The sequence below is a fragment of the Faecalibacterium sp. BIOML-A1 genome (genome assembly GCF_009679715.1).
GTDB classification, from domain to species: Bacteria; Bacillota; Clostridia; order Oscillospirales; family Ruminococcaceae; genus Faecalibacterium; species Faecalibacterium taiwanense.
The window spans coordinates 336,111-384,010 of the sequence record NZ_WKZJ01000002.1 but is presented as its reverse complement, the minus strand read 5'-3'; the positions used below and the strand labels follow the sequence as shown (position 1 = coordinate 384,010).

45 protein-coding genes and 2 riboswitches (1 of these 47 only partly in view) are annotated in these 47,900 nt (G+C 58.8%); of the genes, 15 read left to right on the top strand and 30 right to left on the bottom strand.

Features of this window, described 5'->3' with window-relative positions; genetic code table 11:
- Positions 1-85: 85 nt before the first annotated feature.
- Together GKG36_RS04215 and GKG36_RS04210 are read left to right on the top strand one after the other, a co-directional pair.
- Positions 86-1,087 carry a substrate-binding domain-containing protein gene (locus GKG36_RS04215; protein ID WP_097775289.1) on the top strand — a complete coding sequence of 334 codons (1,002 nt, stop codon included), beginning with the start codon at positions 86-88 and terminating at the stop codon, positions 1,085-1,087.
- Between the two features lie 85 nt (positions 1,088-1,172).
- Complete coding sequence (locus GKG36_RS04210; protein ID WP_154259339.1) at positions 1,173-1,760, top strand: transporter; 588 nt, start codon at positions 1,173-1,175, stop codon at positions 1,758-1,760.
- A gap of 66 nt (positions 1,761-1,826) precedes the next feature.
- Here the strand turns inward: GKG36_RS04210 and plsY are convergent, their stop codons facing one another.
- The 8 genes from plsY to GKG36_RS04170 form a co-directional block, all read right to left on the bottom strand.
- A complete protein-coding gene (gene plsY / locus GKG36_RS04205) occupies positions 1,827-2,489 on the bottom strand; it encodes a glycerol-3-phosphate 1-O-acyltransferase PlsY (protein ID WP_005944253.1) in 663 nt (220 codons plus the stop codon).
- Positions 2,490-2,516: 27 nt separating this feature from the next.
- A complete protein-coding gene (gene der / locus GKG36_RS04200) occupies positions 2,517-3,860 on the bottom strand; it encodes a ribosome biogenesis GTPase Der (RefSeq protein WP_005944256.1) in 1,344 nt (447 codons plus the stop codon).
- A 30-nt stretch (positions 3,861-3,890) separates the two neighbouring features.
- Positions 3,891-5,222 carry a DUF512 domain-containing protein gene (locus tag GKG36_RS04195; RefSeq protein WP_173012876.1) on the bottom strand — a complete coding sequence of 444 codons (1,332 nt, stop codon included), beginning with the start codon at positions 5,220-5,222 and terminating at the stop codon, positions 3,891-3,893.
- 93 nt (positions 5,223-5,315) lie between these two features.
- Entirely contained in the window at positions 5,316-5,495 is a 180-nt protein-coding gene (gene rpmF / locus GKG36_RS04190) for a 50S ribosomal protein L32 (protein ID WP_005920250.1), read from the bottom strand.
- Between the two features lie 26 nt (positions 5,496-5,521).
- Positions 5,522-6,022: a YceD family protein gene (locus GKG36_RS04185; protein ID WP_154259338.1), complete on the bottom strand. Its 501-nt coding sequence runs from the start codon at positions 6,020-6,022 to the stop codon at positions 5,522-5,524.
- Positions 6,023-6,163: 141 nt separating this feature from the next.
- Positions 6,164-6,568, bottom strand: a complete 405-nt coding sequence (locus tag GKG36_RS04180) for a hypothetical protein (RefSeq protein WP_005944262.1) — start codon at positions 6,566-6,568, stop codon at positions 6,164-6,166.
- 51 nt (positions 6,569-6,619) lie between these two features.
- Positions 6,620-7,951, bottom strand: a complete 1,332-nt coding sequence (locus GKG36_RS04175; protein ID WP_097775285.1) for a glucose-6-phosphate isomerase — start codon at positions 7,949-7,951, stop codon at positions 6,620-6,622.
- Between the two features lie 213 nt (positions 7,952-8,164).
- A complete protein-coding gene (locus GKG36_RS04170; RefSeq protein ID WP_154259337.1) occupies positions 8,165-9,403 on the bottom strand; it encodes a D-alanyl-D-alanine carboxypeptidase family protein in 1,239 nt (412 codons plus the stop codon).
- A gap of 214 nt (positions 9,404-9,617) precedes the next feature.
- On the opposite strand from GKG36_RS04170, the gene GKG36_RS04165 reads away from it, so the two are divergent.
- From GKG36_RS04165 to GKG36_RS04150, 4 genes are all read left to right on the top strand, one after another.
- On the top strand, positions 9,618-9,974 hold the full coding sequence (locus GKG36_RS04165) for a twin-arginine translocation signal domain-containing protein (protein WP_154259336.1): 357 nt from the start codon (positions 9,618-9,620) through the stop codon (positions 9,972-9,974).
- 177 nt (positions 9,975-10,151) lie between these two features.
- Entirely contained in the window at positions 10,152-11,447 is a 1,296-nt protein-coding gene (mtaB, locus tag GKG36_RS04160) for a tRNA (N(6)-L-threonylcarbamoyladenosine(37)-C(2))-methylthiotransferase MtaB (protein ID WP_097775282.1), read from the top strand.
- A gap of 246 nt (positions 11,448-11,693) precedes the next feature.
- Entirely contained in the window at positions 11,694-13,244 is a 1,551-nt protein-coding gene (locus tag GKG36_RS04155) for a 4Fe-4S dicluster domain-containing protein (protein WP_120080052.1), read from the top strand.
- A gap of 208 nt (positions 13,245-13,452) precedes the next feature.
- Entirely contained in the window at positions 13,453-13,926 is a 474-nt protein-coding gene (locus GKG36_RS04150) for a pilin (RefSeq protein ID WP_097775281.1), read from the top strand.
- 54 nt (positions 13,927-13,980) lie between these two features.
- On the opposite strand, the gene GKG36_RS04145 is transcribed toward GKG36_RS04150, so the two are convergent.
- Positions 13,981-14,184, bottom strand: a complete 204-nt coding sequence (locus GKG36_RS04145; RefSeq protein ID WP_044954007.1) for a hypothetical protein — start codon at positions 14,182-14,184, stop codon at positions 13,981-13,983.
- A 183-nt stretch (positions 14,185-14,367) separates the two neighbouring features.
- On the opposite strand from GKG36_RS04145, the gene GKG36_RS04140 reads away from it, so the two are divergent.
- The 7 genes from GKG36_RS04140 to GKG36_RS04110 all read left to right on the top strand — a co-directional run bounded on the left by GKG36_RS04140 (position 14,368) and on the right by GKG36_RS04110 (position 22,667).
- Positions 14,368-15,204: a bifunctional hydroxymethylpyrimidine kinase/phosphomethylpyrimidine kinase gene (locus GKG36_RS04140; protein ID WP_242702906.1), complete on the top strand. Its 837-nt coding sequence runs from the start codon at positions 14,368-14,370 to the stop codon at positions 15,202-15,204.
- Positions 15,205-15,218: 14 nt separating this feature from the next.
- The gene (locus GKG36_RS04135) at positions 15,219-15,725 is read left to right on the top strand and encodes a tRNA (cytidine(34)-2'-O)-methyltransferase (RefSeq protein WP_005944287.1); all 507 of its coding nucleotides are present in this window, start codon (positions 15,219-15,221) and stop codon (positions 15,723-15,725) included.
- Complete coding sequence (locus GKG36_RS04130) at positions 15,716-16,606, top strand: DegV family protein (protein WP_005944288.1); 891 nt, start codon at positions 15,716-15,718, stop codon at positions 16,604-16,606. The genes GKG36_RS04135 and GKG36_RS04130 overlap by 10 nt, the downstream gene beginning before the upstream one ends.
- A 224-nt stretch (positions 16,607-16,830) precedes the next feature.
- Positions 16,831-16,931, top strand: a riboswitch (PreQ1-III riboswitch).
- A gap of 7 nt (positions 16,932-16,938) precedes the next feature.
- Positions 16,939-17,463, top strand: a complete 525-nt coding sequence (locus tag GKG36_RS04125) for a QueT transporter family protein (RefSeq protein ID WP_005944292.1) — start codon at positions 16,939-16,941, stop codon at positions 17,461-17,463.
- Positions 17,464-17,482: 19 nt separating this feature from the next.
- Positions 17,483-18,133, top strand: a complete 651-nt coding sequence (locus GKG36_RS04120; RefSeq protein ID WP_154259334.1) for an HAD family hydrolase — start codon at positions 17,483-17,485, stop codon at positions 18,131-18,133.
- Between the two features lie 396 nt (positions 18,134-18,529).
- Entirely contained in the window at positions 18,530-21,370 is a 2,841-nt protein-coding gene (gene secA / locus GKG36_RS04115) for a preprotein translocase subunit SecA (protein ID WP_154259333.1), read from the top strand.
- A gap of 76 nt (positions 21,371-21,446) precedes the next feature.
- Positions 21,447-22,667 carry a M20 family metallopeptidase gene (locus GKG36_RS04110; protein WP_120080042.1) on the top strand — a complete coding sequence of 407 codons (1,221 nt, stop codon included), beginning with the start codon at positions 21,447-21,449 and terminating at the stop codon, positions 22,665-22,667.
- 195 nt (positions 22,668-22,862) lie between these two features.
- On the opposite strand, the gene GKG36_RS04105 is transcribed toward GKG36_RS04110, so the two are convergent.
- The 4 genes from GKG36_RS04105 to GKG36_RS04090 form a co-directional block, all read right to left on the bottom strand.
- The gene (locus tag GKG36_RS04105) at positions 22,863-23,786 is read right to left on the bottom strand and encodes a hypothetical protein (protein ID WP_242959995.1); all 924 of its coding nucleotides are present in this window, start codon (positions 23,784-23,786) and stop codon (positions 22,863-22,865) included.
- A 24-nt stretch (positions 23,787-23,810) separates the two neighbouring features.
- Entirely contained in the window at positions 23,811-25,130 is a 1,320-nt protein-coding gene (locus tag GKG36_RS04100) for a competence/damage-inducible protein A (protein ID WP_154259332.1), read from the bottom strand.
- 7 nt (positions 25,131-25,137) lie between these two features.
- A complete protein-coding gene (gene thiI, locus GKG36_RS04095) occupies positions 25,138-26,337 on the bottom strand; it encodes a tRNA uracil 4-sulfurtransferase ThiI (protein ID WP_154259331.1) in 1,200 nt (399 codons plus the stop codon).
- Between the two features lie 355 nt (positions 26,338-26,692).
- Positions 26,693-27,844, bottom strand: a complete 1,152-nt coding sequence (locus GKG36_RS04090; protein ID WP_154259330.1) for a cysteine desulfurase family protein — start codon at positions 27,842-27,844, stop codon at positions 26,693-26,695.
- 233 nt (positions 27,845-28,077) lie between these two features.
- Positions 28,078-28,164: riboswitch (ZMP/ZTP riboswitch) on the top strand.
- 212 nt (positions 28,165-28,376) lie between these two features.
- Between GKG36_RS04090 and GKG36_RS04085 the strand changes: the two genes are divergently transcribed.
- Entirely contained in the window at positions 28,377-30,038 is a 1,662-nt protein-coding gene (locus tag GKG36_RS04085) for a formate--tetrahydrofolate ligase (protein WP_154259328.1), read from the top strand.
- A gap of 50 nt (positions 30,039-30,088) precedes the next feature.
- Here the strand turns inward: GKG36_RS04085 and GKG36_RS04080 are convergent, their stop codons facing one another.
- Complete coding sequence (locus GKG36_RS04080) at positions 30,089-30,991, bottom strand: GDSL-type esterase/lipase family protein (RefSeq protein WP_154259326.1); 903 nt, start codon at positions 30,989-30,991, stop codon at positions 30,089-30,091.
- Between the two features lie 240 nt (positions 30,992-31,231).
- Between GKG36_RS04080 and GKG36_RS04075 the strand changes: the two genes are divergently transcribed.
- Positions 31,232-31,516, top strand: a complete 285-nt coding sequence (locus GKG36_RS04075) for a hypothetical protein (protein ID WP_154259324.1) — start codon at positions 31,232-31,234, stop codon at positions 31,514-31,516.
- Between the two features lie 42 nt (positions 31,517-31,558).
- Here the strand turns inward: GKG36_RS04075 and GKG36_RS04070 are convergent, their stop codons facing one another.
- The 16 genes from GKG36_RS04070 to plsX form a co-directional block, all read right to left on the bottom strand.
- Positions 31,559-32,161: a CD1247 N-terminal domain-containing protein gene (locus GKG36_RS04070; RefSeq protein WP_154259322.1), complete on the bottom strand. Its 603-nt coding sequence runs from the start codon at positions 32,159-32,161 to the stop codon at positions 31,559-31,561.
- An 87-nt stretch (positions 32,162-32,248) separates the two neighbouring features.
- Positions 32,249-32,806, bottom strand: coding sequence for an elongation factor P (gene efp, locus GKG36_RS04065; protein WP_005928281.1), 558 nt, complete (start codon positions 32,804-32,806; stop codon positions 32,249-32,251).
- A gap of 119 nt (positions 32,807-32,925) precedes the next feature.
- Entirely contained in the window at positions 32,926-33,792 is an 867-nt protein-coding gene (locus tag GKG36_RS04060; RefSeq protein ID WP_173012875.1) for a TIM barrel protein, read from the bottom strand.
- Positions 33,789-34,292: a YqeG family HAD IIIA-type phosphatase gene (locus tag GKG36_RS04055; RefSeq protein ID WP_154259320.1), complete on the bottom strand. Its 504-nt coding sequence runs from the start codon at positions 34,290-34,292 to the stop codon at positions 33,789-33,791. The genes GKG36_RS04060 and GKG36_RS04055 overlap by 4 nt, the downstream gene beginning before the upstream one ends.
- A gap of 108 nt (positions 34,293-34,400) precedes the next feature.
- On the bottom strand, positions 34,401-34,577 hold the full coding sequence (gene rpsU, locus GKG36_RS04050) for a 30S ribosomal protein S21 (RefSeq protein WP_005928271.1): 177 nt from the start codon (positions 34,575-34,577) through the stop codon (positions 34,401-34,403).
- A 221-nt stretch (positions 34,578-34,798) separates the two neighbouring features.
- Complete coding sequence (leuS, locus tag GKG36_RS04045; protein ID WP_154259318.1) at positions 34,799-37,348, bottom strand: leucine--tRNA ligase; 2,550 nt, start codon at positions 37,346-37,348, stop codon at positions 34,799-34,801.
- Positions 37,349-37,596: 248 nt separating this feature from the next.
- Complete coding sequence (gene rsfS, locus GKG36_RS04040) at positions 37,597-37,980, bottom strand: ribosome silencing factor (RefSeq protein WP_005944348.1); 384 nt, start codon at positions 37,978-37,980, stop codon at positions 37,597-37,599.
- 22 nt (positions 37,981-38,002) lie between these two features.
- Entirely contained in the window at positions 38,003-39,376 is a 1,374-nt protein-coding gene (locus GKG36_RS04035; RefSeq protein ID WP_242961883.1) for an LCP family protein, read from the bottom strand.
- A gap of 138 nt (positions 39,377-39,514) precedes the next feature.
- Positions 39,515-40,093, bottom strand: a complete 579-nt coding sequence (gene yqeK, locus GKG36_RS04030) for a bis(5'-nucleosyl)-tetraphosphatase (symmetrical) YqeK (protein ID WP_154259316.1) — start codon at positions 40,091-40,093, stop codon at positions 39,515-39,517.
- The gene (nadD, locus tag GKG36_RS04025) at positions 40,044-40,727 is read right to left on the bottom strand and encodes a nicotinate (nicotinamide) nucleotide adenylyltransferase (RefSeq protein WP_005944362.1); all 684 of its coding nucleotides are present in this window, start codon (positions 40,725-40,727) and stop codon (positions 40,044-40,046) included. Before nadD ends, yqeK begins: the two co-directional genes overlap by 50 nt.
- Before the next feature lie 2 nt (positions 40,728-40,729).
- Positions 40,730-41,026, bottom strand: a complete 297-nt coding sequence (locus GKG36_RS04020; RefSeq protein ID WP_005944364.1) for a YhbY family RNA-binding protein — start codon at positions 41,024-41,026, stop codon at positions 40,730-40,732.
- 13 nt (positions 41,027-41,039) lie between these two features.
- Positions 41,040-41,672 carry an RdgB/HAM1 family non-canonical purine NTP pyrophosphatase gene (gene rdgB, locus GKG36_RS04015; protein ID WP_154259314.1) on the bottom strand — a complete coding sequence of 211 codons (633 nt, stop codon included), beginning with the start codon at positions 41,670-41,672 and terminating at the stop codon, positions 41,040-41,042.
- 93 nt (positions 41,673-41,765) lie between these two features.
- Positions 41,766-42,716 carry a signal recognition particle-docking protein FtsY gene (ftsY, locus tag GKG36_RS04010; protein ID WP_154259312.1) on the bottom strand — a complete coding sequence of 317 codons (951 nt, stop codon included), beginning with the start codon at positions 42,714-42,716 and terminating at the stop codon, positions 41,766-41,768.
- A gap of 31 nt (positions 42,717-42,747) precedes the next feature.
- A complete protein-coding gene (gene smc, locus GKG36_RS04005) occupies positions 42,748-46,305 on the bottom strand; it encodes a chromosome segregation protein SMC (RefSeq protein WP_154259310.1) in 3,558 nt (1,185 codons plus the stop codon).
- Entirely contained in the window at positions 46,306-46,980 is a 675-nt protein-coding gene (gene rnc, locus GKG36_RS04000; protein WP_005944374.1) for a ribonuclease III, read from the bottom strand.
- A 231-nt stretch (positions 46,981-47,211) separates the two neighbouring features.
- A protein-coding gene (plsX, locus tag GKG36_RS03995; protein ID WP_154259308.1) for a phosphate acyltransferase PlsX crosses the window boundary here: on the bottom strand, positions 47,212-47,900 show its 3' portion. Its footprint extends 328 nt past the window's final position; 689 of the gene's 1,017 nt are visible here — the last part of the coding sequence; its start codon lies off the right edge, out of view; the stop codon is at positions 47,212-47,214.

Sequence of the window (47,900 nt, the reverse complement as noted above, 5' to 3'; positions counted from 1 at the left end):
AATCCACAGCACCCTGAAACTATTGTAGCATTCCGCTGGAGAGCGGTCTATAAATACTACTATTTTATTATACGAGGAACGCCTTATGAAAAATGCTAAAATTTCCCGCCGCAGCTTTCTGCTTGGCCTTGCCGCCTGCTCTGCCGCAGGCATTCTCACTGCCTGCAAGGGGGATGACACCCCCGCCAGCAGCGCTTCCACCTCGCCGGAAGCACCCGCTTCTTCCGTGAGCGAGCTTGAACCCATCGGGCTGTTTACCGTGGAAGATTTTCCCAAGCTGGACGGCAGCACTGCCTGCATCCCGCTGATGGCCCAGATGATGGCCGATACCACCGGCATCGATCTGGAAGTAGCCCAGAGCGGCATTTCGGTCAGCACCACGGCCTATGCGTGGGAAAACTTCGGCCTGTACCCGGATGAGGAGTACACTGCCAGGATGCTGGTGGTCTACGAAGCGCCGGACTACGTAAAGGAAGAGCTGAAAGAAGCAAACGCCCAGCTGGAACAGAAACCCATTGGCCGGGACGCACTGGTGTTCATCGTGAACGAGAACAATCCGGTCAAGAGCCTGACCCGGCAGCAGCTGAAGGATATCTATGCCGGTAAGATCACCAACTGGAAGGAAGTGGGCGGCGAGGATCTTGCCATCGTGCCCTTCCAGCGGGGCGAAGACTCCGGCAGCCAGACCCTGTTCCGCAAGCTGCTCATTCAGGGCGGCGAACTGATGGACCCGCCCACCGAGCTGGCTCCCGCTGCCATGGGTGAGCTGGTGGACAGCATCGCCGCCTACAACAACAGCGCCAATGCCATCGGCTTCTCGGTCTACTACTACATCGACCAGATGTACTCCCAGCCCGGCCTGCGTCTGCTGGCCGTGGACGGCGTGACCCCTTCCAACGACACCATCGCCAGCGAAAGCTACCCGCTGTGCAACGAGTTCTATGCCGTTCTCCATGCGGACGCTGCCGCCGACAGCCCGGAACGCCAGCTTTACGACTGGCTGGATACCGCCGCCGGACAGGACTGCATCAAAAAATCCGGCTATGTAGCGGTGGCACCCGCCACTGCAGCGAACAGTGCCGTCTGATCTTCTAGCAATTGACAGCTTTCTGCATTTCTGTTACAATATTACACATAAATGTTGAAACTTTTTTTGCAAAGGAAGGCTCAATATGGACAATTCCTCCTCCCATGTGGAAAGCCGCTGGCGCACCCAGCTGCGCAACCGCATCATTCAGGCGTCCAGTCTGCTGGAAATTTTGCTCTCCGGCCTTGTGCTCATCGGCCTGCTGCTCAGCGCTGTGCCGCTCATCAAGTGGATGCCCGGCCTGCTGTTTGACGGCAACGAAGTGGAGATCCGCATTTTTCTGGAGCGGAGCCTTGACATCGTGATCGGCATCGAGTTCATCAAAATGCTGGCCAAGCACAGCCCCGGCAGCAGTCTGGAAGTGCTGCTCTACGCCATTGCCCGTCATCTGGTAGTGGGCCACGACTCCGCACTGGAAAACCTGCTCAGCGTGGGAGCCATCGCCCTGATCTTTATTGTGCGCAAGTTCTTCTTTGTGCCGGCCTTTGGTGCCCACCTGCCGGACGGCCATCCGGCACCGGATCTTTCACCTCGCCAGAGCGGCATCCCCGCCGATGCGTTTCTCTCCCGCCTGAAGGAGCGCGCCAAGGCCGAGGTGGCCGAGGCCATTCCTTCCGAAGAAGAGACTTTTGACGAGTACGATTTTGAGCAGGCCGCCCCGGAACCAAAATAACATAAACAAAAATGCCCCGCAGCACTGCCGGAAAACCAGCAGGCTGCGGGGCATTTTATAATGCTTTTATTTTTTATTGTGCTTTCCGAAGCGGTACTCTTTGCCCTCACGGATGCGCTGGATATTGGCGCGGTGCATATAGATCACCATGCCGGACATAAAGCCGGAGCCAATGGCGCACACCAGCATATCACCAGCGGCATAGCCCTGCAGGGAACCGTAAATGATGGTCAGCACCGGGTAGAGTGCTGCCATGGCCACGCTGCCCAGCGACACCATGCCGGTGGGGATCAGGCACACCAGAAAGATAATGGCCAGAAACGGCAGCAGCACCGGCTGGATGGCCAGAATGGCACCAGCTGCCACCAGCACGCCCTTGCCGCCTTTGAACCCGAAGTACAGCGGGTACAGATGGCCCAGCACTGCAAAGATAGCAGCCAGATAGACACCCAGATACGGCGACACACCAGCATCGGCGGGCAGCATGTGGAACAGCCACCGGCCAATGCACACGGCCAGCACGCCCTTGAGCACATCGCCTGTCGCGGTCATGGCGGCAGCCTTCTTGCCAAAGGTGCGCAGCATGTTGGTCATGCCGGCCGCACCGCTGCCATGATTGCGCACGTCGTCATGATATACGAATTTGCTGACGAGGATGCCGGTATCCACACTGCCCAGCAGGTACGCCTGCAGGATGGTGGCTGCGGCGATCAGGATCGCTTTCATCATAGAAACGGATGCCTCCTTTGCGGGCGCTTACACGTCCTTTGCGCCCACTTCGCCGGAGCCGCGCTCGCGGATCACCAGACGGATGGGGGTGTGTTCCAGACCAAAGTTCTCGCGGATCTGGTTGATCAGATACCGCTGGTAGCTGAAATGGAACAGCTGCTTCGAATTCACAAAGGCCACGAACGTGGGCGGGCGGGTGGATGCCTGAGTCAGATAGAAGATCTTCAGGCGGCGGCCCTTGTCGCTGGGCGGCTGCATCCGGGCTGTGGCGCGGGCCAGCATCTCGTTCAGCACGCCGGTGGGCACGCGGGCACCGTTCTGGCTGTCCACATCGCGGATCAGCTGCATGAGCTTGTTCACGTTGTAGCCGGTCTGAGCCGAGATGAAGATGATAGGAGCATAGCCCATAAAGCTGAAGCACTCGGCATAATCGCGGCGCTGCAGTTCCATGGTGTTGGTCTCCTTGCCTTCCACCGCGTCCCACTTGTTGACGACGATGATGCACGCCTTGCCCTGATCGTGGGCATAACCGGCCACCTTGCTGTCCTGCTCGGTAAAACCGACGGTGGCATCCACAAGGATCAGCGCCACACGGCTGCGCTCCACAGCGGCCAGTGCGCGCACTACCATATAACGCTCCAGACCGTCGGTGATGTTGCTGCGCTTGCGCAGACCGGCGGTATCGGTAAAGATGAACTTGCCATAAGCGTTGTCCACCGGGGTGTCAATGGCATCACGGGTGGTGCCCGCCTCGTTTGCCACGATCATGCGGTTCTCGCCCAGAATGCGGTTGGTCAGGCTGGACTTGCCCACATTCGGGCGGCCGATGATGGCAACCGGGATGCGGTCCTCTTCCACCACCGTCTCGCTGAAGTCCAGATGGGCGCACACAGCGTCCAGCAGGTCGCCGGTGCCGTGGCCGTGCACGGACGAAATGGGCATCACCTCGTCAAAGCCGAGGTTGTAGAACTCGTACATCTCCATGGGGGCATCGCCCACCTTGTCGCACTTGTTCACGGCCAGAATGATGGGCTTGTGGCTGCGGCGCAGCATGTGGGCCACATCCTCGTCTGCGGCGGTCAGGCCGTCGCGCACGTCCACCACCATGATGATGCAGTCTGCAGTGTCAATGGCGATCTGGGCCTGCTCCCGCATGTGAGCCAGAATGCCCTCGGTAGCCTTGGGCTCAATACCGCCGGTGTCCACCAGCAGGAAGTCATGGCCGTTCCACTCGCAGTTGGCAAAAATGCGGTCACGGGTAATGCCCGGCGTGTCCTCCACAATGGCAAGGCGCTGACCGCACAGCTTGTTGAACAGGGTGGATTTGCCCACGTTGGGGCGGCCCACCACTGCTACGATCGGTTTGCTCATAGGGGTTCCTCCTTTCTATAACAAAAGGTTTTATGCTCTTCTTCTCCTTGCAATGTGCAGGCCGCTACGCAGCAGGGCGCGGGCTTCGTCGCCGCCAGAGGTCGGCAACACCTCCACCTTCACGCCAAGGCGCTGGGCCAGCTGGTCGGTGGTGATGTCGTCCAGAAAGGTGTCTTTTTCCTCCCGCAGCATCACGGCGGGCACGCCCAGCGTGCCGCTGGTCAGCTTGCCCTCGCACTGAGCAATGATATCGGTCGCCGTTACAAGCCCGGCCACACCCACATTGCCGCCGAAGAATTTGTTCTTGATGGTGTGCACCGTCACCTCGATCATGGGGTACTGGCGGTGCAGCTCAGCCATCATCTGGCGGATGAGCGGCGAAGCCATTTCGCCCGTGACCACGTCCATCTTTTTGGTGCCGTAGATGCGGTGGGGCTTTTCCAGCTCCGCCAGAAATTCCGAGGCATACAGGCGCATCATGCCCACGCCGTTTTCCAGCTGGTCGAAGTCCTCGTAGAACTCTTCCGGCGGGATGGGCCTGCCTGCCTTGAGGTACCATTCATCACTGGGATAAATGATGCGCTTGCCGTGGCGGCGCTTGCACTCATCGCCGAATTCTTCCATGATGTCGATGACTTCGGCGCTGGTCTTTGCATCATACGGTGTCTGCTTGAACAGCTTCTCGCGGTAGTCCGTCACGCCGCAGGGCACCGCAGCGATGCTCTGCACCATAGGGGTCAGCTCCAAAAGGTCGGAGAGGGTACGGCGCAGTTCGTCGCCGTCGTTGATGCCGCGGCACAGCACCAGCTGACAGTTGACGGCGATGCCGCCCTCCACCAGACGGGGCAGATACTTGAGCACCTCGCCGCCGCGCTTGTTGGCCAGCATCCGCACACGGAGCTGCGGGTTCGTGGTGTGCACTGAAATGTTGATGGGTGAAATGTGCATCTTGATGATGCGGTCGATCTCGTGGTCCTGCATGTTCGTCATGGTGATATAGTTGCCGAACAAAAAGGAAAGCCGCTCGTCATCGTCCTTGAAGTAAAGACTCTCGCGCATACCGGGGGGCAGCTGGTCGATGAAGCAGAACATGCAGTGGTTTGAGCAGGAGTGCTTTTGATCGCCCAGATAGGTCTGGAAATCGCAGCCAAAGGGACCGCGCTCCGTGCGCTGCACATCCCACTCGCGGATGCCGTCTGCCACCCTTGCTTTCAGGTGGAAGCTTTTGCTGTCGGTGTAGAAATCGTAGTCCAGACTGTCGTTCAGCTCGTTTTCGTCCACGCTCAAAAGCTCGTCACCCGGGCCAAGGCCCAGCACTTCCGCTTCGCTGCCGGGTTCCACCCGTGCGATCTTCATTGCCACCGCATCCACCTCCTTTCAGACAGAACAAGAAGGGGAAGGCATGCGCCCTCCCCTTCTGTACATAACACCATTATGCCACCAATTACGCGCAAATTAGGCCTTCTTGATGACTTCCTCGCCCTTGTAGTAACCGCAGTTGCCACATGCCTGGTGGGGGAGCTTCAGAGAGCCGCAGTTGCTGCACTTGACCAGTGCGGGGGCCTCCAGCTTCCAAACATTGCTGCGACGCTTGTCGCGGCGGGCCTTGGAAAGATGTCTCTTAGGTACTGCCATATTTTTGCACCTCCTTGATGGGTTTATCAGTTCAGCAGTGATTTAAGGATTGCGAGCCTTGTGTCTACGGGAGCTTCGGCATGCTCTGCCGGCTGGCAGGTGCATTCCGCCTTCTTTTTGCCGCACACGGGGCAAAGCCCGGCGCAGTCGGCACTGCAAAGCAGCACCGTGGGGATCTGGAACATAAACTCCTGATTGAGCCATTCATCTACATCCAGATGTCCTTTTTCGTCCAGCGGAAGGTCAAAATCCGGGTCATCCAGATCCCGTTCCTTTACCGTCCACTCCGTATCGACCGTCTCCTCCCGAATGACCGGGTCCAGACAGCGGGCGCACTCTCCGTGCACCGATGCGTTTGCCCGCAGTGTCATCCGGATCTCGTCGCCGTCCGTCTCCGCTTCAAAAACAGCGGTGACCGGCTGCGGGATCCTTGCCCCGGCATAATCATGTGCAGATAAATCACACTGAAACTCTGCATGATAGGGTTGTCTGCCGGTGGCGATAAACTTTCTCAGGTCAAATTGCATAGTACACCTCTAAAAGGCTGCTTTGTTAGTATAGCGCCAACGCAGCCCTTTGTCAACACCAAAACAGGCAGAAAACCGAAAAAATTTAAATTTCCCGGTTCTCTGCCTGTTCAAAGTGGTTCAGATCCCGATTTTCCGGAATTACAGGTACTTCTTCACATCGTGGGGCAGTGCAGCCTCGTCAGCGCTGACGGTAACAGTCACCTTCACGCTGTCGCCTGCAATGGCTGCCATCTCGTCCAGCACAACGCCCAGACGGTTGATGTCATGATCCAGCACCTTCAGGATGCCGTCAATGTACAGGTCGGTGATATCGTAGTTGCTTGCCATCAGGCCGGCAACAAAGCCGTACAGCATTTCGCCGCCGGAGATCTTGTACTCGTCCAGGTCGATCAGACGTGCAGCAGGAGCGATGTCGTAGGTGAGCTTCATGCCCTTTTCAACGACGACCACGTTGCCCTTGGAGGTCTTGACCGCATCATTGATCTGGTCGATCATAGCCTTGGTCTTGCCGGAGCCCTTGGTACCAACAATCAGTTTAATCATAGTTCAGTCCTCCTGTATTTTCCACGCCTTGCGGCGGGAGATCATTTTTATTTACTTCAGCTTTGCTTCCAGCTCGGCGGTCAGGCCTTCGTAGCCCGGCTTGCCCAGCAGAGCAAACATATTCTTTTTATAGCTCTCAACGCCCGGCTGGTTGAAGGGATTGACGCTGAGCAGATAACCGCTGCAGGCACATGCACGCCAGAAGAAGTAGATCAGGTAGCCCACATTGTAAGCGGTCAGGTCGTCCACCTCGATCAGCACTTCGGGCACGCCGCCGTCGGTGTGTGCCAAAATGGTACCCTCCATGGCCTTGCGGTTGACAACGCTCATGTTCTGGTTTGCCAGGAAGTTCAGGCCGTCAAAGTTGCCTTCCAGCGGGTCGATGAACAGATCCTGTGCAGGCTTCTTCACGTCCACGATGGTCTCGAACATGGTGCGGGAGCCTTCCTGAATGAACTGACCCATGGAGTGCAGATCGGTGGAGAAGATGCAGCTTGCGGGGAACAGGCCCTTGTTGTCCTTGCCCTCGCTCTCGCCGAACAGCTGCTTGTACCACTCGTTCATCAGGGCGAAGTCCGGCTCGTAGCATTCCAGAATTTCAACGCTCTTGCCCTTGCGGTACAGGATGTTGCGGATGGCAGCATACTTGTAAGCGTCGTTGTCCTTGCTCAGAACGGAGAAGCGCTCCATGGAATCGGCAGCGCCCTTCATCAGGTCGTCGATGCTGATACCGGCAGCAGCAATGGGCAGCAGGCCCACAGCGCTCAGCACGGAGTAGCGGCCGCCCACGTCGTCGGGGACCACGAAGGTGGGCCAGCCCTGTGCGTCGGCCAGCTGCTTCAGGGTGCCCTTGGCACGGTCGGTGGTGGCGTAGATGCGCTTGTTGGCTTCTTCCACGCCCATCTCCTTTTCCAGCAGTTCACGCAGTACGCGGAATGCCAGAGAAGTCTCGGTGGTAGTGCCGGACTTGGAAATGACGTTGATGGAGAAGCGCTTGCCCTTGCACAGGCTGATGATGTTGTTCAGGTAGGTGGGGCTGATGCTGTTGCCACAGAAGTAGATCTTGGGGCCATTTTCCAGCTCGTTGTGGAACTGGCCCTTGACGGCCTCGATGACAGCGCGTGCGCCCAGATAGCTGCCGCCAATGCCGGCCACCACCAGCACATCGGAATCCTCGCGGATCTTTGCGGCGGCTTCCTTGATGCGGGCGAACTCTTCCTTATCATAATCACGGGGCAGATACATCCAGCCGAGGAAATCATTGCCCGGGCCGGACTTTGCTTCCAGCTGGTTATGGGCAGCTTCCACCTGCGGATAGATGGCTGCATATTCCTCTTCGCTGATAAAGCTGGAGAGGTGTTTTGTGTTCAGTGCGACGCTCATTTTATTATAACCTCCAAACGATTTGCCGGGCCTTTGCCCTGCGAGGAAATATCTTGGTATAAGTGTACCGTTCCCTCCGGGCAAAGTCAAGGTCAAAATCCTTGGATTTCATACAATTTTAATAGTGTTTTTTTGTTTCTTCATCCAGAATTGTTCACACAGACAGTTCCACGCAGCTTACCGCAGCGCGCTTTTGTACGCTGAAGCGTGCATTCAGCTTTCGCAGCCGGTCAAAGCGTCCCACAACAGGCCGAATGCGGTGCCAAAGTCCATTTTTTCAGCATCGGCAGTGGCGCGCACCTCGTACTCGCCCAGTTGGGTCTCCCCGCTCAGGATGCGCACCGTGCCAACGGTCTGGCCCAGCTGCACCGGTGCTTCCAGCTCCTGCGGCAGATCCAGCTGCGCGGTGAGAGCGGCGGCGCTTTCCTTGGGCATCAGCAGCGTTTCGGGCAGAGCGGTGTAGTCCAGCGGTACGCTTTCCTCTGCACTGCCCTTTACTTTTATAAGAAGAGGCCGGTCCTCCATGGCGGGCAGCGGCACGGCGGCGTAGGCCGCAAAGCCGTAGTCCAGCAGGGTGGTGGCCGCTGTGAACCGCTCCGAGCTGGAGAGCGACCCCAGCACCACGGCGATGAGGTCCAGCCCGTCGCGGGTGGCGCTGGCGCTGATGCACACGCCCGCGCCGCTGGTGGTGCCGGTTTTCAGGCCGGTGATGCCGTTGTAACGCTTGAGCAGCTTGTTGGTGTTCACCAGCTGGGTGGCACCGCCGCGCAGGGTGTCCGTCCAGATGCCGGTATAGTGCAGCACCTCCGGGCAGGTGTTCAAAATCTCGCGGCTCATGATGGCAACATCGTGGGCGGTGGAAAGATGCCCTTCGGTGTCCAGCCCGCAGGCATTGTGGAAGGTGGTGTTCACCATGCCCAGTTCTGCGGCGCGGGCGTTCATCATCTGCACAAATCCCGGCTCGCTGCCGCCCACCAGCTCTGCCACAGCCACAGCGGCATCATTGGCAGAGGACACACAAATGGCTTTGATCATCTCGTCCAGCGTGAACTGCTCCCCCGGCTCCAGCCAGATCTGACTGCCGCCCATGTGGTAGGCGTGTTCACTTACCGGCACCAGCGTGTCCATGGCAATGCGGCCGTCGTGCACGGCTTCAAAGGTGAGCAGCAGGGTCATTACCTTGGTAATGGATGCAATGGGCATCTGCTGGTCGGCGTTCTTTTCATATAATATAGTGCCCGTCTGCTGATCGATCAGGCAGGCGGCGCGGCAGGGCAGCTCCAAGGCAGGCTGTGCCGCCGCGGGCTGCACCGGCTGGGTCTGGTCTGCAGCCGCCTGCACCGCCGGGTTTTGCTGCCGCAGCCCATTGCCCTGCGCCGTGCCAAAGGCCAGCGCAAACAGCCAGAAGCACACCACCCCTGCACACAAAAGCGCCAAGTTTTTCCGCTCCATTTCGGTCCCTCCCTGCGCAATATCTCTTGCTGAGAGAGTATGCAGGGGCCTTTTTGTTTAGAATATCCTGCGCCCGCACCGCAGCCTGCATTTTTTATTTTGTCTTTTTCTACAAAAGGGCTTGACTTTTGCCCACCTTATAGTGTAAATTGGAGATGGCCCAAAAAGGCTGTATTGCTTCATTTGTGGAATTATTTTTTAGGAGGATACTATTATGATTCTGTCTCGTCGTTCTTTCCTGAAGATGGCTGGTCTGACCGTTGTTGCTGCTGCAGGTGCTTCCATGTTCACCGGCTGTGGTGCTTTCTCCACCACTCCTATCAAGGTAGTCGCCGCTAAGGATTCTACCAAGGAGTTCCAGGCTGCTGTTGCAGAGCTGAACAAAAAGAAGCTGGTCGTATGGCCTGCTGATGCAAACGGCGCTTATCTGAACAGCTTCCTGATGCCCAATCTGGCCGCTAATGGTCTCTCCGGCTTCGCTGTGGAAAAGGCCGAGTATAAGACCGCTAAGGACGCAGAGACTGGTAAAGAGTACAAGTATCTGGAAGTCACCGTTAAGTCCACTAAATAATTTTTCTAAAGTTCTCTTTGAGAGACGGGCGTTTGCCCGTCTCTTTTTGTTTTGCCCGCTTTCCAGCAAAAAAGTGCCTGCTGCTGTGCATCCGGTCTTGCGCCGCACCGCCGCTGTGATATATAATAAAGAGCAATGCAAACACCACCCCGTTTTTTGTCGAAAGGATACCCCCTCATGCGAGTTTGTTTTTATACCCTTGGCTGTAAGGTCAACCTGAACGAGACCGGCGCGCTGGAACAGATGTTCCGCGCCAACGGCTTTACCATTGCGCAGGAGAACGAGCCTGCGGATGTTTTTGTGGTGAACAGCTGCACCGTGACCAACTTTGGCGACCAGAAAAGCCGCAAGTGGCTGCGCCGCAAAAAGCGCGAGAACCCCGGTGCGGTCACGGTGCTTACCGGCTGCTACCCGCAGGCTTTCCCGGAGGAAGCCGCCCAGTTCACCGAGGCCGACCTTGTGTGCGGCAACGGCGACCGCAAGGCCATTTTAGATAACGTTCTCAAGCTGCTGGACGGCCATGAGCGCATTGTGGCCATCACGCCCCACCAGCGCGGCGAAAAATTTGAAGAGCTGCCCGTGGAGCGGTTCGAGACCCACACCCGTGCCTTTATCAAGGTAGAGGACGGCTGCAACCGTCAGTGCGCCTACTGCGTCATTCCCCGCGCCCGCGGCCCGGTGCGCAGCCGCGACGAAGCCAGCATCCTTGCCGAGCTGCGCCAGCTGGCGGCTTCCGGCTACCGCGAGGTGGTGCTCAGTGCCATCTCCCTGCCCAGCTATGGTCTGGATACCGGCACCAACCTTGTGGAGCTTGTGGAGCACTGCGCTCAGGTGGAGGGCATCCAGCGCATCCGTCTGGGCAGTCTGGACCCGGATATGCTCACGCCGGAGTTCATCACCCGCCTTGCCGCCGTGGAAAAGCTCTGCCCGCAGTTCCACCTGAGCCTGCAGAGCGGCTGCACTGCCACCCTGCGCCGGATGCGCCGCGTTTACACTGCCGAGCAGTATGCACAGGTGGTGGACCAGCTGCGCGCCGCCTACGGGGAGCGCCCGGTCAGCTTTACCACCGACTGCATCTGCGGCTTTCCCGGCGAGACGCAGGCCGATTTTGAAGAGAGCTGCGAATTCCTCAAGAAAATCGGCTTCCTCAAGGTACATGTGTTCCCCTACTCCCGCCGCAGCGGCACCCCGGCCTACGACTTCCCGGAGCAGGTGCACGAGCGGGAAAAGCAGGAGCGCAGCCGCGTGATGAACGGCATTGCCGAGGAGGTGCGCCGCGAAGTGCTGGCCGCCTATGTGGGCACCGAGGACGATGTGCTGCTGGAGACCCCGCTTTCCGGCACGCTGTTCACCGGCTACACCCGGCTGTACATTCCGGTGGTGGTGTCCGCCCCCGGCCACGAAAGCGGGCAGATCGTGCATGTACGCTTGGGCGAATACGACGGCGAGCGTGTGCGTGCAGCACTTTGCTAAGTTTACGCGCTTAAAACTGTTGATTCTGTACACGAGGACGAATACAACAAATTTTTAACAAATTTTGCGTTTTATCCCTTTTCATCCGGCACGCTTTATGCTAAAATGAAGGTGGATCATCCCGGGCACAGCGCTGTTTGCAGCAGTGCGTTACCAATGTGCCCTGTAACGCGCCCTGCGCGGCAGAACGCTGTCGGCAGCCGGGTGCTGCCCGTTTGTTTTTAGCAAAGCAAGGAGAGAATTGGAATGAGTTTCAGAGGAATCAATACCACGGTCATCCAGATCCGCCGTCAGGTGTTCACCGAGGTGGCACGCATGGCTTACGCCAACGTCAAGGGCGAGCAGGCCAACCACCTGATGCGCAAGATCCCCTACACCATCATCCCCGGCGAGGAAGGCAAGCTGCGCAAGGACATCTTCCTGGAGCGCGCCATCGTTGAGGAGCGCGTGCGTCTGGCCATGGGCCTGCCCACCCGCCGCATGGACGAGCACAACAGCGTCGTCTCCGGTCTGGAGGATGCATCCATCGCCGATAAGTATTATGATCCCCCGCTGGTGAACGTGATCAAGTTTGCCTGCAACCGCTGCCCGGAAAAGCTGGTCAAGGTCTCCGACCTGTGTCAGGGCTGCCTTGCCCACCCCTGTATGGAAGTGTGCCCCAAGAAGGCCATCACATGGGAGAGCGGCCGTTCCATCATCGATCAGGACAAGTGCATCAAGTGCGGCCGCTGCGTCGGCGTGTGCCCCTACAACGCCATCGTCAAGACCGAGCGTCCCTGCGCTGCAGCCTGCGGCATGGGTGCCATCCACTCCGATGAGCTGGGCCGTGCCGAGATCGATTACAGCAAGTGCGTTTCCTGCGGCCAGTGTCTGGTCAACTGCCCCTTCGGTGCCATTGCCGACAAGGGCCAGATCTATCAGCTGATCCAGGGCTTCAACCGCGGCGACCGCATCTACGCGCTGGTGGCTCCCGCCTTCATCAACCAGTTCCCGGGTCTGGCTTCCACCGGCAAGCTCAAGGCCGCCCTGAAGGCCGTCGGCTTCTACGATGTGGTGGAAGTTGCCATTGGTGCCGACCTGTGCACCGTGGACGAAGCACACGACTTCCTGGAGGAAGTGCCCGAGAAGCTCAGCTTCATGGCAACTTCCTGCTGCCCGGCATGGAGCATGATGGCAAAGACCGCTTTCCCGGATCTTGCCAAGAACATCTCCATGACCATGACCCCCATGGTGTTCACCGCCCGCATGATGAAGCAGAAGGACCCCGAGGCCCGTATGTGCTTCATTGGACCCTGCGCCGCAAAGAAGCTGGAAGCTTCCCGCCGCACCGTCCGCTCCGATGTGGACTTCGTGCTCACCTTTGAAGAGCTGGCCGGTATCATCGAGGCCAAGGATGTGGACACCAGCCTGCTGGAAGTGGACGAGGCCGAAGCTCTGCACGCTGCATCCGCAGCAGGCCGCGGCTTTGCACAGTCCGGCGGCGTTGCCAAGGCTGTTGCCGATAAGATCAAGGAATGGCACCCGGATATGGATGTCAAGATCGCATCCGCACAGGGCCTTGCCGAATGCAAGAAGCTGCTCATGCTGGCCAAGGCCGGCAAATACAACGGCTACCTGCTGGAAGGCATGGGCTGCCCGGGCGGCTGCATCGGCGGCGCAGGCACCATTGCCGACCCCGCACGCACGGCCATCCAGCTGAACAAGTACGTCAAGGAAGCTCCCTTCGCCGACCCGGAGCAGAGCCCCTTTATGAGCGAGATCCATGTGCTGAAGGACGACCCCGACTTTGAACTTTAAGCGCTGATTTTTCAAGAACCGCTTCTCCTGCCGGAGGGGCGGTTCTTCGTCATCTTTGCCCACCATATTTTATCAATGTGCAACATTTCTGTGAAAGCTTCACGAAGCGGATTGACAATTTTGCACAGCCATGCTATTTTAGCATTGACAAACCGGTATTACCGCAATTGTTCAACGCCGCCTCTGTGGCAGGAAAGGCAGATCATTCATGACGAACACTTATAAGCGCGTAAGCGCCGCCCTGCTCTCAGTGCTGCTGCTGTGCATGTTCACCTTTGGTGCAAGCGCTGCTTCCAGCCTGAACGTAGGCATTAAATTCTGGAAAGAAAGATCCGATAAGGAATCCATGGCCAACACCGGCATCGATGCCAGCCGTGATGTCACCCTCACCCGCCAGTCCAACGGCACCTACACGCTCACCCTGCCCATCCAGCAGGTAAGCAAGATGGGTGTCACCGGCTATCTGTCCGGCCTGACCATTGGTGATGTGACCTATACCGGCACCGTCTCCGGCGATGTTGCCAAGGGCACCGGCGTGCTCACCATCAAGAACATGCCCGCCTCGGTGCTGACCGGCAGCGATGTGAACAAGGCACTCACCGTTACCTGCAACATTCAGATGGATCTGAGCGTGCTTGGCGAGATCAACACCGCGGCCCGCATGTGCATCTGGAACAAGTAAGCTTTTTCAAGCAAAGAACGGCGTTCCCCACCGGAACGCCGTTCTTTGCTTTTATCACTCCATGTGCTTTTCCACAAAGTCGCCAACCATTTTGTCCAGCTGCAGCACAGCGTTCTCGGCACCCTTCATCACCTTGCGGGTGGTGCGGCGCAGCTGGCGCTGGTTCTGGGTGGCGGCCATCACGCCCACGGCACCCAGTGCCGCCCCCGCGGCCATGCCAAGCAGCATCCCGGAAGAACTGGTGGATTCATGTTTCATAGTAAAACTCCTTTCGGTGAAAAAGATCCGGTCTCCGGTGTTATTATTTCCTGTAAACTATTTGGTATCCGCTTTTTTTATGCAGAAATTTGTGGTATACTGTTCTACGATGTTTTAATGGGCGGGTGTGCCCGGCTAAAAAGCGCACTGCTCATTCCGCATACTGGTAAGGAGGTTCCTTATTTGATACACCCTGTTGAACCCAAAAAAGTCCTTTGCATCCACGATCTTTCCGGCATGGGCCGCTGCAGCCTTGCAGTGATCCTGCCGGTGCTGTCGGTCATGGGCGTGCAGCCGGTAGCCCTGCCCACGGTGGTGCTTTCCACCCACACAGGCGGGCTTGGCACACCTGCACGGCTGGACGGCTGCGCCTACGGCGAACAGGCGCTGGAGCATTACCACGCGCTCGGCGTGGAGTTTGACTGCATCTATACCGGCTATCTGGGCGGTGAGGATCAGGTGGCACTGGCCGAAAAAGCCTTTGCCCTCTGGCCCGCAGCCAAAAAGATCGTTGACCCGGTCATGGGCGACAACGGCAAGGCTTACTCCACCGTAACGCCTGCTTTGATCGACCGCATCCGTGCACTGTGCGGTGCTGCCGATCTGATCCTGCCCAACTACACCGAGGCACAGATCCTGCTGCAGCGCCAGCCGCAGACCGAGCTGCTCACCGATGAAGCTGCACAGGCTCTGGCTGATGAGCTGACCGCTCTGGCCCCCGGGGCTGTCGTCACCGGCCTGCCACTGGGCAAATACATCGGCTGTGCAGGCAGCGGAAAAGACCGCTTCCTCATCAAAAAGCTGCACATCAGCCGCAGCTTTCCCGGCACCGGCGACCTGTACGGTGCGGTGCTCATCGGCTCGCTGCTGCAGGGCAACGCCCTGAGTGCCGCCGCCGACAACGCTGCCGAGTTCGTGGCGCTTTCCATCCAGAACACGCCCGCCGCGCAGGATACCCGCTACGGGGTCTGGTTCGAGCCGCTTCTGCCGCGCCTGTGCCCGGCAAGCTCGGCAGAATAAGGGGAGGTACACCGATGAACGAAAAGCCAACCTTGAACATCGTTCTGGTGGAGCCGCGCATCCCGCAGAACACCGGCAATGTGGCCCGCACCTGTGCCTGCACTGCCTGTCGGCTGCATCTGGTAGGCCCCATGGGCTTTGCCATCGATGATAAAAAGCTCAAGCATGCGGGTCTGGATTACTGGCACTACCTCGACATCAGCTATTACGACAGTCTGGACGAGTTCTTTGCCAAAAACAGCGGCCCCTATTACTATTTTACCACCAAGGCACCGCAGCGCTACACCGATGTGAGCTACCCGGACGGTGCATACCTCGTGTTCGGACGCGAGGATGCCGGCCTGCCCGAAGCCTTGCTTGCCGCCAATCAGGAGCACTGCATCCGAATGCCCATGCGCGACACCTGCCGCAGCCTGAACCTTTCCAACAGCGTGGCCGTGGGCGTGTATGAGGTGCTGCGTCAGTGGGACTTTCCGGAGCTTTTGGACCACGGACACTTACGAGACTACGAATGGAAATGAGGGACATTATGAGCAAGATTGCGATCCTGACCGATTCCTCCTGTGATATCCCGCAGGAGATGGCCGAAAAATACGGCATCGACATCATGAGCTTCCACATCCTGCTGGACGATGTGGACTACGTGGAGCGTGAAAGCTGCACCAACACCGAATTTTACGATAAGATGCGTGCCGCTAAGGGCGTGCCCTCCACTGCCGCCATCACCCCCATCCAGTTCTGCGAAAAATACTGCCAGTACGTGGACGAGGGCTATACGGATGTCATTCATGTACCCATCAACAAATCCGGCTCTTCCACCTACAATAACGCCCTCATGGCACAGGGGATGCTGCGGGAAGAGCGCCCGGAGCACCACTTGAAGATCCATCTGCTGGACCCCCACACCTATTCCATGGTGTTCGGCTGGTATCTGTGCGAAATGGCCCGCAAGCTGAAGAACGGTGCAGAGATCAGCCATGTGATCCGGGAGTTTGAAAAGCAGATGGACTGCATGGAGATCGTTCTGGGCCCCTACAGCCTGAAGCAGATGAAAAAGAGCGGACGCATCTCTGCCGCTGCTGCTGTTATGGGCGAGCTGATGGGCATTCGTCCCATCATCACCCTGATCGACGGCAAAACCAAGGTGGAAGCCAAGGTACGCGGCGATGACAAGGTGGTGCCCGCCATGGTGGAGCTGTGCAAACAGCGCAGCGAAGGTGTGGAGAACTTTGATTATATGATTGGCCACACCAACATCCCGCAGACCGCCGATCTGGAAAAGGCCTGCCGCAAGGCCTTTGGCAAGCCGCCGCTGCTGGTGTTTGAGCTGGGCGGTGTCGTTTCCGCAAACACCGGCCCCGACACGGTGGCTCTGGTATACACCGGACACCCCAGAGGGTAACACACGATTTTAATAGCCTCCGCTTTCGCTCTGGCTATTTCAGCGGTAATTTTATTTTTATTTTGAGGTTCCGAAAAGCCTGCGGGCTTTTCGGAACCTCTTTTTCACCGGAAGGGTCCAAACCAAAAACTGCATCTGTACCTGATTCTGCGAAAATTCGTTGCAATCTGCCAAAAATTATGCTATACTGCCTTTTGCTGTGCTTTTTGTGCGGCATCCTTTCAGAGCAACTTAGGATTTTAGGCTCCCCGGCGTGTCTCGAACCATGCCGGGCCAAACCCACAGGGGCTGGCGGCCCTGTGCGGTCAAAATCATCCCGCTGGAGTATTATCATGAATCAGAATCCTTCCGTCCGTAAACTGGTGCGCTGCGGCGTGGTCGCAGCCATTTATGTTGTTCTCTGCATGGCTCTGCAGCCGCTCTCCTATGGTGCGGTACAGGTGCGTGTGGCTGAGGCGCTCTGCCTGCTGCCGGTGTTCGGTGCTGAGTACATTGCCGGTGTGGTACTGGGCTGCTTTTTGGCGAACCTGCTGGGCTCCACCATCGTGGATGTCATCTTTGGCACCCTTGCCACCCTGCTGGCCTGCCTTGTCACCTACAAGCTGCGGAACATCCGCATCAAGGGTCTGGCTGTGGCGGCTTCCCTGCCGCCGGTGCTGTTCAATGCCGTGATCATCGGCATTGAGATCGCCGTCATGTTCCCGGACCCCACCTCCAGCGCTCCCATCTGGCTGGCCTGCATCACCAACGGCATCTCCGTAGGTATCGGCGAGCTCATCAGCTGCACCGTTCTGGGTGTGCTGCTGGTGAAGATCATCGAGAGCAGCAAGGCCCTGCGCAAAATTTTTGCAGCTTAATGACCGCAAGGAGGTTTCCATGCAGGCAAACGGAATGATCTTCTGGGACTGGAACGGCACTTTGATGGATGATGTTGATTTCACCCACAGCTGTCTCAACTGGATGCTGGAGACCCACGGTTATCCGCAGCGATACGATCTTGCCGCTTACCGGGAAATTTTCGGTTTTCCCATTGAGGAATACTACATCCGCGCCGGTTTCAACTTTGCAAAGCACCCTTATGCAGAGCTGGCCGAGCGCTTTATGGAACATTATAATGCAGGTGTGGATGCCTGTTTCCCCTCTGCACACGCTGCCGAAACGCTGGCCGAACTTTCGCGCCGGGGCTGGCGGCAGAGCGTGCTTTCCGCCTCCCGCCGGGACTACCTGATCGAGCAGGTAGCCGCACGGGGCCTGCAGGGCTATTTTACTGAGTTGCTCGGCCTTGCAGACATCTATGGCGTAAGCAAAGTGCAGGTGGGCAAACAGTGGCTTGCACAAAGCGGCATCTCCCCTGCTGCCTGCGTGATGGTGGGCGACACCCAGCACGATGCCGAAGTTGCAAAGGCCCTTGGCACAAAATGCGTGCTCTACACCGGCGGCCACCAATCCCGCGCGCGGCTCGAGGCTGTGTGCCCGAATGTCATCGACGATCTGGCACAGCTGCCGCAGCTGCTGGAAATCTTATAATGTACACCTGACCACTTCTGATTTGCAAAAATCAGAAGTGGTTTTTGTTTTAGCTGGCTCGCCCTCTCAGTCTCGCATTCGCCCGCCAGCTCCCCCAAAGGGGGAGCCTCTGGCGAAACCGGAAACTTTGCGTGGATTGCCAAGGCCTCCCACTTTGGGGGAGCTGGATGCAACCAGCGGGAGCAGACGGAGAGGGCGAGGCTGTTCGCCTCCACCACATATCTTTTCCTTTTATGAACCCTCTTCCAGCGCAAATTTACAGAAAATTCATTCAAAATCCGGCTAAAATAACCTTGCAGGTTTGACGCGTCTGCCGCTTTGGTGTATCATATATGTGTGTATTTATGTCTATCTCCGGGAAGCATTTTCCCGAATTTGATCTATGAGGTGTTACCAATGTCCCTTGTTGAAAAACTCTTTGGCAGCTTCTCGGACCGGGAGCTGAAAAAGATCAACCCCATTGCCAAGCAGGTGCTGGCTCTGGAAGAAAAATATGCCGCCATGCCGGATGCCGACCTGCAGGCACAGACCGCTGTGTTCAAGCAGCAGCTGGCCGACGGCAAGACCACCGATGATATCCTGCCCGATGCCTTTGCCGTCTGCCGCGAAGCCGCATGGCGCGTGCTGGGCATGAAGCACTTCCCTGTGCAGGTCATCGGCGGCATTGCCCTGCACCGCGGCGATATTTCCGAGATGCAGACCGGTGAAGGCAAGACTCTTGTGGCTACCCTGCCCGCCTACCTGAATGCCCTCACCGGTGAGGGCGTGCATGTTGTCACCGTCAACGATTACCTTGCCAAGCGCGACAGCGAGTGGATGGGCAAGCTCTACCGCTGGCTGGGCCTTTCTGTCGGCCTGATCGCACAGGGCATGGACGGCGATGCACGCCGCGCCGCCTATGCTGCCGACATCACCTACGGTACCAACAACGAGTTCGGCTTCGACTACCTGCGTGACAACATGGTGACCTACAAGGCCAACATGGTGCAGCGCGGTCACGCCTATGCCATCGTCGATGAAGTGGACTCCATCCTGATCGATGAAGCCCGCACGCCCCTGATCATTTCCGGCCGCGGCGAGGATTCCTCCAGCCTGTACACACAGGTGGACCGCTTTGTACGCACCCTGCGCAAGAGCGTGGTGGTAGAGCTGGAAGATAAGGTCTCTACCGACGAGCAGACCGACGGTGATTACGTCGTGGACGAAAAGCACAAGACCTGTACCCTGACTGCCAGCGGCATCAAGAAAGCGGAAGCCTACTTCAAGGTCGAGAACCTTGCCGCCGCCGAGAACATGACTCTTGCCCATCACATCGATCAGGCCATCAAGGCTTACGGCGTGATGCAGCGGGACATCGATTACGTGGTCAAGGATGGTCAGGTCATCATCGTGGACGAGTTCACCGGCCGTCTGATGATCGGCCGCCGCTACAACGAAGGCCTGCATCAGGCCATCGAAGCCAAGGAGGGCGTGAAGATCGCCGCCGAGAGCAAAACGCTGGCTACCATCACCTTCCAGAACTACTTCCGCATGTACAAAAAGCTGTCCGGTATGACCGGTACCGCCAAGACAGAAGCCACCGAGTTCACCGAGATCTACGGCCTGAACATCGTTACGGTGCCCACCAACCGCCCCCGTCAGCGCATCGATTATCCGGATGCCATCTACAAGACGGTCAACGGCAAATACAATGCCGTTATCCAGCAGGTGCTGGAATGCCACCAGAAGGGCCAGCCCGTGCTGGTGGGTACGGTCAGCGTGGAAAAGAGTGAGACCCTTGCCAAGATGCTGCAGAAGTACACCCGCGACTTCAACGTGCTGAACGCAAAGAACCACGAGCGTGAAGCCGAGATCGTGGCGCAGGCCGGCAAAAAGGGTGCCATTACCATTGCCACCAACATGGCAGGCCGTGGTACTGATATCATGCTGGGCGGCAACGCCGAGTTCATGGCCAAGGCCCAGATGCGCAAGGAACATTTCTGCGAAAACCTGCTGAACCCGGAAAAGCCCGAGGATGCCGACCCGGCTGCAGTGGAAATGCTGCTGACCGAAGCCAACGGTCACGGCGATACCGAGGATGCCAACATCCTTGCTGCCCGCAAGCGCTTCGATGAGCTGTACGCCCAGTGCAAGCCCCAGATCGATGCCGAAGCTGAGCAGGTGCGCGCTGCAGGCGGCCTGTTCATCATCGGCACCGAACGCCACGAGAGCCGCCGCATCGACAACCAGCTGCGCGGCCGTGCCGGCCGTCAGGGCGACCCGGGTGCTTCCCGCTTCTACCTGAGCCTGGAAGATGACCTGATGCGCCTGTTCGGCGGCGACCGCGTCTCCAGCCTGATGGATACCCTCAAGATCGATGAGGACACTCCCATCGAGAACCGCATGATCACCAACACGCTGGAAAGCGCCCAGAAAAAGCTGGAAGGCCGCAACTTCGAGATCCGCAAGAACGTGCTGAAGTACGACGACGTGATGAACCAGCAGCGCGAGATCATCTATGGTCAGCGCCGCAAGGTGCTGGATGGCGAGGATATCAGCACCGAAATGCACAAGATGCTGCGCGAGAACATCGATTCCAGCTGCGACCAGTTCCTGGCCGGTGATGTGAAGGACGACTGGGACTTTGGTGCCCTGCGCCGCCACTATCTGGGCTGGCTGACCACCGAGGAAGACCTCCACTACACCGTGGCCGACTTTGACGATATCTCCCGCAAGGGCATTGCCGACCAGCTCTATGACCGCGGCATGAAGATCCTCGCCGACAAGGAGCAGCGCTACGGTACTCCCATCATGCGTGAGCTGGAGCGCATCTGCCTGCTCAAGTGCGTGGACCGCATGTGGATGGACCACATCGACAACATGGACCAGCTGCGTCAGGGCATTGCGCTGCGCGGCTACGGCCAGAAGGACCCCGTTGTGGAGTACCGCATCGAGGGCTTTGACATGTTCGACCAGATGGTGGATTCCATCCGTGAGTCCAGTGTGAAGATGCTGCTGACCATCGAGATCCGTCAGGCCGGTGCTGCCCCCAAGCGTGAGCAGGTGGCAAAGCCCACCGGCGAAGGCTTTGTGCCCGGCAACGGTGCACCCGGTGCCAAGGGTGCACCCCACGGCCAGCCTGTGCGTGTCATCAAAATTGGCCGCAACGACCCCTGCCCCTGCGGCAGCGGCCTGAAGTGGAAAAAGTGCACCTGCGCCAAGTACCACCCGGAAGGCACATCGACGAACGAAAACTAAGTAAAAAACCTCTCAGGCTCTGCCATAAGGCAGGGTCTGGGAGGTTTTTGATAAAATAGAGGGAGTTGATTTTGGAATGATCACACCAGAAAAACTGCTCGAATCCGCAAAGGAGCTGGAAACCCAGCTGCGCACATGGCGGCGCACCCTGCACCGCCACCCGGAGGTAGGCTTTGACCTGCCCGAGACAAAAGCGCTGGTCAAAAAAGCCCTGACCGAGATGGGCTATGCCCCGCAGGACTGCGGCAAGTGCGGCGTACTCGCGCTAGCGGGCGGCAAGCGCCCCGGCAAGACCATCCTGCTGCGCGGTGACATGGATGCTTTGCCCATTCAGGAAGAATCCGGTGAGGAGTTTGCTTCCGAGATCCCGGGCCGGATGCACGGCTGCGGCCACGATATGCACACCGCCATGATGCTGGGTGCGGCAAAGCTGCTCAAAGAACACGAGGACAAGATCGAGGGCACCATCAAGCTGGAATTCCAGCCTGCAGAGGAGATCTTTCAGGGTTCGCTGGACATGCTGAAAAACGGCCTGCTGGAAAACCCGAAGGTGGACGCTGCCGTGATGTTCCACGTTCTGGCCGGGATGCCCCTGCCCGTTGGCACCGTGCTGGTGCCGGGCGGCGGCATCACCATGGCAAGCTGTGAGCAGTACCACATCACCGTACACGGCAAGGGCGGCCATGGCTCCATGCCCAACGCCTGCATCGACCCCATCACCGCAGCGGCCCACATCCACATTGCCCTGCAGGAGATCAACAGCCGTGAGCTGGACCCCGCCAAGTTTGGCGTGTTCACCACGGGCCGGTTTGAAGCTGGCAAGGCATCCAACGTCATCCCGGATTCTGCCGATATGTGGGGCACTATCCGCACGGTGGACCCCGAAGGTGCCGTGAGCGAGCAGATCCACCAGCGCATGACCGAGATCGCGCAGGGCGTGGCGGCAGCCTATCGCTGCACTGCTGATGTGGAGTTCAGCGACCACTGCCCCTGCATGGTGGTGGATACGCCTCTTGCCAAGAATGCCCTGACCTATATGACCGAACTGCTGGGCCGTGGTGCCATGGATATGACCGTCCTCACCGGCGGCAAGCCCGGCGGCGGCAGCGAGGACTTTGCCTTTGTCAGTCATGAAGTGCCTACCGTGAGCATGTTCCTCTCCGCCGGAAATGCCAAGGAGGGCTATGTTTACGGCCAGCACCACCCCAAGGTGCGCTTTGACGACAGCGTGCTGTACGAGGGCTCTGCGGCCTATGTTTATATGGCTCTGCGCTGGCTGAGCGACCACAAGGCATAACCATTTAGAATAGCCGCCATTTCATTCTGGCTATCTTCAGCGGAAAATTTATTATTTATTTGAACCTCCGAACAATCCGCGGATTTTCCGGAGGTTCTTTTTCACGGATGGGTTCGGAGCAGCACACTGCATCTCTTAAAAAAACGCCTTTATAAACAAAAAATCCCGGAAGGTTCGCACCCTCCGGGGTCTTTTTTATATCAGTTTTGCCCCCGCATGGGGCAGGCTGTCGGCACCAAGGCTCTGCAGTCTCTGCGGCAGGGCGGCGAGGTCGCCGCCGGTGTAATACCACGCAGCGGCAAACGCGGCCAGTGCCAGAATCAGCAGAAAAATCAGGGCATTCCGCACCCTGTGCCGTTTGCGCGGCGCTGCTGTCGGTGCATCCGGCTCCGGCTTGTCCGGCAGGCGCTGCGCCGTCAGGGCATCTGCCGGGATGGCCCTGCCGTATTTTTGCCAGCTTGTCCCCGCCGCCTGCGGCAGACCGGAGGCCGCCCGGCGGATCATATCCAGCAGCCACAAAGCAGGCGTATCTGCATTGGCCACTGTGCGCACCCAGCAGCCTTTCCGGCTGCCCAGAAACAGCACCGTGTCCTCGGCGCGCTCCAGACACCCGGCTGCAAAGTCTGCACCCACAAGGCGCTGCGCTGCCCGCACACGGGTAAGCTTTGCCGGCACCGGCCCGCCCTTGACCCGGCAGACCTTTGCACTCAGCTTTTCCCGCACCTTTGCATCGGCATAGCTCATGGCTCCAAAATCAAACACTTTTTCTGCGCCGGCCACCGTTTCCATCCGGGCTTCCAGCAGAGTGCCTGCGTCGGCATCGCAGCACACCAGCAGCCTGTGGTGCGTTTCCAGCGCCTGCACCGCTGCATGAACAAGGGTCATCTCCCCTTCTCCATAGAGCTCTGCCGCAAAGCGGCCGTTCAGGGCCTTGCGGGCCTTTTCCAGCCCGGCAGGCGTTTCGGCCTGCAGGGCCGCAAGCACCTCTGCCCCACGGCCACGGCACTGGGCAGCAAGTCCTGTCTGCTGCACTGCCTGTTGTACCTCCCACAGCGGTGCGCCAAACAACCGCAGCACACAGGTGGTCTGCGTTTTTTCTTCGTGTATCAACTGCTTCACCCCCGCGGCCCGGGGCCGCTCGTATTAACCCTTGAGGAAGGTGCTGTCCAGTGCCGTCAGAGCTGCAGCATCATGCCGGGCGCTTTTTGCCAGTGCCTGTGTATCTGCAGGAACTTTGCCCTGAGCCAGACGCAGCGCCAGTTCCAGTGCCGCCTGTGCCGCGCGGGCACGCACCAGCGCACGGTCGGGGCGGGAGACGAAGAGCTTTTTTACATAGACGGTCTCACCGCAGGCCGCACCCAGATACACCGTGCCCACCGGGCGGACGGCATCGCCGCCGTTGGGGCCGGCCAGACCGGTGACGCTGACAGCGATATCGGCCCCGGCAGCTTCAGCTGCGCCCAGTGCCATCTGTGCTGCCACCGGTGCGGACACCACATTGTACTTTGCGATCGCCGCCGGGTCTACGCCGATCATCTTTGCCTTGGCCTGCTCCCAGTAGGTAACAAAGCCGAAGCCGAACACCTCACTTGCACCGGACACATTGGTCAGCCGCTGGGCGATCATGCCGCCTGTGCAGCTTTCTGCCGTGGCAATGGTGAGCCCCTTTTTCTTCAGGGTGTGCACCAGAGTCTCTTCCAGACCGGTCACATCCTCATCATACACCGCATCACCCAGCAGATCATAGAACTTTGTGGCGTATGCGCGGCACATTTTTTCGGCTGAACTGTCGGTTTCTGCCCGGGCCGTGATGCGGATCTCGCATTCGCCGGTTTTGCAGTAGATGGCGGCGGTGGGGTTTGCATTTTCCAGCAGATGCCGCACACGGTATTCAATAGCGCTTTCACCGCCCAGCACCCGCAGCGTTATGGAATGCAGGGTGCAGTTCTGGCGGGCCAGCAGCAGCGGGCGCACGCTCTCCTCCCACATGGCCTTCATTTCGTGAGGCACACCGGGCATCAGCACAGCGCAATGGCCATCCTGCTCGAACCATGCCCCGGGGGCAGTACCGTGGTTATTGATGATCTTGTGGCCGTGCACCGGCACCATGGCCTGCTTGCGGTTGTTGGGGGTAGTCTTGCGCCCGGTGCGCGTGAAGAAATCCACGATCTTCTGCCATTCTTCCGGGTCAAAGGCCAGCGTGTCGCCGTAGCAGCCGGCAACCGTCTCCTTGGTCAGGTCGTCTGCGGTGGGGCCAAGCCCGCCGGTAAACACCAGCAGGTCGCACCGCTGCTTTGCTTCGTTGACAAAATCTGCCAGACGGTCGTGGTTGTCGCCGATGGTGCTCTCGCGCTGGACCGTAATGCCCAGTGCCGCCAGCTCGCGGCTCAGATACTGGGCGTTGGTGTTCAAAATGTTGCCGAGCAGCAGCTCGGTACCCACACTGATGATCTCTGCTGTCATGGATAAATCAACCCTCAAATTCTACCTGATCGGTGATACGGATGCGGATGCGCTCGGCGTTCTCTGCGGCTTCGGCTTCCAGCGCGGCAAGACCGGGCATGGCGGCTTCGGCTTCCAGAATTTCGGCCAGCTCCGGGCGGATCTTCGGATGCGGCGGGGTGAAGATGGTGCAGCAGTCCTCATAGGGCAGAATGCTGGTCTCAAACGTGTTGATGTGGCGGGCCGTCTCCACGATCTCGGTCTTGTCCATGCCGATGAGCGGGCGCAGGATGGGCAGGTCCTGCGCAGCATCGGTGCACTGCAGAGCTTTGACGGTCTGGCTGGCCACCTGAGCCAGACTCTCGCCGGTAACAAGGGCTTCGCAGCCCTGCTTCTTGGCAATGACATTGGCAATGCGCATCATGCTGCGGCGCATCAGCACCGTGAACAGCACATCCGGAGCATTATCCCGGATGTACTCCTGCGGCTTGGTGTAGGGCACGACGAACAGATTGGAGCTGCCCGTATAGATGCTGGTAAGCTGCGCCAGTGCCTTCACCTTGAGCTTTGCGCGCTCCGAAGTGTACGGCGGAGACGCAAAATGGATGTGGTCCAGAGCCAGACCGCGCTTAGCCATGCGGTAAGCCGCCACCGGGCTGTCGATGCCGCCGGACAGCATGTTCAGTGCACGGCCGCTGGTGCCCACGGGCAGGCCGCCCTCACCGGGCACCTTGGGGCCGTGGATGTAGGCACCGTAATCCCGAATTTCTACGATCACCTTAAAATCCGGGTTATGCACATCCACCTTGAGGTAGTTGTGTTTGCCCAGCAGATAGGCACCCAGTTCCCGCATCAGTTCAGGGCTGGTCATGGGGTAGGTCTTGTCGGAGCGGCGCGCTTCCACCTTGAAGGTGCGGATGCCGTGCAGGCTGGTGCCCAGGTAATCCTCAGCGGTCTGGCAGATGGTGTCAAAGTCCTTGTCGCAGACCACGGCGCGGCTGAGTGCCGCAAGGCCGAACACCTTGCTCACCCGGTCAAAGGCAAGATCCATGTCCACATCCTCTTCCTCGGGTTCCATGTAAAAGGTGGACTGAGTGCAGTAGACCTTGAACTTGCCCACGGTCTTGAGCCGGTAGCGCAGAATTTTCATCATCGCCGACTCGAACTGGTTGCGGTTGAGGCCTTTCAGGGACATTTCACCCTGATAGCCCATGATAATTTCATGCATAAATGTTGTATCTCCTAGGTTACGATTTAACATGGCCTCCGCTTACGCTCTGGCCATTCTCAGCGGAAATTTTAATATTTATATTTGTGTTCTGGAAATGACTGCGGTCATTTCCAGAACACTTTTTCACGGGCAGGGTCGTAACGGTCAGCGGCATCCATCCTCCTATTCGCGAAAGTATCCTGACGAAAAATACAGAGGAACAATTTGTTGCATCTGCCGGTCCGGACCCCTTCCGTAAAAATGCGTTTGGAGTGCCCCGCAGGGCACGACAAACGCCCTAATCAGAATGATCCTTCCTCTAAACATGGCCAGAGCAAAGCGGCGGCCATTCCAGATGGTCCTGCCTGTGGAATCACTTCCGGATCCTCTGCAAGCTCTTCATTCCGTCCTCAAAGCGGTTGAGGAAAGCATCCACATCCTCCGGGGTGTTGTCGCCGCAGAAGGACACGCGGATGGCCGTGTCGATGGCAAGCGGGTCTTTGCCCATTGCCGCCAGCGTATGGCTGGGCTGGCCGCGGCCGCAGGCACTTGCCGAGGAAACATACACCTGTGCTTCGGCCAGCCATGCCAGCATGGTCTCGCTCTTGATGCACATCTCGCTGAAGTTCAGCACCTCGGGCACCGCGTTTTCCGGGCTGTTGAGCTCCACCTCCGGAAAGGCCTTCAGGCCGTCTCGCAAACGCTGGTTCAGGGCCTTCATAGCGGTGTCACGGCTCTTCATGGTCTTGGCAAGACGGGTGGCGGCTGCGGCAAGACCCATGGCGTAGGGCAGGTTTTCGGTGCCCGGGCGCAGGCCGCGCTCCTGCTCACCGCCGAGGTACGGCGGCCGGAACGCCTGCACCAGACGGTCAGAAAGATACAGCGCGCCAATGCCCTTGGGGGCGTGGATCTTGTGGCCGCTCACCGACAGGGTGTCAATGTTGTCCAGTTTGATGGGCACACGCATCCACGCCTGCACCGCATCCACATGGACGATGGTGCGGCTGTTGCGGCGCTTGACCTCGGCGGCAAGGCGTTCCACATCGTTGCGGGTGCCTACCTCGTTGTTCACCATCATGCAGGCCACAAGGATGGTGTTTTTGTCCACATGCTCCAGCATCCGGTCCATGTCCAGTGTGCCGTCCGGGCGGGGTTTGATCACCGTGACATCATAGCCCTGCTTCGCCAGCTCTTCCAGCGGGCGCTGGACGCTGGGGTGCTCAAAGCCGGACACCACGATGCCCTTGCCGAAAGTGCGGGTGCGCACCGCGCCCAGCAGGGCCAGATTGTTGCTCTCGCTGCCGCAGGAGGTAAAGTACAGCTCCTTTGGCTTGCAGCCCAGTGTACGGGCCACAGCGGCACGGGCGGCGTTCAGCGCTTCCTCGCTGCGGGCACCGGGGCCGTACAGGCTGGACGGGTTTGCCCAGTGTTCCCGCATGGCCTTGTCGATGACATCCGCCACCTCGGAAGCCACCATGGTGGTAGCGGCGTTATCCAGATAATGCAATTCAGGGTTTTGCAGCATAAAAGGGATTCCTGCTTTCTGTTTTTATAATAATCCAGTTTAATTATAGCACAGAAAGCTGTAGAACGCAAAATATTCGCGTTTGCGAGCGCAGCGCAGCAATGAAAGCCCCAGTGGGGCTTTTAAGCGACAGAACGGTCTTGCGCAGCAAGATGGAGGGGCCTCGCCCCGACAAGTTCGTATATGTTTTTCCTTGACAAACACCCCGGCATTGTGCTATCTTTACTGCATAGAGACCGTATCTCTGCTGACGGAACCTTGTGGAGCACCACAGTGCAGGGATGGCGGGAGAGTCAATGCCGACCGTCTGGGCAGCCTTGCGCAATTGCTGCGCAAAGCTGCCTTTTTTGTTGTCGGAAGTTGTTTTTATAAGCAGGGTGCGTTGAATGGCGGGATTTTTTGTCCGCAGACAAGGTGATTTTTCGCAGCAATCCTGACGGATTGCAAGGGAAAGCAACGCAGGATGCAAGCAAAAAGGCCGTTCAGGCGGCGTGCAATGCTTGTAGAAACGACTTCCAAAGGAGGATGTCTGATGAAAACCGATATCGAGATCGCACAGGAAGCCAAAATGAAACCCATCACCGAGATCGCCGCCCAGCTGGGCCTTTCCGATGAGCACGTGATCCCCTATGGCCGCTACAAGGCCAAGATCGATCACCGCCTGATCCACGATGCCAAAAAACAGGGCAAGCTGATCCTCGTCACCGCCATCAGCCCCACCCCGGCGGGCGAGGGCAAAACCACCACCAGCGTGGGTCTGGCCGATGCCATGAACGCTCTGGGCAAAAAGACCATGCTCTGCCTGCGTGAGCCCAGCCTTGGCCCGGTGTTCGGCGTCAAGGGCGGTGCTGCCGGCGGCGGCTACGCACAGGTGGTGCCCATGGAGGACATCAACCTGCACTTTACCGGCGATCTGCACGCCATCGGCACAGCCAACAACCTGCTGGCTGCCATGATCGACAACAGCATCCAGCAGGGCAACCCGCTGAACATCGACCCCCGCCGCATCACATGGAAGCGCTGCATGGACATGAACGACCGCCAGCTGCGGTTCATCGTGGACGGTCTGGGCGGCAAGGTGAACGGCACTCCCCGCGAGGACGGCTTTGATATCACCGTTGCCAGCGAGGTGATGGCAATTTTCTGCCTTGCCACCAGCATTTCCGATCTGAAGGAGCGTCTTTCCAAGATCGTATGCGCCTACACCTACGACGGCAAGCCCGTCACTGCCGGTGAGATCGGTGCTGCCGGTGCCATGACCGCCCTGCTGAAGGACGCGCTGGACCCGAACCTTGTACAGACGCTGGAAAACAACCCCGCCATCATCCACGGCGGTCCCTTTGCCAACATCGCCCACGGCTGCAACAGCGTGCTGGCTACCAAGCTGAGCCTTTCTCTGGCCGACTATACCATCACTGAGGCCGGTTTCGGTGCCGATCTGGGCGCAGAGAAGTTTTTGGATATCAAGTGCCGCTACGCCGGTATCGCTCCCTCTGCCTGCGTGCTGGTGGCCACTGTGCGTGCCCTCAAGAGCCACGGCGGCGTGGCAAAGGCCGACCTGAGCCAGCCCAACCTCGAAGCCGTCAAGGCCGGTGCATCCAACCTCATCCGCCACATCGACAACCTGAAAAATGGCTTCGGCCTGCCGGTGGTGGTCGCCATCAATGCCTTCCCCACCGATACCGCCGAAGAGCAGGCTTATGTGGAGCAGGTGTGCGCCGAGCAGGGTGTTCCCTGCGTGCTGAGCGAAGTATTCGCCAAGGGCGGCGAAGGCGGCAAAGCTCTGGCCGAGAAGGTGCTGGAGGTGCTGGAGGATCGTCCCATCCAGTACACCTACCCGCTGGAAATGCCCCTGAAGGACAAGATCAACGCCATCGCCACCAAAATTTACCGGGCCGACGGTGTGAACTACAGCGCCGCCGCCAGCAAGACACTGGCCGAGCTGACTGAGATGGGTTACGGAAACCTGCCCGTGTGCATCGCCAAGACCCAGTACAGCTTCAGCGACAACGCAAAGCTCATCGGTGCCCCCACCGGCTTTACCATGGAGGTGCGCGAGGTGCGCCTTGCTGCCGGTGCAGGCTTTGTGGTGGTCATCTGCGGTAATATCATGACCATGCCGGGCCTGCCCAAGAAGCCCGCCGCTGTGGGCATCGATGTGGATGCCAACGGCAAGATCACCGGCCTGTTCTAAGTTTCAAGTAAAAAATAAGAGGTTCGCTCAGTGAACGAACCTCTTATTTTTTATCCTTCTGTGTGGCTGCACAGATAATCCGTCCATACGGCATACCCGGCAGGTCTCAGATGGTAGCCGTCCGGCTGGGCGTAGCTTTCGTTCAGGTCGCCGTTTTCATCTGCCAGCACTTCCCACAGGTTGAGAAAATAGCAGTTCTTTTCCAGCGCAATGGCTGCCAGCTCATTGTTGATCTGGCACAGGCGGTCGCGGTTCAAGCCCTCATGGCCGGACTTCTGGCATACTTCCGGCCGCACCGGCGTGATGGACTGCACATAGATCTTTGCATTTGGCAGTGTCTGGCTCAGCATGTCCAGCATCAGCCGGTAATAGGTCAGAAAGCTGCTATAATCGGTATCGCGGCCCAGCACGTTGGTGCCCAGCAGAACATAAATGGCTCTGGGCTGCTGGGCGGTCAGCGCTTCCAGCGGCACCTCAGCCACGCCGTCGGCGCGCTTGCAGGTGGTGCCGTTGACGATCACGTTCGGCCCAACACCCTTGTACGCACAGAACATGGCGTTCTGCATTCCTTCTTCGTACAGCTGCATGCCCTGCGTCAGGCTGTCGCCCACAAAGCTCACGTCATTGAACCATTCCTTGCCCACAGCCGTGCTGCTCTTTGGCAGCGCCGCCATACGGAAATCCAGCGCAGTGGCCGCGCTGTCTGCAAGCGGCTGCACCGTGAGCTGCCGCGCCACCGCGTAGGAGGCCGTGTTCCAAGTATTATCCTGTGTTACCTCCTGCAGGATGGTGTTCTGCCCAACGCCGGAGGGCCGCTGTTCCCGGTGCAGGCTCTTCCACAACATCCCGATGGCTCCCACCAGCAAAAGCAGCAGCAGCAACGCTGCCGCCATGAACCGCCTGCGCCAGCGTTTGCGCAACACGCGCCGCCGGTATTCCTGATAGTCTGCCATGCTGTCTCCCTCACTTTTCTGCCCGGACTATGCTGCGGGCTTTCTCGTTCTTAGTATACCATATCTGTGCATTCCGGCAAGACCCGTTTTCTGCCAGAGTGCCTAAAATTGCAGATTCTTTTGCACGCAGGCATGCCATTGTGTGCAAAAAGCCCGCCTTCTATCGGGTCAAAAGCTTGCATCCTGTACCATAGATGTGTTATACTGAACTGAACTACTATTGATAGGGAGGCTTTCACGATGGCATTTACTCCAAAACTGACTTATAAAGGCAAGCCCCTCGTCCGCAAGGACAATGAGCTGTACTACGGCAATATGACCGACCCATATGTGCTCTATCTGCAGATCACGACCACCAAGCCTGTGGGCGACCAGCAGATTGCAGACAAGGTCCACCTGATGCTGCTCTCTACCGACACCACCAAGGCTCCGCAGGAGCGCGTGATGCGTCAGACTACCAAGATCGGCCTGTACAACGCTTTGGACATCGGCAGCATCTGGCTGCAGAAGGCAAACGCACAGTAAACAAAAAAGACCGCTGCACCGGAGTGCAGCGGTCTTTTTTGTTTATTCTTCGGTCACTTCAAAGTCGAGGGGCTTGCCGCAGTTCGGGCACTTGGGTGCGCCGTCCAGCAGTTCGTCTTCCTCAAACACGGCGGTGGTGCCGCAGTCCGGGCAGGTCACTTCGTACTGCACGGGGCCATCCTCGGCATCCTCTTCGCCATCCCCTTCCAGAGCGACCTCAAAGGTCACGCCGCAGTGCGCGCAGTTGGCTTCGCCTGCATCCAGATCATCCTCGCTGACGTAAACGGTCTCGCCGCAGTTGGGGCAGGCCACTTCATAGAACGGCTCGCTGGCGATGTCATCATCCTTGGCATCGTCATCGTCATCGTCGTCGTCGCCGGAGTCCTCATCCTCAGCGTCCTCGCTTTCGCCGTCTTCGTCCTCCTCCTCGTACAGATCTGCTTCCAGATCTTCCAGCTCATCGCTCAGGTCGTTGATCTGGTCGTAGGCGCGGGAAAGATCTTCGTCCACGCTCTCGATGACCTCAGCCATTTCACCCAGCAGTGCGCTCATGGCCTTGATGATCTTGCCCTCTTTGGTGGTATCATCAATGCCCAGACCATCGACCAGACCCTGCAGATAAGCTGCCTTTTTGTTCAGTTCCATACGAATGCCCTCCTTAAAATGAGAAAAATCGGAGTTTTAAAAAACCGGGCAAACGGTTGCCCGCAGCCCGGTTTGGCGTTAAAGGGATCAGACGCGCTCCATATACTCGCCGGTGCGGGTATCGATGCGGATGTGGTCGCCCTCGTTGATGAACAGAGGCACACGAATCTCAGCACCGGTCTCGACGGTAGCGGGCTTCAGGGTGTTGGTGGCAGTGTTGCCCTTGACACCCGGCTCGGTCTGGGTAACTTCCAGCTCGATGAAGTTGGGGATCTCGACGCTGAACACCTTGCCCTTGTAGCTCAGCAGCTTGCACAGCTCGTTCTCCTTGCAGAACTTGAAGTTATCGGGCACATCGGCTGCGTTGACGGGGATGTCATCGTAGGTCTCGTTGTCCATGAAGTGGTACAGATCGCCATCCTCGTAGCTATAGGTCACGTCCTTGCGCTCGATGAAAGCCTGCGGGAACTTTGCGGTCGGGTTGTAGCTGGTCTCAACCACAGAGCCGGTAATCACGTTCTTGGTCTTGGTACGGACAAAGGCAGCGCCCTTGCCGGGCTTCACGTGCTGGAACTCAACGACCTGAAGAACCTGGCCGTCCTGCTCAAAGGTCACGCCATTGCGAAACTCGCCTGCAGAAATCATAGGAATTCCTCCATTAGTTTAATCTCAAATGCTTAACGCATATCTCTATTTATTTTACCCAATCCGTTTGCATTTGGCAAGGGGTTTCGGCAAAAAAGACGATAAAAACACAAAATTTTTTACGTTTTGCACGCTGCATGGTACATCTGCTGCATAGTCCCGGCATCCTCAGCCTGCGTGCCCGCGCTCTCGCAGATGATAACCGGCTGCAGCTTCCGCTCAGCCAGCAGTTCCATCAGCGGCTGCGGCTCCGGGCCGAACTGGGTCTCGGCAAAGGTCCAGTGGCGCTTTTCGCCGCCCGCCGAATACTCGATGCGGGAAAAATGCACATGGAACCGTTCTGCCCGTTGGTCCCCCAGCTTTTCTGCCATGCGGTCAAGGATGGCAGCGTAGTCCTCTTTCGAGCGGATGCCGCCCAGAGTGCGGGCATTCAGGTGGCCGAAGTCGATGCAGGGCGTAATGCGCTTATCCACGCTGCACAGCGCCAGCACCTCGTCCAGTGTGCCCAGCTGGCCGATCTTGCCCATGGTTTCCGGGCAGAGAGTCATATCGGCAAAACCCGCTTCATCCAGCGCTTCCACGGCACGGCGCATGGTATCCAGCGCTTTTTCAAGGGCCGCTTCCCGGCTCTGCTTGCCGCAGCTGCCGGAGTGGAAGATGATGCGTCTGCCGCCCAGCGCTTTGCACACCGCCGCACTTTGCAGCAGATACTGGATGCTGTTGAGCCGCTTTTCCTCTTCCAGACTGGACATGCTGATATAATACGGTGCATGCACGCTGAACAGGATATCCTTTGGCCCGGCCAGTGCGGCCATTTTTGCGGCCTTGTCCAGCCCCAGACGCACGCCGCGCCCGCACTGGTACTCGAAGGCGTTCAGTCCCATCTTTGCGGTGTACTCCGGCACATCCAAGCTGCTTTTGTAGCCTTGGGCGGAAAAGCTGTCGCTGGTGCCTGCGGTGCCGAACCGGATCTTCCAATCGCTCACAGGGTCTTGCCTCCCCGGTCATAGTATTTCTGCCAGTGTTTTTTCTCCCACTTACGCTTGAGGATGACCTGCGCACCGAGGTCCGGGCCGCGGGGCACCACCATCAAGCCCGGAATGCCGTACAGCGCTGCCGCCATGCGGTCGGCATAGAGCTGGTCGCCCACCATCGCCATCTGACGGCGCTTCACGCCCATGCGGTGCTGCGCCGCCATCAGAGCAAAGGGCAGCGGCTTTGCAGAGCGGTACAGGTACGCAAGGCCCAGCTTCTGGGCAAAGGGCCGCACCCGCTTTTCCGCACCGTTGGACACGATGGTGAGCTTGACGCTCGCCCTGCGCATAGTGTCCAGCCACACGGCCACATCTTCCGGCAGCTCCTGACTGCGGTCGGCGGTGAGGGTGTTATCGATATCCAGCACCAGCGCAGTGATGCCTTTTTCCGCCAGCCATTCCGGCGTGATGTGGGTGACATCCTTGAAAACGTATTCGGGGGTGATGAGCATAGTATTTCTCCCTGCAATGAAAATAGGGGAGCCTGCAATACAGGCTCCCCTACATCGGCGTTAGCAACGCGTATGAAATCTAAAGCAACAGCGACTTCAAGTGATCAATTACTTGAACTTGCGCTTGCGGGCTGCTTCGGACTTCTTCTTGCGCTTGACAGACGGCTTCTCGTAAGCCTCGCGCTTACGGACCTCTGCGAGCACACCGCTGCGAGCGGTGCTGCGCTTGAAGCGACGCAGTGCGCTTTCCAGCGACTCGCCCTCCTTAACACGAATTTCCGACATCTTATTCCCTCCCTTGGACCGTGAGGCAGGAATTTCGTTGTTACATGGTAACTAACAGTAGACAGTATAGCGCATTTTCTCCGGTTCGTCAACCTTTTTTTGAAAGTTTTTTGCGCAAAATCTTTGAAAAGATTTTGAATAAACGTTCCCGGGTGTTTTATGCGCCAGTCCGCCTCTGCGGATAGTTGTATATCCAGCCTTTCGGCAGGGTATCGGTTGGTTTAGCCCTTGACAGCCAGATTGACCAGACGGCCCTTGACGTAGATCTCCTTAACCAGCTGCTTGCCTTCCAGAGCGGCAGCAACAGCGGGGTCAGCCTTGGCGGCAGCAATGGCGGCAGCAGCGTCAATGTCGGCAGCCACCTTCAGGCGGGCCTTCACCTTGCCGTTCACCTGCACAGCGATCTCCACTGTGCTTTCCACGCACTTGGCCTCTTCGTACTTGGGCCAGGGGTAGTAAGCCAGCTGCTCGTCGTGGCTGTGGCCCAGCTTCTCCCACAGCTCTTCGGTCATGTGGGGGGCAAACGGGTTCAGCAGCTGAACAACGGTCTCCAGCTCGGCCTTGGTCGCGCCGCCGTTGTCGTACAGGGCGTTCACCAGCGTCATGAGCTGGGCAATGGCGGTGTTCATCTTCAGGGTCTCGATGTCAGCGCCCACCTTCTTGATGGTCTGGTGCATCAGGGTCTCGACCTGCGGGCGATAGCCCTCGCCCTCCACCAGCTTGTCGCTCAGCGTCCACACGCGGTCCAGGAAGCGGTTGCAGCCTGCAATGGCAGAGGTCTGCCACGGTGCAGCCTGTTCAAAGTCGCCCATGAACATCTCGTACAGACGCATGGTGTCAGCACCGTACTGGTCCACCACCTCGTCCGGGTTGATGACGTTACCCAGAGACTTGGACATCTTCACGATGGGGTGGCGTGCCATTTCGCCGTACTTTTCTTCCAGAGCCTTTTCAGCGGCCTTCTGGCTGCCGTACTCCTTCAGCAGCTTTTCCTGCTCCTCAGCGGGCAGGTTGACAAAGCTGTGGGGGTTCAGGCCCAGGATCATGCCGTGAGCGGTGCGCTTCTGGTAGGGTTCCGGAGAAGGCACAGCGCCGATATCATACAGGAACTTATGCCAGAAACGGCTGTACAGCAGATGCAGGGTGGTGTGCTCCATGCCGCCGTTGTACCAGTCCACCGGAGACCAGTATTCCAGAGCTTCCTTGGAAGCAATGGCATCCTTGCAGTGGGGGTCCATGTAGCGCAGGAAGTACCAGGAAGAACCGGCCCACTGGGGCATGGTGTCAGTCTCGCGGGTAGCGGGGCCGCCGCAGCAGGGGCAGGTGGTCTTGACCCAGTCCTTGTGGCGGGCCAGCGGAGATTCTCCGTCCGGACCCGGCTCAAAATCGGTGATGTCCGGCAGGGTCAGGGGCAGGCTGCTCTCGGGCAGAGGCTGCCAGCCGCACTTTTCACACTTGACCATGGGGATGGGCTCGCCCCAGTAGCGCTGACGGCTGAACACCCAGTCGCGCAGCTTGTAGTTGACCTTATCGCAGCCCTTGCCGTTTGCCTCCAGCCAGTCGATCATCTTTTTCTTTGCATCGGTGACGGACAGGCCGTTCAGGAAGCCGGAGTTGACCAGCGTGCCGGTGGCCACATCGGTGAAGGCGGCTTCGTCCAGATTGGACGGGGTATTGCCCTTGACCACCTCGATGATGGGCAGGCCGAACTTCTTGGCAAACTCCCAGTCGCGGGTATCGTGGGCGGGCACAGCCATGATGGCACCGGTGCCGTAGGTGGACAGAACGTAGTCCGAGATAAAGATGGGGATCTCGGTATCGTTGACCGGGTTGATGCCCATGACGCCTTCCAGCTTGACACCGGTCTTTTCCTTGTTCAGCTCGCTGCGCTCAAAGTCGCTTTTGCGGGCTGCCTCGGCCTGATAGGCCTTGACAGCATCGGCATTCTTGAGGATGCCCTTGTCCAGCCACTCCTTGACCATAGCGTGCTCCGGAGAAACGACCATGTAGGTGGCACCAAACAGAGTGTCACAGCGGGTGGTGTACACGGTCAGGGTATCGCCTGCGGTGGTGCCGAAGTTGACCTCTGCGCCGTGGCTGCGGCCGATCCAGTTCTTCTGCTGGGTGGCAACGCGCTCAATGTAATCCAGACCGTCCAGACCATCGATCAGCTTATCGGCATAAGCGGTGATCTTGAGCATCCACTGGCTCTTGACGCGGTGAACGACCTCGCTGCCGCAGCGCTCGCACACGCCGTTGACAACTTCCTCGTTGGCCAGCACGCACTTGCAGCCGGTGCACCAGTTGACGTTCATTTCCTTCTTGTAAGCCAGACCATGCTTATACAGTTGCAGGAAGATCCACTGGGTCCACTTGTAGTACTCGGGGTCGGTGGTATTGATCTCACGATCCCAGTCAAAGGAGAAGCCCAAAGCCTTCAGCTGGCTGCGGAAGTGGTCCACATTGTTCTTGGTGACAATGGCCGGGTGGATGTGGTTCTTCATGGCAAAGTTCTCAGTGGGCAGGCCAAAAGCGTCCCAGCCCATGGGGTACAGCACATTGTAGCCGTTCTGACGGCGCTTGCGGCTGACCACGTCCAGCGCGGTGTAGCTACGGGGATGGCCTACATGCAGGCCGGCACCCGACGGATACGGGAACTCGACCAGTGCATAGAACTTGGGTTTTTTGTGGTCGATCTCGACATGGAAGGTCTTTTCGTCCTCCCACACCTTCTGCCACTTGGCTTCAACTGCCTTGTAATCGTACTTCATGTTGTTAATCAGCTCCAGACTTTATCCAAAATACCGTTGCTTGGGGGCGTATGCTTTCAAGCTATCTGCCTTTGCCAGAAAACCCTCTCCGTCATCGCTGCGCGATGCCACCTCTCCCGAAGGGGAGAGGTTTTGTGCAGACCGCAGCCTTCCCTCTTTTGCGCAAGCTCCCCCTTTCGGGGGAGCTGTCAGGGCGGACGCCCTGACTGAGAGGGTTCTTTTTTCAGGTAGACAGCTGTTTGCCTGAATCATTCAAGGGTGCTGTCAGGGGTGAGGTACTCGGAGATATCAATGGGCTCACCATCTGCCCACAGGTGCTCCAGATCGTAATAGGTGCGGGTGTTGGGTACGAATACGTGCACGATGACGTTGGAATAATCCAGCAGCACCCAGTTCTTGGAATCGTAGCCCTCCGTGCTGTAGGGCTCCAGGCCCTTCTGGGAAAGCTCATACTCCACCTCGTCGGCCAGAGATGCCACCTGCGTGGTGGAAGTGCCGGAGGCAATAACGAAGTAATCTGTGAGCACGGTCAGGCTTTCCACCTTGAGCACGCGCACATCGTGGGCCTTTTTCTTATCCAGGATCTTTGCGATCTCAATGGCAAGCGCCTTGCTGTCGTTGAAGTTCTCCATATGTTTTTCCTTTCTGTCAGTTTCAGTTTGCGGAGCCTGCGGCCTGACCGTCGGTGGTAACAGCGCCATCAAGGTCTGTATCGCCGTTCAGGATGGCATCGTCCGACTCCTTATCGATGCGGCCCATATACTGCACGTTGGCATCGGTGGATGCACTGCCGTGGGGCCACTCGTCGGTGACAAGATTCATTTCGCTCACATCAATGGGGCCGGTGTAGGTGCAGAAATACTGGTTGAGCAGGTTTGCAATGGAACCCGCATCCGGCACCACGCAGGAGTAACCGGCAAAGGTGTCGGTCTTGCCCACGTTGGGCACGCCCATGAACACCGGTGTCTGCGCCAGAATGATGTTGGAGCTGTCGAGCTTGAGGAAAGACACCACCAGCTTTGCAATGGTGGAAATGTCCATATCCGTCTTGATATAGTTTTTGAACACCAGCGGCAGCTGGTTCAGGATATCGGTAACGCCCATGGCGCGGGCACGCTTGAACAGGCCGGCATAGAAATAGCGCTGCATGTTCAGGCGGTCGATATCGGAATTGGCGTAGCCGTCGCCGTGGCGGCAGCGCACAAAGAACTCTGCCGATGCGCCGTTCAGATTGCGGTAGCCCTTGAGCAGCTTGCTGCCGCCGTAGGACATATCGTGAGGGATATACACCTCAATGCCGCCAAAGTTATCCACCATATCCACCAGTGCCTGCATATCCACCGTCACATAGTAATCGATGGGCAGCCGGAACTGATCGTAGATGACATCGGCCAGAGCGGCGATGCTGCCGCCATTGGAGATTGCCACCGAGTTGATCTGATAATTCGTGGCGGCGTAGGTCTTGCCATTGGAAAGGGTGATTTTTTTGTTCTTGGTGGTGACAAGGCTGTTGCGGGGGATCTGCAGCATCCGCAGCGCACCGTTCTTGATGTCGAACTGCACGTACAGGATCATGTCGGTCATGCCGTCGTTAGAGGTGGGGTCGTTGGAATAATTGCGGCCCTCTTCATAGTCGATGCCGCAGACCAGAATGTTCACCACATCGCCCTTGTATTCCTCGGCTGTCTTCACCTCTTCCTCAATGGTAGGGGTGCTGTCGTCCGGGCGGATGCTGTCCTCCACCTTGTTTACAAGGCTGACTCCGTACACCACCACACCGGAGATCACCGCGATGATGGCCATGACCACTGCAAAAGGCAGCCAGAGGGGCATTTTCTTTTTCTTTTTGCGGCGGCGCGGCGGCTTCTGCCCTGCTCCCTGTGCCGGGCGGCGCGGCGGCTCATTGTGTGCACCGCCTGCGCTCTGCTTTGCATCCGTGCTGGACGCAGCGTGGCGCGGTGCGGCTGCTGCCGGATCCGGCCGGTTCAGAGAACGCGAAGTATTGATATGGCGTGGCGTCTGGCTCATGCTTTTTTGTATCCTCCAGATTTTCGCGGTCCTGCAAAAAAATGTTCCTGCAGACCTGTCATGCTCTTAAGTATAGCATTATCCGACGAAATCTGCAATCCGTTTTCTGTTTCCGCTTGTTTCAGAGCAGCTGTGCTCTCACCGTTCATTCTTCCCGCTGCGGGCAAGGATATCCTCATAGGCAGCCTTGGACATCGGGTCAAGGGGCTTGCCCTGCGAGAGCACAAAATCGTTAGTCTGCTTCAGCGCGGCCAGCATAGCGGCATCCAGATTCTTTTTTTCCAGCTTGCGCAGCTTTTCCACGCCGGGCCAGTCCCGCTCCGCGCTGGTCATATCGGCCAGATACAAAATTTTGTCAAGCCGGGTCATGCCGGGTTTGCCCGCCGTGTGGCAGGCAATAGCGCTAAGCACCGCTTCGTCGGTCACACCCCACTGGGTGCGGGCCAGAATGGCGGCGCACACGCCGTGCCACACCGGGGCCGGGCGCTCTTCGCCGCCCTCGGCATACTGGGGGTAAGCGCGCAGGATCTCGCGCATCTCATCCTTGCCGATCTCCTTGGCCGAGTCGTGCAGCAGGGCTGCCAGCGCGGCGCGCTCCTCATCCTCACCGTAGATCTTTGCCAGCTTGACGGCCATTTTTTTTACATTCAAGGTATGCTCATAGCGCTTATCGCTCAAGCGGCCGCGCACAAGCTCCTTTGCCTGTTTGAGGTTCATTGGCTGATACTTCCTTTTTGTAGAGTTTCTCCCGGCGGATGACCGCCCGCACCGCCTCCGGCAGCTCAGCTTCACACCCTTCGCCTGCAGTCAGACGGGTGCGGATGTCGCTGCTGGCCATGGGCAGCGCCTGTACCGGTGCAAACAGGATGCGTGCCCCGGTAGGGTCCAGCCGGAGAGCCTTTGCGTGCAGCTCGGGGTCGTCGCCCACATGGCGGCTGGTGACCACCAGATGGGCAAGGCGCAGGATATCCTGCCAGCGGTGCCAGCCGTCAAAGCTCAGCAGCATATCGCTGCCAATGGCAAGGTACAGCTGTGCCCCGGGATTTTCCCGAGCCAGTTTTTCCACCGTGAGCACCGTATAGTTGCGGTTTCCGGCAGCGGCCTGCTCGATCTCCCAGCCGCTGACTTCCAGCTGCGGGATCGTGTCCGCATCCTCTTCCAGTGCATGGAAGCAGCTGCACATTTCCAGCCGCAGTGCGCCCGGCGCAGAGGTCTTCTGCTTGAAGGGCGAAAGCCCGGCAGGCATCACCACCACCTTATCCGGCTGCACGCGGGCAGCGGCAGCGCGCAGATTGTTCAGGTGGCCGTTATGGGGCGGGTCAAATGTACCGCCGTAGAGAAGAACTTTCATTTTTACTTCAGCAGATCAGCGTAGGCGCTGTCCTTTTTCTTCTGCAGGTACAGCACGAACTTGGAGCCGATCACCTGTACGCAGTCGGCACCGGTGGCCTCAGCCAGCTTGACCGAAGCTTCACGGGCATTGTACATGCTGTTTTCCAGCACCTTGAGCTTGATGAGCTCACGGGCATCCAGACAGTCCTTCACGCCCTGGATCATGGTCTCGTCGATCTCGCCCTTACCCACGATGAAAACGGGGTCCATGGTGTTTGCCTTGCCGCGCAGAATGGCGCGCTGTTTGCTTGTCAGCATAGTTTTTCTCCTTTTATTTCAAAAAATCAGGTAGTTCTTTTTCCAATTCCGCCAGCGCATTGCCGCGGTGGCTGATGGCATCCTTTTCGTCCGGGGTCAGCTGGGCGTAGCTGCGGCCCTCGGTGTTGGGGCGCTTATCGTGCTTTCCCACGCCGCAGTCGGTGGGGATGAACAGCGGATCGTAGCCAAAGCCGTAGTCCCCGCACAGCCGTTCAAAGGCGATGCTGCCCGGGCATTCGCCCATGCAGGTCAGATGCCGCCCATCCGGCAGGATGAAGCACACCGCGGACACAAACTTTGCACCCCGCTGCCCGGCAGGCACAGCCTGCATGGCGTCCAGAAGCTTGTCGTTGTTGGCTTCGTCGTCGCCGTGGCGGCCGCAGTAGCGGGCACTGTAGACGCCAGGCGCACCGCCCAGCGCCTCCACGCACAGGCCGGAGTCATCGGCGATGGTGGGCAGGCCGCATGCCTTGCAGATGGTTTCAGCCTTGATGAGGGCGTTTTCGGCAAAGGTGGTGCCGGTCTCCTCCGGCTCGATGGTGATGCCCAGCTGCTTCTGGCTGACCACCTCGTGGCCCTGCGCTTCCAGAATGCGGCGCAGTTCGCGGAGCTTTCCGGCGTTGCCGGTAGCTGCACAAATTTTCATCTTAATACTCCTTCCGCTTTCAAAGCTCGCCCCTTTGGGAGAGCTCCGTCTCCGCGCCGCTGCAAGCGGACGGAACGGTGAGAGGGTTCTATTTTAGTGCTTCCACTGGCGCGGGAGCAGCTCTTCCACAAAGCCCTCCGGGGTAAAGGGCAGCAGGTCGTCGATGCCCTCGCCCACGCCGATGAAGCGCACCGGCAGGCCCAGACGCTGCTTGACCGCTACCACGCAGCCGCCCTTGGCGGTGCCGTCCAGCTTGGTCAGGATGATGCCGGTAGCATCTGCAGCCTTGCAGAATTCCTTGGCCTGACTGATGGCGTTCTGGCCGGTGATGGCATCCAGCACCAGCAGCGTTTCAAGGCTGGCTTCCGGGCTGGCCTTCTTGACGCTGCGGCTGATCTTGGAAAGCTCTGCCATCAGGTTTGCCTTGTTGTGCAGACGGCCTGCGGTGTCGGCAATGACCATGTCATAACCGCGTGCGGTGGCAGACTTTACGGTGTCGAAAATGACAGCCGCCGGGTCTGCGCCCTCGCCTGCGCTCACAATGGGCACACCGGCGCGGTCAGCCCAGATCTCCAGCTGTTCGCTGGCTGCAGCACGGAAGGTATCGCCTGCGGCCAGCATCACCTTTTTGCCCTCGCGGGTGTAGTGATCGGCCAGCTTTGCAATGCTGGTGGTCTTGCCCACGCCGTTCACGCCAATGACCAGAATAACGGCCGGCTTGCCGGAAAGATCCATCTCGGCATCCGGTGTCATTTCCTCGGCAATGATGTCGCGCAGGGCATCCGCCGCCTCTTCGCCGGTCTTCAGGCCCTTTTCGTGCACACGGTCGCGCAGCTTATCCACCAGACGCACGGCCACCTCGCCGCCCACATCTGCAAGGATGAGCTGCTCTTCCAGCTCATCGTACATATCATCGTCGATGACGCTGCCGGTGAGGGTGTTGAGGATATTGCCCCAGAAACCGGTGCGGGTCTTTTCCAGACCCGTTTTCATTTTTTCCTGTTCTTTTTCTTTGTTTTTCTTGCCAAATCCGAAGAACCCCATGGTGTCCTCCTATCTTTTTCTTTAATATATATCAGGAAACCAGCGTTGCGTCAACCTGTTCCAGATCAAGCTTGAGCAGCTTGGACACGCCGTCCTCCTGCATGGTAACGCCGTAAAGCACATTCGCGGCTTCCATTGTGCCGCGGCGGTGGGTGATGACGATGAACTGGGTCTTGTCGCTCACCCGGCGTAAGTACTGGGCAAAACGCACCACATTGGCATCGTCCAGAGCGGCTTCGATCTCGTCCAGAATACAGAACGGGGCCGGGTTGACCGCCAGAATGGCAAAGTAGATGCTGATGGCCACCAGCGCCTGCTCGCCGCCGGAAAGCGCTTCCAGATTTTTGATCACCTTGCCCGGCGGTGCCACCCGGATGCCGATGCCGCAGGACAGCACATCGCTTTCATCCTCCAGCACAAGGCTGGCTTCGCCGCCGCCGAACAGCTCGGTAAATACGCGGCCAAAGTTTTCGTTGATGGCGCGGAAGCTGTCGGAGAAGATCTCCCGCATCTGTGCCGAAAGCTTGGAGATCATGCGGGTCAGCTCATTGCGGCTTTCTTCCACATCGGTCACCTGATGCATCAGGGCATCGTAGCGGGCCTTGACCTCCTTGTATTCCTCGATGGCGCTCACATTCACGCTGCCAAGGGCGCGAATTTTGCCGCGCAGGTCGGCCACCTGTGCGCGCAGGGCCGTCAGGCTTTCAAACTCCACGCAAAGGTTCTCTGCCTGACTGACCGAGAGCTGATATTCATCCCACAGCTTTGCCACGGTCTGGTCGTACTCGGTCTCGGCAGCGGCCTTGCGCTCTGCAAGGCGGGCCATCTCGCGCCCCATTTCCTCGCGGCTGTCGGAGGATGTACGCGCCCGGCTCAGTGCCGCTGTTTCAGCCTGCTGGCGTTCCAGCCGCTGTTCCGTGGCTTCCCGGATTGCCTTTTCTTTTTGGGCGATCTCGGTCTGGCTGTCGGACTTTGCCTGCCGGATGGCTGCAATTTCTGCCCGGCAGCTCTCGCTGCGCTGTGCCAGTGCCCCAAGGCTTTCTTCCATCGTGGCGCGGCGGGCAGCGGCATCCTGTGCCCGCTGTTGCAGTGCCGCGATCTGGCTGTAGGCCAGTTCTGCATCCTTCTGGCGGGTCACCTGTTCCAGCCGCTTTGCGCTGAGCTTTTGGCTCAGTTCGGTCTGCTGGGCCACAAAGTTGTCGTCGCCTTCGGCAATTCGGTTCATCTCCGCCGTCAGCAGGTCGATCTTTGCCGTCAGCCGGGCCTGCAGGCTGGCAGCTTCCTCTGCTTTGCCACGGCTCTCTGTCATGGCCGCCTGCAAAGCGTCGATCTGCTGCTGGCCGTTGCTGCGGGCCGTTTCCAGCTGGGCGGCAGCAGCTTCCAGCCGCTTCTGCTCTGCCTCGGCACGCACTTTGTCGTTGGCGGCGGTGATCTGCTCACTGGCCGTGGCGGTCAGCTCTGCCTGAAGGGCATCCACCTGCTCTTTGCAGCGGTCGGTCTTTTCCTGTGCAGCAAGGCAGTCTTTTTGTAACTTGGCCGCTTTCACCCGCAGCTCTTCCATCTCCTGCTTGCGGGTGAACAGGCCCGCGCTGCGCTGGACACTGCCGCCGGTAAAGCTGCCGCCTGCATTGACCACCTGACCATCCATGGTGACCACCTTGCTGCGGAAGCCGTTGTCCCGCGCCACGCGGGAGGCTTCGTTGATGTCGTCCACCACGATGATGCGGCCCAGCAGGTTCGATACGATGTTGTCGTACCGGCGGTCGGCCTGTACAAGGCTGGAAGCCAGACGCGCCGTGCCGGAAAGACGTCCCCGGAACACGCCGGGCTGGACGGTGTCCAGCGGCAGAAAGGTGGCGCGGCCCGCATTGTCATTGCGCAGCAGGGCGATGGCCGCTTTGGCGGCGGCCTCGTTTTCCACCACGATGTTCTGCAATGCGCCGCCAAGGGCGGTCTCCACAGCCACCTCACAGCCCGGCTCCACCGTCAGGATAGCGGACACCGGCCCGATGACCCCCCGCAGGCGGCGGGCACCGGCGGCACGCATGACGGCCTTGACCGAGTTCTGGTAGCCGTCCATGTTCTTTTCCAGCTCCCGCAGCACCGAAAGACGCTGGCGGGCGGCATCCAGCTCCCGGCCAAGCTTCTGCTCTGCCGCGTCGGCATCGTCCAGCGCGGCTTTGCGGCCTTTCAGCTTGAGTTCCACGCCGGAACGGACATTTGCCAGCTGCTTCTCGTTTTCTTCCAGCATCCGGCGGTACTTGATGGTGTCGTCCAGATCCTGCTTTGCTTCGTCCCGCTGGGCGGTGCTTTCCTGCACGCTCTGCTCAAGGGCAGGCAGGCGCTGGCGGGCTGTTTCCCCGGCAGCTTCGGCAGCGGCCTGCGCCACCTGCGCTTCGGTGCGCCGGGCTGTCAGGCCGGCAAGTTCTGCTTTCAGGGTATCCTTGCGGGCACCGCTGGCACTGCTGGCATCGGTCAGACGTGCGATCTCCGCGTTCAGTGCTTCGATCTCTGCCGCCAGCTTTTCGCCCTCCGCTTCCATGGTCTTTGCCACGGCCCGGTGGCGCTGCAAGGCGGCCTGTGCCTCGGTGCTGTCCTGTTCCCCGGCGCTGATCTCTTCCTGCAGGGATGCGGCGCTCTCCTCGTTGCGGAGGATGTCGTTTTCCAGCACAGCGATACGGCTCTCCGACCCGCTGATCTGCTCGGTGATGCTGCGGATATCCCCATTCAGGCGCTCAACAGCAACCGTAAGCTGCTGTGCCTGCATCCGGATCTCCTCAGCCTCCTGCTCGGCGGCTTTCGTCTCCCGGTCAAAGCGCTCGTAGTCGGCCTGTGCTGTCTCGTAGTCCCGCACCTGCTGGCGCACGGCTTCGCGCGCGCGGTGCACACCATCGGTCCACAGGGTCACTTCCAGCGTTTTGCGCTGTGCGGCCAGCTCGAGGAACTTTTCTGCCTTGGCGCTCTCTTTTTCCAGCGGGCCTACCCGGCTTTCCAGCTCACCAAGGATGTCCCGCAGGCGTTCAAGGTTTTCGCCCGCCGCAGCAAGGCGGCGTTCTGCCTCGGTCTTGCGGTAGCGGTACTTGGCAATGCCGCAGGCTTCCTCAAAGATCTCGCGGCGCTCACTGCTTTTTGCGGCCACGATCTCCGCAATGCGGCCCTGCCCGATCACCGAGTAGCCGTCGCGGCCAATGCCGGTATCCAGCAAAAGTTCGTACACATCCTTCAACCGGCACACCTGCCCGTTGATGGTATACTCGCTGTCGCCGGAGCGGTAATATTTGCGGCCAATGGTCACTTCGTCCGCATCCACATCAAAGGTGTGGTCTGCGTTATCCAGCGTCAGCCGCACCTGCGCAAAGCCCATGGCTCCGCGCCGCCGGGTGCCGCCGAAGATCACGTCCTCCATCTTGCCTGCCGCACGCAGCTGGCGGGAGCTGGTCTCGCCCAGCACCCAGCGCACTGCGTCCGAAAGGTTCGACTTGCCGGAGCCGTTGGGACCCACCACACCGGTAACGCCTGCGTCGAACCGAATTTTGACTTTATCGGGAAAGCTCTTGAAGCCCTGGATCTCCAGTTCCTTGAATACCATTTACTTTTCCTTTATCACGCCCAGCAGCTTGAGCGCTTCTTTGGCGGCGCACTGCTCAGCGGCCTTTTTGCTGCGGCCTTCGCCACGGGCCACGCGGTCAGAGTTGAACCGCACAGCCACCACGAAATGCTTGTCGTGATCCGGGCCGGACTCGCTTTCTACTACATAGCTCAACCGCTCTTCCGGGTTCTGCTGCACGATCTCCTGCAGGCGGGTCTTATAGTCAGCCTCGGCGTGCTTGCCCTCGGTGATAAAGGGCAGGATGAAGCTGCGGGCCACATCCATGCCGCCATCCAGATACAAAGCCGCGATCAGCGCTTCAAACGCATCGGACACCACGCTGGGGCGGGTGCGTCCGCCGCAGCGCTCCTCGCCGCGGCCAAGGCGCAGGTACTCGCCCAGATCGATCTCCTGCGCGAACTGGAACAGTGCACCCTCGCTGACAAGGCTGGCGCGGATGCGGGTCAGATCGCCCTCCGGCCGGTCGGCATAGGCGTGGAACAGATAATCTGCCGAGACGATCTGCAGCACGCTGTCGCCCAGAAATTCCAGCCGCTCGTTGTGCTTGACCGGGGTGCGGCTCTCGTTGGCATAGCTGGTATGGGTGAGCGCGATCTCCAGCAGCTCCGGGTTTTTGAACTTATAACCAATAATTGTTTCCAACTGATGGCTCATATGTTTTAGCTCCCTTATTGATGGTCAGCATCCTCGCCCTCTCAGGCTCACGTCCGTTCGCCAGCTCCCCCAAAGGGGGAGCCCTTGGCAAATCGATGCAGTCTGCACGAACTGCCAAAGCCTCTCACTCTGAGGAAAGACTCTCCCCGGCCGGGGAGAGATGTCGCAATAGCGACAGAGTGGGGAATGTGGCATTGCGAAGCAATGACGGAGAGGGCAAGCCCGCTTCCCTTATTCCTCAGTTTTCTGTGCCGCAGCCAGCTCGTCCAGCGCAGACTGCATGGTGCCGCACAGATCGTTCTCCACGCAGATCTTTGCCTGACGGATGGCGTTCTTGATGCCCTTGGCCTTGGAAGAACCGTGGGCCTTGATGACCGGCTGCTTGGCCCCCAGGAAGGGTGCGCCGCCGTACTCCTCGCTGTCCATCTGGTGCTTCAGGTCTGCCACGCTGCCCTTGAGCAGCAGATAGGCCAGCTTGCCGCCGAGGTTTGCGAGGAACATTTGCTTCAGCATGCCCAGCAGCATTTTTGCCACGCCCTCGGTCAGCTTGAGGATCACATTGCCGGTAAAGCCGTCGCACACCACAACGTCCACTTCGCCATTGGGCACATCGCGGGGCTCAATATTGCCTACAAAGCGGATGCCGGGGGTGGTCTTGAGCAGCTGGTGTGCTTCCTTGAGCATGGGGGTGCCTTTGCTCTCCTCCGCACCGTTGTTGGCGAGCGCCACGCTGGGGCTGCGGCGGCCCTCCACCCTGTTCACATAGCAGCTGCCCATCACGGCAAAAGCTGCCAGCATCTCGGGGCGGCACTCCACATTGGCACCGCAGTCCAGCAGCAGATAAGCCTGCTTTTTGGCGGGCACCATGGTAGCCAGAGCCGGGCGCTTGATGCCCTTGAGGGTGCGCACGATCAGGCTTG

Coding starts and splice junctions, on each gene's coding strand:
- GKG36_RS04215 (WP_097775289.1), top strand. CDS start 86: ATGAAAAATGCTAAAATTTCCCGCCGCAGCTTTCTGCTTGGCCTTGCC.
- GKG36_RS04210 (WP_154259339.1), top strand. CDS start 1,173: ATGGACAATTCCTCCTCCCATGTGGAAAGCCGCTGGCGCACCCAGCTG.
- plsY (WP_005944253.1), bottom strand. CDS start 2,489: ATGATGAAAGCGATCCTGATCGCCGCAGCCACCATCCTGCAGGCGTAC.
- der (WP_005944256.1), bottom strand. CDS start 3,860: ATGAGCAAACCGATCGTAGCAGTGGTGGGCCGCCCCAACGTGGGCAAA.
- rpmF (WP_005920250.1), bottom strand. CDS start 5,495: ATGGCAGTACCTAAGAGACATCTTTCCAAGGCCCGCCGCGACAAGCGT.
- GKG36_RS04185 (WP_154259338.1), bottom strand. CDS start 6,022: ATGCAATTTGACCTGAGAAAGTTTATCGCCACCGGCAGACAACCCTAT.
- GKG36_RS04180 (WP_005944262.1), bottom strand. CDS start 6,568: ATGATTAAACTGATTGTTGGTACCAAGGGCTCCGGCAAGACCAAGGCT.
- GKG36_RS04175 (WP_097775285.1), bottom strand. CDS start 7,951: ATGAGCGTCGCACTGAACACAAAACACCTCTCCAGCTTTATCAGCGAA.
- GKG36_RS04170 (WP_154259337.1), bottom strand. CDS start 9,403: ATGGAGCGGAAAAACTTGGCGCTTTTGTGTGCAGGGGTGGTGTGCTTC.
- GKG36_RS04165 (WP_154259336.1), top strand. CDS start 9,618: ATGATTCTGTCTCGTCGTTCTTTCCTGAAGATGGCTGGTCTGACCGTT.
- mtaB (WP_097775282.1), top strand. CDS start 10,152: ATGCGAGTTTGTTTTTATACCCTTGGCTGTAAGGTCAACCTGAACGAG.
- GKG36_RS04155 (WP_120080052.1), top strand. CDS start 11,694: ATGAGTTTCAGAGGAATCAATACCACGGTCATCCAGATCCGCCGTCAG.
- GKG36_RS04150 (WP_097775281.1), top strand. CDS start 13,453: ATGACGAACACTTATAAGCGCGTAAGCGCCGCCCTGCTCTCAGTGCTG.
- GKG36_RS04145 (WP_044954007.1), bottom strand. CDS start 14,184: ATGAAACATGAATCCACCAGTTCTTCCGGGATGCTGCTTGGCATGGCC.
- GKG36_RS04135 (WP_005944287.1), top strand. CDS start 15,219: ATGAACGAAAAGCCAACCTTGAACATCGTTCTGGTGGAGCCGCGCATC.
- GKG36_RS04130 (WP_005944288.1), top strand. CDS start 15,716: ATGGAAATGAGGGACATTATGAGCAAGATTGCGATCCTGACCGATTCC.
- GKG36_RS04125 (WP_005944292.1), top strand. CDS start 16,939: ATGAATCAGAATCCTTCCGTCCGTAAACTGGTGCGCTGCGGCGTGGTC.
- GKG36_RS04120 (WP_154259334.1), top strand. CDS start 17,483: ATGCAGGCAAACGGAATGATCTTCTGGGACTGGAACGGCACTTTGATG.
- secA (WP_154259333.1), top strand. CDS start 18,530: ATGTCCCTTGTTGAAAAACTCTTTGGCAGCTTCTCGGACCGGGAGCTG.
- GKG36_RS04110 (WP_120080042.1), top strand. CDS start 21,447: ATGATCACACCAGAAAAACTGCTCGAATCCGCAAAGGAGCTGGAAACC.
- GKG36_RS04100 (WP_154259332.1), bottom strand. CDS start 25,130: ATGACAGCAGAGATCATCAGTGTGGGTACCGAGCTGCTGCTCGGCAAC.
- thiI (WP_154259331.1), bottom strand. CDS start 26,337: ATGCATGAAATTATCATGGGCTATCAGGGTGAAATGTCCCTGAAAGGC.
- GKG36_RS04090 (WP_154259330.1), bottom strand. CDS start 27,844: ATGCTGCAAAACCCTGAATTGCATTATCTGGATAACGCCGCTACCACC.
- GKG36_RS04085 (WP_154259328.1), top strand. CDS start 28,377: ATGAAAACCGATATCGAGATCGCACAGGAAGCCAAAATGAAACCCATC.
- GKG36_RS04080 (WP_154259326.1), bottom strand. CDS start 30,991: ATGGCAGACTATCAGGAATACCGGCGGCGCGTGTTGCGCAAACGCTGG.
- GKG36_RS04075 (WP_154259324.1), top strand. CDS start 31,232: ATGGCATTTACTCCAAAACTGACTTATAAAGGCAAGCCCCTCGTCCGC.
- GKG36_RS04070 (WP_154259322.1), bottom strand. CDS start 32,161: ATGGAACTGAACAAAAAGGCAGCTTATCTGCAGGGTCTGGTCGATGGT.
- efp (WP_005928281.1), bottom strand. CDS start 32,806: ATGATTTCTGCAGGCGAGTTTCGCAATGGCGTGACCTTTGAGCAGGAC.
- GKG36_RS04055 (WP_154259320.1), bottom strand. CDS start 34,292: ATGCTCATCACCCCCGAATACGTTTTCAAGGATGTCACCCACATCACG.
- rpsU (WP_005928271.1), bottom strand. CDS start 34,577: ATGTCGGAAATTCGTGTTAAGGAGGGCGAGTCGCTGGAAAGCGCACTG.
- leuS (WP_154259318.1), bottom strand. CDS start 37,348: ATGAAGTACGATTACAAGGCAGTTGAAGCCAAGTGGCAGAAGGTGTGG.
- rsfS (WP_005944348.1), bottom strand. CDS start 37,980: ATGGAGAACTTCAACGACAGCAAGGCGCTTGCCATTGAGATCGCAAAG.
- GKG36_RS04035 (WP_242961883.1), bottom strand. CDS start 39,376: ATGAGCCAGACGCCACGCCATATCAATACTTCGCGTTCTCTGAACCGG.
- yqeK (WP_154259316.1), bottom strand. CDS start 40,093: ATGAACCTCAAACAGGCAAAGGAGCTTGTGCGCGGCCGCTTGAGCGAT.
- nadD (WP_005944362.1), bottom strand. CDS start 40,727: ATGAAAGTTCTTCTCTACGGCGGTACATTTGACCCGCCCCATAACGGC.
- GKG36_RS04020 (WP_005944364.1), bottom strand. CDS start 41,026: ATGCTGACAAGCAAACAGCGCGCCATTCTGCGCGGCAAGGCAAACACC.
- rdgB (WP_154259314.1), bottom strand. CDS start 41,672: ATGAAAATTTGTGCAGCTACCGGCAACGCCGGAAAGCTCCGCGAACTG.
- ftsY (WP_154259312.1), bottom strand. CDS start 42,716: ATGGGGTTCTTCGGATTTGGCAAGAAAAACAAAGAAAAAGAACAGGAA.
- smc (WP_154259310.1), bottom strand. CDS start 46,305: ATGGTATTCAAGGAACTGGAGATCCAGGGCTTCAAGAGCTTTCCCGAT.
- rnc (WP_005944374.1), bottom strand. CDS start 46,980: ATGAGCCATCAGTTGGAAACAATTATTGGTTATAAGTTCAAAAACCCG.